This window comes from Pseudomonas sp. Y3 TE3536 (genome assembly GCF_053629175.1).
Genome location: NZ_JBRJHU010000001.1, coordinates 4,296,615 through 4,354,285, shown reverse-complemented (window position 1 = coordinate 4,354,285; position 57,671 = coordinate 4,296,615). Strand labels below are relative to the sequence as shown.

At 61.6% G+C, this 57,671-nt stretch carries 51 protein-coding genes and 1 tRNA gene (1 of these 52 only partly in view); 29 read left to right on the top strand and 23 right to left on the bottom strand.

The genetic code is table 11. The features are described from left to right. Positions 1-1,628: 1,628 nt before the first annotated feature. Both AB7M33_RS19800 and AB7M33_RS19795 read left to right on the top strand, forming a co-directional pair. Entirely contained in the window at positions 1,629-1,871 is a 243-nt protein-coding gene (locus tag AB7M33_RS19800; RefSeq protein WP_027596158.1) for a hypothetical protein, read from the top strand. A gap of 14 nt (positions 1,872-1,885) precedes the next feature. Further along, positions 1,886-2,155: a DUF3077 domain-containing protein gene (locus tag AB7M33_RS19795; protein ID WP_027596157.1), complete on the top strand. Its 270-nt coding sequence runs from the start codon at positions 1,886-1,888 to the stop codon at positions 2,153-2,155. 174 nt (positions 2,156-2,329) lie between these two features. Here the strand turns inward: AB7M33_RS19795 and AB7M33_RS19790 are convergent, their stop codons facing one another. The 4 genes from AB7M33_RS19790 to AB7M33_RS19775 all read right to left on the bottom strand — a co-directional run bounded on the left by AB7M33_RS19790 (position 2,330) and on the right by AB7M33_RS19775 (position 5,454). Continuing rightward, positions 2,330-2,797, bottom strand: a complete 468-nt coding sequence (locus tag AB7M33_RS19790) for a lysozyme inhibitor LprI family protein (protein ID WP_454243390.1) — start codon at positions 2,795-2,797, stop codon at positions 2,330-2,332. A 565-nt stretch (positions 2,798-3,362) separates the two neighbouring features. Next, entirely contained in the window at positions 3,363-3,581 is a 219-nt protein-coding gene (gene trbK, locus AB7M33_RS19785; protein WP_099428889.1) for an entry exclusion lipoprotein TrbK, read from the bottom strand. A gap of 158 nt (positions 3,582-3,739) precedes the next feature. After that, positions 3,740-4,771, bottom strand: a complete 1,032-nt coding sequence (locus AB7M33_RS19780) for a hypothetical protein (protein ID WP_454243389.1) — start codon at positions 4,769-4,771, stop codon at positions 3,740-3,742. Positions 4,772-5,326: 555 nt separating this feature from the next. Beyond that, positions 5,327-5,454, bottom strand: a tRNA-OTHER gene (locus tag AB7M33_RS19775). A gap of 105 nt (positions 5,455-5,559) precedes the next feature. Between AB7M33_RS19775 and AB7M33_RS19770 the strand changes: the two genes are divergently transcribed. Next, positions 5,560-6,951, top strand: coding sequence for a tyrosine-type recombinase/integrase (locus AB7M33_RS19770; protein WP_454243388.1), 1,392 nt, complete (start codon positions 5,560-5,562; stop codon positions 6,949-6,951). A 214-nt stretch (positions 6,952-7,165) separates the two neighbouring features. Here the strand turns inward: AB7M33_RS19770 and AB7M33_RS19765 are convergent, their stop codons facing one another. From AB7M33_RS19765 to AB7M33_RS19725, 9 genes are all read right to left on the bottom strand, one after another. After that, on the bottom strand, positions 7,166-8,002 hold the full coding sequence (locus tag AB7M33_RS19765) for an amidohydrolase family protein (RefSeq protein WP_138736235.1): 837 nt from the start codon (positions 8,000-8,002) through the stop codon (positions 7,166-7,168). Between the two features lie 59 nt (positions 8,003-8,061). Continuing rightward, positions 8,062-8,832, bottom strand: coding sequence for an enoyl-CoA hydratase/isomerase family protein (locus AB7M33_RS19760; RefSeq protein ID WP_454243387.1), 771 nt, complete (start codon positions 8,830-8,832; stop codon positions 8,062-8,064). A 60-nt stretch (positions 8,833-8,892) separates the two neighbouring features. Continuing rightward, positions 8,893-10,578 (bottom strand): AMP-binding protein, encoded by a 1,686-nt coding sequence (locus AB7M33_RS19755; protein WP_454243386.1) that lies wholly within the window; start codon positions 10,576-10,578, stop codon positions 8,893-8,895. A 250-nt stretch (positions 10,579-10,828) separates the two neighbouring features. After that, entirely contained in the window at positions 10,829-12,094 is a 1,266-nt protein-coding gene (locus tag AB7M33_RS19750; protein WP_454243385.1) for an OprD family porin, read from the bottom strand. Between the two features lie 147 nt (positions 12,095-12,241). Beyond that, positions 12,242-13,009: an SDR family NAD(P)-dependent oxidoreductase gene (locus AB7M33_RS19745; RefSeq protein ID WP_454243384.1), complete on the bottom strand. Its 768-nt coding sequence runs from the start codon at positions 13,007-13,009 to the stop codon at positions 12,242-12,244. An 18-nt stretch (positions 13,010-13,027) separates the two neighbouring features. Beyond that, positions 13,028-13,852 carry an enoyl-CoA hydratase/isomerase family protein gene (locus AB7M33_RS19740; RefSeq protein ID WP_454243383.1) on the bottom strand — a complete coding sequence of 275 codons (825 nt, stop codon included), beginning with the start codon at positions 13,850-13,852 and terminating at the stop codon, positions 13,028-13,030. Continuing rightward, on the bottom strand, positions 13,849-14,478 hold the full coding sequence (locus tag AB7M33_RS19735; protein ID WP_454243382.1) for a DsbA family protein: 630 nt from the start codon (positions 14,476-14,478) through the stop codon (positions 13,849-13,851). Before AB7M33_RS19735 ends, AB7M33_RS19740 begins: the two co-directional genes overlap by 4 nt. Before the next feature lie 3 nt (positions 14,479-14,481). Further along, a complete protein-coding gene (locus tag AB7M33_RS19730) occupies positions 14,482-15,165 on the bottom strand; it encodes a glutathione S-transferase N-terminal domain-containing protein (protein WP_454243381.1) in 684 nt (227 codons plus the stop codon). Between the two features lie 48 nt (positions 15,166-15,213). Next, positions 15,214-15,930 carry an NAD(P)H-dependent oxidoreductase gene (locus tag AB7M33_RS19725; RefSeq protein WP_138736227.1) on the bottom strand — a complete coding sequence of 239 codons (717 nt, stop codon included), beginning with the start codon at positions 15,928-15,930 and terminating at the stop codon, positions 15,214-15,216. Positions 15,931-16,034: 104 nt separating this feature from the next. Between AB7M33_RS19725 and AB7M33_RS19720 the strand changes: the two genes are divergently transcribed. After that, the gene (locus tag AB7M33_RS19720) at positions 16,035-17,042 is read left to right on the top strand and encodes a GlxA family transcriptional regulator (protein ID WP_192902534.1); all 1,008 of its coding nucleotides are present in this window, start codon (positions 16,035-16,037) and stop codon (positions 17,040-17,042) included. A gap of 67 nt (positions 17,043-17,109) precedes the next feature. Here AB7M33_RS19720 and AB7M33_RS19715 read toward each other — a convergent pair whose 3' ends face one another. From AB7M33_RS19715 to AB7M33_RS19690, 6 genes are all read right to left on the bottom strand, one after another. Next, entirely contained in the window at positions 17,110-20,595 is a 3,486-nt protein-coding gene (locus AB7M33_RS19715; protein WP_454243380.1) for an indolepyruvate ferredoxin oxidoreductase family protein, read from the bottom strand. A gap of 103 nt (positions 20,596-20,698) precedes the next feature. Next, positions 20,699-21,202: a RidA family protein gene (locus AB7M33_RS19710; protein ID WP_259139511.1), complete on the bottom strand. Its 504-nt coding sequence runs from the start codon at positions 21,200-21,202 to the stop codon at positions 20,699-20,701. 45 nt (positions 21,203-21,247) lie between these two features. Further along, positions 21,248-21,640: a c-type cytochrome gene (locus AB7M33_RS19705; protein ID WP_259139510.1), complete on the bottom strand. Its 393-nt coding sequence runs from the start codon at positions 21,638-21,640 to the stop codon at positions 21,248-21,250. Between the two features lie 14 nt (positions 21,641-21,654). Further along, positions 21,655-23,184 (bottom strand): flavin monoamine oxidase family protein, encoded by a 1,530-nt coding sequence (locus AB7M33_RS19700; protein WP_454244237.1) that lies wholly within the window; start codon positions 23,182-23,184, stop codon positions 21,655-21,657. A gap of 313 nt (positions 23,185-23,497) precedes the next feature. Further along, on the bottom strand, positions 23,498-23,692 hold the full coding sequence (locus AB7M33_RS19695; RefSeq protein WP_259139508.1) for a hypothetical protein: 195 nt from the start codon (positions 23,690-23,692) through the stop codon (positions 23,498-23,500). 112 nt (positions 23,693-23,804) lie between these two features. Further along, positions 23,805-24,815 carry an AraC family transcriptional regulator gene (locus AB7M33_RS19690; protein WP_259139507.1) on the bottom strand — a complete coding sequence of 337 codons (1,011 nt, stop codon included), beginning with the start codon at positions 24,813-24,815 and terminating at the stop codon, positions 23,805-23,807. 326 nt (positions 24,816-25,141) lie between these two features. Between AB7M33_RS19690 and AB7M33_RS19685 the strand changes: the two genes are divergently transcribed. From AB7M33_RS19685 to actP, 9 genes are all read left to right on the top strand, one after another. Further along, the gene (locus AB7M33_RS19685) at positions 25,142-26,650 is read left to right on the top strand and encodes a CoA-acylating methylmalonate-semialdehyde dehydrogenase (RefSeq protein WP_259139506.1); all 1,509 of its coding nucleotides are present in this window, start codon (positions 25,142-25,144) and stop codon (positions 26,648-26,650) included. Positions 26,651-26,706: 56 nt separating this feature from the next. Beyond that, on the top strand, positions 26,707-27,480 hold the full coding sequence (locus tag AB7M33_RS19680) for an enoyl-CoA hydratase (protein WP_138736219.1): 774 nt from the start codon (positions 26,707-26,709) through the stop codon (positions 27,478-27,480). A gap of 25 nt (positions 27,481-27,505) precedes the next feature. After that, positions 27,506-28,402 (top strand): 3-hydroxyisobutyrate dehydrogenase, encoded by an 897-nt coding sequence (gene mmsB, locus AB7M33_RS19675; protein ID WP_259139505.1) that lies wholly within the window; start codon positions 27,506-27,508, stop codon positions 28,400-28,402. Then, positions 28,399-29,484: an enoyl-CoA hydratase/isomerase family protein gene (locus AB7M33_RS19670; RefSeq protein ID WP_259139504.1), complete on the top strand. Its 1,086-nt coding sequence runs from the start codon at positions 28,399-28,401 to the stop codon at positions 29,482-29,484. The genes mmsB and AB7M33_RS19670 overlap by 4 nt, the downstream gene beginning before the upstream one ends. Positions 29,485-29,501: 17 nt before the next feature. After that, positions 29,502-30,653, top strand: a complete 1,152-nt coding sequence (locus AB7M33_RS19665) for an acyl-CoA dehydrogenase family protein (RefSeq protein ID WP_259139503.1) — start codon at positions 29,502-29,504, stop codon at positions 30,651-30,653. A 49-nt stretch (positions 30,654-30,702) separates the two neighbouring features. Continuing rightward, positions 30,703-31,881 carry an acetyl-CoA C-acyltransferase family protein gene (locus tag AB7M33_RS19660; protein ID WP_454243379.1) on the top strand — a complete coding sequence of 393 codons (1,179 nt, stop codon included), beginning with the start codon at positions 30,703-30,705 and terminating at the stop codon, positions 31,879-31,881. 129 nt (positions 31,882-32,010) lie between these two features. Next, a complete protein-coding gene (locus AB7M33_RS19655) occupies positions 32,011-32,820 on the top strand; it encodes an AraC family transcriptional regulator (RefSeq protein WP_138736214.1) in 810 nt (269 codons plus the stop codon). 228 nt (positions 32,821-33,048) lie between these two features. Further along, positions 33,049-33,360 (top strand): DUF485 domain-containing protein, encoded by a 312-nt coding sequence (locus AB7M33_RS19650; protein ID WP_454243378.1) that lies wholly within the window; start codon positions 33,049-33,051, stop codon positions 33,358-33,360. Further along, a complete protein-coding gene (actP, locus tag AB7M33_RS19645) occupies positions 33,357-35,021 on the top strand; it encodes a cation/acetate symporter ActP (protein WP_454243377.1) in 1,665 nt (554 codons plus the stop codon). The genes AB7M33_RS19650 and actP overlap by 4 nt, the downstream gene beginning before the upstream one ends. Before the next feature lie 45 nt (positions 35,022-35,066). Here actP and AB7M33_RS19640 read toward each other — a convergent pair whose 3' ends face one another. Further along, a complete protein-coding gene (locus AB7M33_RS19640; protein WP_401082636.1) occupies positions 35,067-35,519 on the bottom strand; it encodes an Lrp/AsnC family transcriptional regulator in 453 nt (150 codons plus the stop codon). A 188-nt stretch (positions 35,520-35,707) separates the two neighbouring features. Between AB7M33_RS19640 and AB7M33_RS19635 the strand changes: the two genes are divergently transcribed. The 7 genes from AB7M33_RS19635 to AB7M33_RS19605 all read left to right on the top strand — a co-directional run bounded on the left by AB7M33_RS19635 (position 35,708) and on the right by AB7M33_RS19605 (position 44,125). After that, on the top strand, positions 35,708-36,325 hold the full coding sequence (locus AB7M33_RS19635; protein WP_119141786.1) for a LysE family translocator: 618 nt from the start codon (positions 35,708-35,710) through the stop codon (positions 36,323-36,325). A 62-nt stretch (positions 36,326-36,387) separates the two neighbouring features. Continuing rightward, entirely contained in the window at positions 36,388-37,221 is an 834-nt protein-coding gene (panB, locus tag AB7M33_RS19630) for a 3-methyl-2-oxobutanoate hydroxymethyltransferase (RefSeq protein ID WP_454243376.1), read from the top strand. A gap of 530 nt (positions 37,222-37,751) precedes the next feature. Next, positions 37,752-38,777, top strand: a complete 1,026-nt coding sequence (locus AB7M33_RS19625) for an AraC family transcriptional regulator (RefSeq protein WP_454243375.1) — start codon at positions 37,752-37,754, stop codon at positions 38,775-38,777. Between the two features lie 194 nt (positions 38,778-38,971). Beyond that, a complete protein-coding gene (locus AB7M33_RS19620; protein WP_401082644.1) occupies positions 38,972-40,312 on the top strand; it encodes an MFS transporter in 1,341 nt (446 codons plus the stop codon). Positions 40,313-40,365: 53 nt separating this feature from the next. Beyond that, positions 40,366-41,112 carry a nitroreductase gene (locus AB7M33_RS19615; protein WP_454243374.1) on the top strand — a complete coding sequence of 249 codons (747 nt, stop codon included), beginning with the start codon at positions 40,366-40,368 and terminating at the stop codon, positions 41,110-41,112. After that, a complete protein-coding gene (locus tag AB7M33_RS19610) occupies positions 41,109-42,761 on the top strand; it encodes an AMP-binding protein (RefSeq protein WP_454243373.1) in 1,653 nt (550 codons plus the stop codon). The genes AB7M33_RS19615 and AB7M33_RS19610 overlap by 4 nt, the downstream gene beginning before the upstream one ends. A gap of 101 nt (positions 42,762-42,862) precedes the next feature. Further along, complete coding sequence (locus AB7M33_RS19605; protein WP_454243372.1) at positions 42,863-44,125, top strand: OprD family porin; 1,263 nt, start codon at positions 42,863-42,865, stop codon at positions 44,123-44,125. A gap of 58 nt (positions 44,126-44,183) precedes the next feature. On the opposite strand, the gene AB7M33_RS19600 is transcribed toward AB7M33_RS19605, so the two are convergent. The 3 genes from AB7M33_RS19600 to AB7M33_RS19590 all read right to left on the bottom strand — a co-directional run bounded on the left by AB7M33_RS19600 (position 44,184) and on the right by AB7M33_RS19590 (position 48,013). Further along, complete coding sequence (locus AB7M33_RS19600) at positions 44,184-45,560, bottom strand: MFS transporter (protein WP_454243371.1); 1,377 nt, start codon at positions 45,558-45,560, stop codon at positions 44,184-44,186. A gap of 57 nt (positions 45,561-45,617) precedes the next feature. Further along, positions 45,618-46,820 carry a mandelate racemase/muconate lactonizing enzyme family protein gene (locus AB7M33_RS19595; protein WP_454243370.1) on the bottom strand — a complete coding sequence of 401 codons (1,203 nt, stop codon included), beginning with the start codon at positions 46,818-46,820 and terminating at the stop codon, positions 45,618-45,620. A gap of 119 nt (positions 46,821-46,939) precedes the next feature. Beyond that, positions 46,940-48,013, bottom strand: coding sequence for a LacI family DNA-binding transcriptional regulator (locus AB7M33_RS19590; protein WP_454243369.1), 1,074 nt, complete (start codon positions 48,011-48,013; stop codon positions 46,940-46,942). Between the two features lie 212 nt (positions 48,014-48,225). Here AB7M33_RS19590 and AB7M33_RS19585 point away from each other — a divergent pair, with 212 nt between their 5' ends. From AB7M33_RS19585 to AB7M33_RS19545, 9 genes are all read left to right on the top strand, one after another. Next, positions 48,226-48,939: a putative quinol monooxygenase gene (locus AB7M33_RS19585; protein ID WP_454243368.1), complete on the top strand. Its 714-nt coding sequence runs from the start codon at positions 48,226-48,228 to the stop codon at positions 48,937-48,939. Positions 48,940-49,046: 107 nt separating this feature from the next. Next, positions 49,047-50,198 (top strand): SMP-30/gluconolactonase/LRE family protein, encoded by a 1,152-nt coding sequence (locus AB7M33_RS19580; protein ID WP_454243367.1) that lies wholly within the window; start codon positions 49,047-49,049, stop codon positions 50,196-50,198. A 56-nt stretch (positions 50,199-50,254) separates the two neighbouring features. Then, positions 50,255-51,262 (top strand): LacI family DNA-binding transcriptional regulator, encoded by a 1,008-nt coding sequence (locus tag AB7M33_RS19575; RefSeq protein ID WP_454243366.1) that lies wholly within the window; start codon positions 50,255-50,257, stop codon positions 51,260-51,262. 246 nt (positions 51,263-51,508) lie between these two features. Further along, the gene (locus tag AB7M33_RS19570; RefSeq protein ID WP_138736195.1) at positions 51,509-52,234 is read left to right on the top strand and encodes a gluconate 2-dehydrogenase subunit 3 family protein; all 726 of its coding nucleotides are present in this window, start codon (positions 51,509-51,511) and stop codon (positions 52,232-52,234) included. A gap of 55 nt (positions 52,235-52,289) precedes the next feature. Further along, positions 52,290-54,062, top strand: coding sequence for a GMC family oxidoreductase (locus AB7M33_RS19565; protein WP_454243365.1), 1,773 nt, complete (start codon positions 52,290-52,292; stop codon positions 54,060-54,062). 10 nt (positions 54,063-54,072) lie between these two features. Continuing rightward, positions 54,073-55,365, top strand: a complete 1,293-nt coding sequence (locus AB7M33_RS19560) for a cytochrome c (RefSeq protein WP_454243364.1) — start codon at positions 54,073-54,075, stop codon at positions 55,363-55,365. 164 nt (positions 55,366-55,529) lie between these two features. Continuing rightward, a complete protein-coding gene (locus tag AB7M33_RS19555) occupies positions 55,530-56,888 on the top strand; it encodes a carbohydrate porin (RefSeq protein WP_454243363.1) in 1,359 nt (452 codons plus the stop codon). 36 nt (positions 56,889-56,924) lie between these two features. Next, entirely contained in the window at positions 56,925-57,653 is a 729-nt protein-coding gene (locus AB7M33_RS19550) for a gluconate 2-dehydrogenase subunit 3 family protein (protein WP_454243362.1), read from the top strand. Positions 57,654-57,669: 16 nt separating this feature from the next. Continuing rightward, positions 57,670-57,671, top strand: partial view of a GMC family oxidoreductase gene (locus tag AB7M33_RS19545; RefSeq protein ID WP_454243361.1) — a 2-nt sliver only. It continues 1,768 nt past the right edge of the window; a 2-nt sliver of its 1,770-nt coding sequence is all that appears in the window; only part of the start codon is in view: it crosses the right edge, with 2 bases visible at positions 57,670-57,671; its stop codon lies off the right edge, out of view.

The following is a 57,671-nucleotide window of genomic DNA, read 5'->3' as shown; positions in this document are numbered from 1 at the left end:
CCGCGTGCTGCTCGATCCGCGTGCTGCCACGCTTTGGCCAAGTGGATACCCTGACGTTGCCAGTGCAGTCGATCACACTCAGTTCGGAAAAGTCTTCGGCCTGTGCCAGCTTGTCGAGTAATGCCGAAGGCTGCACATGAGCGAAGTCTGCTGCCAGGTATTCCGCCAACTCTGCCAGGTGATCCCATTGTTCGCGCGCCCAGTTGTGCAGCAACTGCACCCGCGTTTGGGCAATGGCTTCGAACGTCTGCTCGATTTCTCCATAGTTCGAACGATTGAGGCGGCACGCCCACCCCATGCTGAACTTGCCGGCTTTGCCGAACCAGGGCAGCCAGCCCCGCTCGCTCGATGACAACTGCATGGAACTACTTGAAAGCGACATTAAGTTCACCATAAGCGACACAGATGCCAAAATGCCAGCAACTTCTACGCCAACTGTAATCCAAGCGTATTGAGGGGTAGTAGCTAGCACTGGACGCTTACTGATGGTGCATAAAGGCTGTTATTTCAGGCCACTTTGCACCCTGAAGGGGCGCGGGGAGAATGAAGCGATCGTTGTGGGAGCAACTGTCTTGTGGTGCTTGTGCCGGCCTCATCGCTGGCAAGCCAGCTCCCACAGGTGCGGCGCTAGCCTTTGAGGCTACACAGTTCGGGTGGGAGCGGCCTTGTGCCGCGATGGGCCGCAAAGCGGCCCCACTACAGGCGATGAATAACTTAAGTGAACAGCATTACGCACTAGGCGGGCTCTAACGACTATTGAGGTGTACGTTAGGAAGGTTGGAATCTCGTGTTGCAGGCATGGCACAGCCAGGTACGACGCCACTCTTCGTACTGATCATATTGCACAACGTTGTGCCGCCAGTGCCGCACAAATCCGATCACACCGATGGTGATGAACGTCACACCAATGAAGAACCTGGTCCAGTCCACTTCCCAGGACAATTTGAGCCCATCGTAAAGGATGATGCCGCCCACCACTGTAAGCACTATCGGGCCCCGCAGACGTTTAGCGCCTGGAGGTGCGACGCTAGCGCTCAGATTAGTCTGCTGGCGCCCGGTTGTTTCAACAGTTACACGCGGCCCGAATCCTGAGTGCGCCTCATGAGTGGCTTGGAAATGAGAGGTTCCGGCGGCATGAATGACAGAAAGAAGCTGTACGTTTTGACCCTGACAGTGTGGGCAGGTGATGGCATTTTGACTTACCACAAATTCAGTCCTTTGAGATGGCAGAGGCGCGAATTTTAAACTAATTCTGAATATTCTTGCACTCACATGGAGTTACGTTTCCCTGTGCGGTGAGCGCGATACATGTAGTTACGCCTAACCGCTGGAAAATCAGATTTAGCCCCTTTCTTGTAGGGCATTTCCCAAAGATACTCGCGACGCCTGTTTTTCGTTGCGCACGCAAAACGTGAGTCATAGTCTCGGCCTGTCGCTGCCAATCCAGCGACCGGTTTTGACAGGCCGTCGATTGTTGTCCGTGTGCATACGCTTATGGCGGCTGTACGTGCGGGCACCCTCGTGTGCGCCGAGTGCCAACAATCTCGGTCTGTCAACCCGCGTACAGCTGCCACCTTCTTGTTTGACAGCGAGGCGGGCTGCAGCTCAACCATTGTTGGAGCGTAAGCATGCTGAAGATAGTCCCCGATCCACCCCACAACTTCCACTCCCTGGAAGACACGCTAATGATGGCTGCAGACTACGCACTCTGTGCCGAAGCCGTCGCCCAGCAGGCGATGATGATGCAACCCAAGTCGCCCTCCTCCTTGTTGATCATGGCGTCAGTGCACGAACTCGAAGCCCTGCGCAGAATGCTTGAAGTGGCATTGGCACAGCTGCAAATGCCGACGGGTCCGACGAGCCAGCACTGAAGGGAGATCAAACCATGGCCACCGAAGAAACCAAATTCACTGTCGGTAAAACCACCTTCTACCAAGGTGAAAACCAGACCCACCCACTGTTCCGTATCGAACCCGGCATCCCCTGCCAAAGCGCCCGCGAACAAGCCTCGGAACTGATGGGCTATGCCCGCGACCTCTCAATCGACGGCCTGATGGAAGACAAACCCCAACTGCTCTGGGCCTCGCACTACCTCTGCGCCCTGGCCAAGGCCCTGCTCGACGATGCTGAACTTGGAATGATGGCCACCTCTTGATCACAACCCCCTCTAAAGGCCCGACGCCCCCTCTGTAGGAGCGGCCTTGCCGGGGCGCCGGACCGGTCGGAAAGGGCCGCATAGCGGCCCCAACGATCCAAGCGCAATCGCAGATGCCTGCCCCCAGAAAAAGCCACTAACGGCCGAGTATTGAAGGGCGGAAGACCAAAGGCTTTAGAACCATTCATCCAGTGCGCGCAGGCGATGAAGTGCATGTTTGTATTCGCAAAAGAGGGATTCACCAGAGCGAGCGGTTCCAGCCGCGTTCTCCGCGTAAATTCCGTCGCAGTCAGTTTTGACATACTGCTCCCACAGCGCCTGAGAGCCTTTGAGCATTGAAGGAACTTTCTCGTAGGATGCAAACCTATCTGGGTGCTCGGCCATATCCTGAGCGGTCACCATTTTTTCCTGATACTTCTTTTTGACTCCTTCATTCGCCGCCTGCACCATCGCTAACAGGCACAGATCACTATCTTGCGTCGTACGCGTGTTCGGCTTTCTTAAGCACTGTTGCCACTCGGTTTCAATCTTCGCAGCGAACTGACGCACTGCCTCATCTAGGGCCTCTTCCCTCCCAACATCAGCATGCACCATGCCGGCTGCCAACAAAGCCAGAAAACCTGCTTTAAAAATCCTTTTCATAGATCTCACTCCTTGAGGTGAAAATTCGCCGGCTGCATCGTGCCGGAGAAGCACGTTGCACACAATCTCCACTTTCAATGGCAATATCGGATGTACCGCACGCGCGATGGCCGCGAATCGGCCTATGACCGGGACTCGGTTGGCGAGTAGTGCCCGACCGCCCCGCTTGCAAAGGCCAGCTACAAGGCCGCGCTGATCAAGCGCAAAGCCACCTGCCCCTCCGGCGCGGCCCGCCAGCGCCTCAACGCTTATCGTGCAGCTCTGGAGGCCAAGCGCTGAAGAACCCTATGATTCCCGGCATCATTACGTAGATCCAGTGCTTGCCAGGGTATACGCAGATACCGACAGCCCAGATAGCTAACAACGCTCCGCCCGCTCGCCTCCTACGCTTAGGCGTGAACCACTCCTGAAACGCCTTATGTCTCTCCCGCAACCCCATTACCACTCTCCTTGTTTGGTAAGCGGCGAAGCTTACCACCACGAATTGCGGCGCTCCTCGCCAGCGCCATCCACGCTTACGAAAACGCCGCCTGATGAGGCGGCGCTGACTGACGATGATCGGACGTTACCAGGTCTTCGGCTCTGACTTCTTGTACGAGCCACCGGTCATGCACTTCTCGACCAAGTCTTCGCGAGCCTTGTTGTCCGGAAGCGTTTTCAGGTAATCGGGCTGGCAGTGTTCTGCAGTGGGCTCGTAGGCGGCAGTGTCGGCGGTGTCTTCTTTGCAGCCGGCCAAGCCAATAGCGAGTGCGGCAACGAAGAGCGGAGCAATGGCTAGTTTCATGGGGGTCCTTCCTGTGAAATGGCCGGGCGTTATAGCAAAGATCCACCCCTCCCGCAAAACGTGACTCATCTCTGGCCCAATCAGAATCGCGCCACCCCGGCGAGGGCGGCGCCTTCAGTCGAAATTTCCTTGCCGCAGATCACGACCAAAAATGGGGTTTAAGGGCTCAGGGTGAGGAAAAGCAGTTTCCCGCTCCGTTCGCCTTTCGTGCGAACAACCTGCAGGGTCACCAATTTGCCGTTGCTCAAGGCCTGAATGCCCTCGTTCTCGACGGTGTCAGCCTGAATCCCCATCGCTGATAGCTGTGAAACCAGGGCCTCAGGGGCAATGTATTCCGACTTGACGATCTTGCCGTGCCGGTCAAACAGATTCACGCCGAAATAGTGGTACGGGGTTGCCTTCATGCGCGACGCCCAATAGCCGCCCATGGTCATTGCATAGCCGTTATCTGTTACCGCGAAACCCTGGTGCTTGGGTAGATTGAGCTGCTCGGAGTTTCGGTAGCCGGAGTACTGCGGCGCAAAATTCACGTCCCGAACGTGTTTGAAGCTGCTGTCGAGCACCGAGTACTGACCGCGGCTCTGCCCGAGGGCATCTTCGGGAGTCTTGAACTTTTCGACATACCACTCGCCACCTTTGTGATAGAAACTTTGGGCAACGTTGCTTGCAACCGCCTCAAGCTTTTGCGTGGTGCCGAAACCGGATTGATCATCTACAAGACGATAGCGCGTGAGGGCGCTATCGGATCGCAGGAAGGCTACATCACCCCCCTCTTCCTGGGTCACCACAAGGCCCTCGGACACCGAGGCCTGAGGCTCGGGAATGATGTAGGTCGAGAGCAATTCACCAGAGCTCCACCGGTACTTCTCAATCACGGCGCGAGCAGGCCGGCCATTGGAGTACCGCAGAACGTACAGCAGGTCACGTTGCTCATCGATTTCAAAGCCTTGTGGGTACGTGAACCGAACACCAAGACGCTGAACCGTCTCCTGATAGCTTTGGGACTTGAAGTCCAGCGTTTTCAAGATTGAAAAGTTGGGCTCCGCATGGGTCGCCACCGACTCCTCGAACGCGCTCATGATTTGAGAACGGGCAGCGATTGCCGCAGCCGAGCCAGCCTGAGCATGGCTAAACGAGCTGACGAAGATTGTGCTGATGCAGATGAGTGACAATCTCGAAAGTGTCGCCATGTTCTGTTTCTCCTTCATGAGTATCAAAAAGCGCCGCATCACGCGCTGGAAACCTCAGCGATCCGTAACACGCCACTGTGCCACAACCCCTTGTTGCTACCGTAGCAACCTCTGGATTGCCTTCCGTTGGGCCGCCAGCGCGTTTTGCAGTTCAGACAACCTTTCCTATCGACGATAACGCCACCCCGGCGAGGGCGGCGCATGCGTGGAGAAAGCTTTGATTGAAGCCACCGAGAAGCAGCTCGGCTTGCTCTGACTCACCCTTGGCTTGTGCGCTGAATGCTCAGACCGACACAGCATCAGCCGCAACCACTTCCTCACAAGACCGGGCTACGAGGACTCGAGCAACCTTGATGTGCTGGTGGCGACCGGCCTGAACAAGCGGGCGGAGAAGGATGGCCAGAAGATCGCGGGGCATACGACTGACGGTATGACCAGGAACTACCAGAAGCTGGATAGTGGCGAATTCGCCGGATAGTTTTGCGCCCATTTTGCGCAGAGCCGCCCATAAAAAAATCCAGTCACCGCGAAGTGACTGGATTTTTTAGGGATTTTTGGTCGGGACGGAGTGATTCGAACACTCGACCCCTTGCACCCCATGCGTATTTTTCGTGGTTCTTTATGGATGCCAAAAGCCACCCTTGGCAGGCCAAAACCTAGTAAAATCGGGCACTACAGCCCCGACCGACTACCACTTCGATCCGCCAGAATCCACCGACAGCCGAGTCACTCGGTGGGGTAAAAGTGGGGTAAAATTCGAGGTAACCGGTTCAAGCTGGGGGTGACACATGGCCAAGCTGACTGCCAAAAAATTGGAAGCTTTCACGGCTGACGATCATGGTACCGTTCTCCGAGAGGACGGTGGACTGGTCGCAAAAGTCCGCGCTGGAGTGCGTGGGGTCACCATAATTTTTCGCTTCGAGTTCAAACACGAAGGCGTGAAACGCGATTTGAGCCTGGGCAGTTGGCCCAAAAAATCGCTAGCTCAGATCCGCGCCGAACGTGACGAAGTAAAGGCCGTTACCACCAAAGGCATTCTTCCCGCAGCTGCTCGCAAAGCCGCCAACATAGAAGCTCAAGCAGCCGTAGCCGCCACCATTGCTCTAGCCGAGCAGAGCATTGCCGAAAATAAGACCGTTTCTGAACTCTTCGAGGATTGGATACGCGACGGTGTGTCTCGCGAGGATGCCAACGCAGAGCTCCGTCGGAGCTTTACCAAAGATGTACTCCCCGTAATTGGGAAGAAGCCACTACGTAGTCTTACCGAGAAGGACCTGCTCACGGTCCTGCGCTCAGTGAAAGCCCGCGGGCTGAACCGCACTGTCGTGATTCGAAGTAACGATATTGGCCAGATGCTGCGCTGGGCCGAGAAACGCAAGCCATGGCGGTCTTTAATGGTCGACGGCAACCCCGCGGAGCTGATAGATGTTAAACAACTACTTGATCACGATTACCAAGAAGAGCGTAACCGCTTGCTCTCTCCGGACGAAATTCGCGAGTTGCGTGATATTTTCGCCCGTTTGGAGTTCGAGTACGAAGCTCTGGATGCTGGCGAGAAATACTCTGGCGTCCGCCCGGCCAACAGACGTGTGCAATGTGCCGTCTGGATTTGCCTTGGTACTCTCTGCCGCATCGGTGAACTGCTGAAAGCCGAATGGAAGCACCTAGATCTCGAAAAGGGGAGCTGGTTCATTCCGGCCGAGGCCACTAAGGGACACAAGGGGAAACGCCAAGATCATCACGTTTTCCTATCCTCTTTCGCTTCAGAGCAATTCAAGGTGTTGAAAGCACACACCGGGCATACACGGTTCTGCTTCCCCAGCAGAGACGAAAGTAGCCACGTCGATACCAAGACCATCAGCAAACTGATAGGCGACCGGCAGTGCAGCCTCAAAAATCGCAGCAAACCGTTGTCTGGCCGTCATCACGATGACTCGCTGGTGCTAAGTCAAGGAACAAAAGGCGAATGGACACCGCACGATTTACGTCGCACTGGAGCGACTCTGATGCAGGAACTGGGTGTTAACCTGGACATCATCGACCGCTGCCAAAACCATCAACTCGGAGGTTCAAAAGTCCGTAGGCATTATCTACATTATGATTATGCGAAAGAGAAGAGCGCAGCATGGCGCGCCTTAGGGGAGCACCTTACAGATATTCTTTCAAGCTCAAACAAATGATCAGTGGAGCGGGAACTGAGACTCATCTGGTTTCCGCCCCATTGAAATCAATGGGTTTAAATCTATTCCTGAAACAGGAGCAGCCTTAATTCTGGACTCACTCTTTCAAGATGGCAACGCCCCACGCCACCTAATCGTCCATATATAAGAAGCTGTTGCAGCCTACATGGTCGGCTGGTCTGCTCTCTACATCCGCGAATAGAGAGCTCCCGCCCTATCCATCGCTTAACTTAAACGCCCGCTTTGCATTACCTGCCAGAAACAAGCTGAATACTTCCTCGCTCAGGTCGAGTGAGGCAACACCCGCGAGGCAGTCGGCGGGGGTCAACATTGGATAGTTCGTGCCGAACAATACCTTGCCCCGCCCGGCCCCACGCAGGTAGTTGACCAATTCTTCAGGGTAACGGCTGGCTTTGTAGGCTGAAGTATCCACGTAGACGTTAGGGTACTTCATCATCAGCGAGATCATTTCGGATACCCATGGAAAGCCGATGTGCCCACCGACGATGCGCAATTCTGGGAACTCATGCGCAACGTAGTCCAGATACGGAATAGGCCGCCCTGGCTCCGAAGGCATCATGGGCCCAGCATGCCCAACCTGCACGCAAAGGGTGACATCCAGTTCTATGCATTCCGCATAGAGCGGGTAGAACCGGCGGTCGTCGGGCGGCAGCCCCCAGAGCCAAGGCAGGATGCGCAAGCCCTTGAACCCGTGGTTTCGCACGTACTGCCTCAATACCCTGACTGCAGCCATCGGCTGGCGTACATCAACCGAGGCGATACCGAACACCTGCTCAGGCCGACGTTGCACCGCCAGGGCCACACGCTCGTTGGAAATCAGCTCACCGCGTGGCCCCACCCAGGCGCTGGCAAATACCTTGGACACCCCTTGTTCGCTGAACCCCTGCAGCACTTCATCACAGTCAAGGTCACGGTCTTGCTCGGCCAACCCTTGCCAGGCGGTCGGCCAACGCCTGAGCGAGTCGAATAACGGGTCTCGCAAGAACGACCTGGAAGGAATCTGCATCCAGGCATCGATAATTTCAGTCATCTACTTGCCTCGTTGACACCCGCGACGCCACCCTGGCACCGCGGGCCGAACCCGGTCCCTCAGGCACCCATGATTTCCTTGCGACGCAGGTCCTGCGCGCGACGGTTGCCTGCATCGCTCATGCCTGCCGGGAGTTCGCTATCGAGCAGCGTGGTCCGTTGTTCAATCTGTTGGATGACCGCGTCTTGCAGGGCTTTCTTGGACATCGCGTAGGCAACGTTGCAATCCGGGGTAATGCAACGGGCATAGGCAATTGCACGCGATAACAGTTCGGACTCCTCGACCACTTCATGGAAGAACCCGAGCTTTTCCGCTTCTTCCAGGGAGTACAGTTCACCCTTCAGGGTGGTCAACGCCCCCACTTGGGTGCCCAACGCATATTTGATGATCTCGACGTAGGCGGCCGGCATCGGGATACCAATCGGCACTTCGTTAAGGCCGAACTTGGCCGGCTTGCGCGCAGCAATTCTGAAATCACAATCCAGTGCAGTGATGAGCCCGCCAGCAATGGCATGACCGTTGATTGCCGCAACGGTCGGCCGCGGGTACTGGAAGATCCGCAGATTGGTTGCACGGTACTCGGCGTACCACTGGCGAATGCGTTCCTGGTCAAGGCTGCCAAACACATCGAAGCTGTATTTGAAGTCGATACCGGCCGAGAATACGTTGCCCTCTCCGGTGAGGACCACCGGCAATTCACTGAACTCTTCCTCCAGTCGGTCGAACGCATCGTGTAGGTCCTTGAAGAAGGTCGCGTTCTGCACGTTGACTTTGTTGCTGTTCATGCGCACGACCGCACAACCGTCGATCACGTCAATTTGCCAAGCCATGTGACTACTCCTGTTCTCGCCTGCCGACTCTGCGGCAATCACTGTCAGTTGGAAGGTGGATCAGCACGCAATGAGGTTGATTTCTTCGCTCATCATCTCGCGCATCTTGAATTTTTGTACTTTCCCCGACAGGGTCATGGGGTAGCACTCTACGAAGCGGATGTACCGAGGGATCTTGTAGCGGGCGATATTGCCCTCGCAGAACTGCCTCACGTCTTCCTCGCGTAGGCTCGCGCCCGCTCGGGCGATGATCCAGACACACAATTCCTCGCCGTAGACCCGATCCGGCACGCCAATCACCTGAGCGTCCTGGATGGCCGGATGGCGGTAGAGGAATTCCTCGATTTCCCGCGGAGAGATGTTTTCGCCCCCGCGGATGACCATGTCCTTGATCCGCCCGGTGATGCTCACATAACCCTCTGGGTCCATCGTTGCCAGGTCGCCACTGTGGATCCAGCCTTCGGCGTCGATCGTTTCAGCAGTTTTCTGCGGTTCGTCCCAGTAACACTGCATCAACGAGTAACCGCGCACGCACAGCTCGCCCACCACCCCCAGCGGGACGATGTTGCCGGTCAGCGGATCGATGATCTTGGACTCAAGATGCGGATGAACCCGACCAATCGTCGACACGCGTTTCTCGAGAGGCGTATCAGTCGTGCTTTGATAACTCGCCGGGCTGGTCTCGGTCATGCCGTAGGCGATGGTCACCTCGCGCATGTGCATCTCGCGCTCCACCCGCTTCATCACCTCGATCGGGCAGGCGGTGCCGGCCATGATGCCGGTCCGCAGCGTGGTCAGGTCGAACTCGTGGAAGCGCGGATGGTCCAGCTCTGTGATGAACATCGTCGGCACGCCGTGCAAGGCGGTGCAACGTTCGTCCTGAACCGCTTGCAGCACCGCGACCGGGTCGAAAGAATCATTCGGGTAGACGATGGTGGCGCCATGCGAAAGCGCGGCCAGGTTACCCACCACCATGCCAAAACAATGGAACAGCGGCACAGGGATGCACAGACGGTCCTGTGCGCTCAGCTTGATCGCCATGCCCAGGAAGAACCCATTGTTGAGCACCCCGCGATGGGTCAGTGCGGCGCCCTTGGGCAAGCCGGTGGTGCCACTGGTGAACTGGATGTTCATCACATCGTTGGCAGAAAGCGACTCACCAATGGCCTTCAATGCTGGATCGCAAGCGCTGCCGCCGGCCAGCAGGTCAACGAATCTGAGGCACCCGGGCACCTCCTCGAGGCTGAGCTGGATCACTGCTTTCAGGTTGGGTAGCCGCTCGGCTCGCAGCGCGCCGGGCGTCGACTGATCGAGCTCGGGCACCACTGTCCTGAGCAACTCCAGGTAGTCGGTGGTCTTGAAGCGAGTCATGCTGATCAAAGCCTTGCAACCCGACTTGTGCAAGGCGTACTCCAGCTCGGTCGAGCGGTACGCGGGGTTGAGATTGACCAGCACTACACCGATCTTGGCGGCAGCGATCTGGATCATCAACCACTCGACGCTGTTGTTGAGGCACAGGCCGAGTCGTTCATGCGGCTGCAGCCCGAGCGCGAGCAAGGCACTGGCCAGCGCATCGCACTGGCCCTGCAGTTGCCGGTAACTCAATCGCACCCCTTGATGGCAGGATACAACCGCTTCATTGTCGGGATACTGCGACGCAATGTGGTCGAACCACGCGCCCACGGTAGATTCGATCAATGGGGTGTCAGTGGCACCCCGTGCGTAACTAGCGTTGTCGGTATTCATTATTATTGTCTCAACCTTGGTTCACAGTTTTGGCATCGCAGGGTCACCACGAAGCCGAGCGTTGTTGCCTGCGCTCGTCCGTCAACATTGACTCCAAGTATCGATAACAGCGTGTGATCGACCCCTTCACTCTACGAGCTTGTCTCAGGTGGGGATATTGGCAATTTTGACGATAACTGTGCTGCTTTCGCCAATCCCCCACACGCCGCAGTGCCCAGGGGCATCAGACGCCGGTCAGAGTCGCGGCGTGTTACCAGAGCGGCAGGCTATAAGTGATAAACAGCCGGTTCTCATCCAGGTCACCGAGAAAGTTGCTTCGCGTTGTCGCGTTACGCCACTTGATTGCAACATTCTTCAAGGGGCCGCTCTGAATGACGTAGCCAATATCTGTGTTGCGCTCCCAGGTCTTGCCATCGTCCAGGCCTGGGCCGCGGTCAACGTTGTCACCCGAGAGGTAGCGCGTCATCAGGGTCAACCCGGGGATCCCCAAGGCGACGAAATCGTAGTCATAGCGAACCTGCCACGACTGTTCGTCCTTGTTGCCGAAGTCGTTGATCTGCACCTGATTGAGCAAGGCGTTATCCGCACCGTTGACGAAGGCAAAGCCGGTATCACCCGTCAGGTACTGGTAGCCGGCGCTGAACGCATGGGCACCGGTTCGGTAGGTGAACAGCGCACCAATCGCATCGTTGTCGACATTGCTGCCGCCATCGTCGACTGAACGCGCGAAGCGGATATCCGACTTGAAGCTCTGTCCTGGGCCCAGCGGCAACTGGTGCACCAGGTTGACCAGGTGCTGCTGGTAGATCCCGTCCAGCGCGGCGAAGTAATAGCTGCCCGAAAGCTCAGGCGACCATTGATACTTGCCACCGGCGAACAGGAAATCATCGCTGGTGGTAGTCCTGCCGAGAACGATGTTGCGCTTGCCAGCGTTATAGACGCTGAGTTTTTCATTGTCTGACGAGTCACGTTGGTTCACCCGGTCGAGCTTGGCAGCATCCAGGGTCAGGTTGTCCACATCGTTGCTGGTCAACCAGGCGCCGCGGTAGGTCTGCGGCAGCAGGCGAGAATCATTGCGCATCAAGGGCGGCAAGATCGGCTGCAGGGTGCCCACTTTCAAGGTGCTCTTGGCCAGCCGCGCCTTCGCCGTCACGGCCAGTTCGCCGTATTCATCCTGCGCACGACGCGGCGCCTCCTTGTCGCTCTTGAGCAAGCCCGTGCCGACCCGATCCGGGCTGGAGTCAAGCTTGAGCCCGAGCAGGCCGGTGGCATCCAGGCCAAACCCTAGCGCCCCCGGCGTGAAGCCGGATTCGAAGCGAAACTGGAAACCCTGGCCCCACTCCTCCGCTTTCGCCTGGGTCGCGTTGCTTTGGCGAAAGTCACGGTTCATGTAGAAGTTTCGTAAATCCAGGCTGCCCTTGCTATCGTCAAGGAGCGCTGCCTGGGCGCCCGCAGCCAAGCCCAGCACGGGTGTCAGGCAGAGTAGATGAACAGACACTTTCGCGATATTCGGCATTCGCAGTCTTCCTATTATTATTGTTGTCGCGGTTATTGTTGTTTTTCGACGGACTTGCACACGCTTGCGCCGCCCGCTTTGCCGAGCAGGTGGCACACTACCGAGTCATTCAATGTTCACTACAACCACGTGACGCTTGCGCGGTGCCTACTTGGCGGTCATCCGCAGCGCGCCGTCGAGCCGGATGACTTCACCGTTGAGCATCGGGTTCTCGACAATCGACTGGACCAATTGTGAAAACTCGCAGCCGCGCCCCAGTCTGGGTGGGAAAGGTACAGTCTTGCCCAACGAGTCCTGAACGTCCTTCGGCAGGCCGAGCAGCATGGGCGTTTCGAAGATGCCCGGAGCGATGCTCATGACCCTGATGCCGAAGCGTGCCAACTCGCGGGCAATCGGCAGGGTCATGCCAACCACACCGGCTTTGGATGCGGCATAAGCCGCTTGGCCGATCTGGCCATCGAACGCCGCCACCGATGCGGTCGTCACCACCACGCCTCGCTCACCTTCAGCGTTGGGGGCATTGAGGTTGATGACTTCGACAGCCAGGCGAATGGCGTTGAAGGTCCCGACCAGGTTGATCATCACCCCGCGGGTAAAGCTGTCTAGGGCGTGCGGTCCCGCTTTGCCAAGGACTTTTTCGCCGGGGGCAATGCCGGCACAGCAGATCAGCCCATGCAGTGCACCAAAGCGGACCACCGCCAGGTCTACGGCCGCCCGCATTGAGCCTTCATCCACTACATCGGTGCGGATAAACGCCGCTTGGGGCCCCAATTGGTCTGCCAACGCTTCACCGCTGGCGGCGTTGAGGTCCGCCAGGACCACGCTTGCACCAGCCTTCACCAAGTGCCGGGCAGTGGCTGCGCCAAGGCCCGAGGCACCACCGGTGATGAGAAACACAGAACCTTCAATCTTCATCAAGAACCTCCAACAGTGTTAATGCGTTGCGGTGAAGTTGGCTGACCGTCGCTGGCAGAATGCGTTGACGCCCTCAGCGAAATCGTCGGTCGCAGACAGCGCGACGAACTGGGCCTTTTCGGCCTCCAGGGTGCCCGCCAGGTCAGTTTGCAAGCCGTCTCGCAGCAGGCGCTTGACGCCTGCCTGGGCGCCGGCAGCGCCGCTCGCCAAGCGTTTGGCAAGCTCCAGCCCCGCAGCTGGAAGACCTGCCGGCGGCACGACCTGTACCACCAAGCCAAACGCGTACGCCTGGTGCGCATCCAGCTTGGTGTGCAACAGGGCCATGGCCAGTGCCCGGTGCAGGCCGAGGTGACGCGTGAGATGAAAGCTTGCGCCGCCGTCAGGGGTCGCGCCGATCGCGCCATACGCCAACAGTAATTGCGCGTCTTCGGCGGCAATCAGGATGTCGCATGCAAGCGCCAGCGACAGGCCGAAGCCGGCGACCGAGCCGTTGACCAGGCCGAGTACCGGGCAAGGCAGCTCAGTCAGGCCGATAACCGCTTCATTGACTGCGTCGATCAGTAACTCGAGTTCCGCGGCACAGGCCGCCTTCGACTCGTCAAGCAAGGTCTGGAAGTGACGAACATCGCCTCCCACCATGAAATGCTCACTGGTGCTGCGCAGCACCACGACGCGGGGCGGCCGAGCGACCAGACTACGCACACAGTCGCGCAGTGCCACCCCCATGGACAGGTCGAAGCTGTTTCGTGTGGCGGGGCGGTCCAGGTTGATAAAGGCGATACCCTGCTGGTATTCCACGTGAATACCGGCATCCTGCGCCGCGTTGACAAGCCGATTGTTCATGGCATCTCCTTGCGAACTGTTGGCGTCTCTCTGCCCAGGCGCTCAGCGAGCAGCTCAAGCCGATCACCGCCCCAGAACAGCTCGCCGCGATAAATGAAGGTGGGGGCGCCGAATACGCCCAGACGCTCGGCCCGCGCCAGGCTGGCACTCAGTGCAGCCTCCGCGTGCTCGGCGCGATACGCCTGCCACGCCGCAGGCACGAGGCCGACCTGTTCCATCAGTGCCTCGATCGCCTGAGGGCTTTCGAGGTCGAAGTCCTGATTCCAGAAACGCTCGAGCAGCGGCAGGCAAAATTCCCACAGGGTGTTCTGCGTCTTGGCAAACAGCATGGCCTGGCTGGCCAGTTCGGCGGCCCAGAGTTTTTGCGTTGCACGGATCGTGCGCCCTTGGCGGTAGGCCAAGCGGCGACAATCCATGTACAGGTACTTGAGCTTGGCCACTTCACGCGACGGCCGTTGTTCAACTTCCCCGCCATAGGCCGAGCGGAAGTCGGTGATGTATGGCCACCAGTCGATACCCACGCCGCTGCGCCTGGCCAGCGCACGCGCAGGCTCGATGGCCAGGTAGGAATACGGACTGCGCAAGTCGATAAACGCGTCTATGACAACGCCATCAGCAAGGCTCATGGGCTACTCCTGGACTTGGAACAGGTTGTGCTTGGCTTGCGCAGAGTTGGCGACATCCACCCACTGATCGCGCAACAGGTCCAACGCACGGCCCACCGCCGGCCTGCCACGCACCCGTGCGTACCAGGCCTTGAGCTGGGGATAGTGGTCCAGTGTGACTCCGGTCATCTTGTGCACACGAACCCACGGAAAACACGCCATGTCGACGATGCCGTAATCACCGCAGACGTAGTTGCGGCCGGTGAGACGCTCGTCGAGCAGCTTCAGCAGTCGCCGCGTTTCAGCCTGGTAGCGCTCGATCGCATAGGGTACGGGGGCTGCGGCATAGCGAAAAAAGTGCTGCGCCTGACCCATCATCGGCCCCAGCCCGCCCACCTGCCAGAACAGCCACTGCAGTGTTTCTGCACGCCCGCGCACGTCGCTTGGCAGGAACATGCCAGTTTTTTCCGCGAGGTAGACCATGATCGCGCCACTTTCGAACAGGGTGATCGGTGCCCCGCCCCCCTGAGGCGCATGGTCGATGATCGCCGGGATCTTGCCGTTCGGATTAACCGCGCGATACCTCGGCTGGTGCTGTGCGCCGCGAGTTATATCGATCGGCAGGGTGCGATAGGACACCCCGAGCTCTTCAAGCAGGATGTGGATCTTCTGCCCGTTCGGGGCTGGCCAACTGTAGAGTTCAATCACTGCAAACCTCCAGATCAGTTGCGTTCGCCGTGTGCTGCCAGGTGCTGGTCACGCCGTCACCAGCGTCGGCTTGGGGTGCAGCAGGTCGTCGTAGTCATCCAGTGACGGAAATTCCAGCGACGGACGCTCATCCAGGGTCAGCAGGTGCTGGCGGTATTGCTCGAGGTATTCGCGGCGCGCTTCGACGCTGATGTATGGCACATGGAACGCGACAAACGGCGGTAGCACCGAAAGCCCAACGTAGCCAAGCACGCCGCGCTGGATCGGCCGTAGCAGGGTATCGAGCTCGCCGTGGATGGCGCCGGGACCAAACATGTGGTCCTGCCCACCGAGGGAGAACGCGAGCATGGCCTTCTTGCCCTTGAGGCCGCCCCGGTCGTAGATGCGCACCCCGCCGTAGCAGAAGCCGGAGATGAACACGCGATCGATCCAGCCCTTCATGATCGCCGGCATGCTGAACCAGTAGATGGGGAAGTTGAGGATAATCAGGTCAGCCCACTTGAGCTTTTCCAGCTCCTGGGCGATGTCTGCTGCCAGTGTGCCGGTGTTGTAGGCATTGCGTTGTTCGAGGGCGTAGATCAAGTGCTCGCTGTTGGCCCGCTGATGGAAGTCATCAGCAGTAGCGACCGGGTTGAAGTTCATGGCATACAGGTCAGACACCACTACAGCGTGCCCCTGGCCCTCGAGAACCTCGACGGCCAGGTTCAGCATGGCCGTATTGAAGGATTGCGGCTCATGGTGCGCGTGGACAATCAGTACGTTCATAACAGCTCCCTGGGTCAGTGATAGCTCCACTGTACGGAGTGCCCAGGCGCTGCTACATTGGCAATATTGACTATTTTTGTGCGTTTTTTGCCAACATGAAAACAATGCCCCTCCGCGCCGCGATCCTTGCCATCGACGGCTGTTACGCGTCCAGCCTGGCCGGCTTTGGCGATGTCCTGCATGTCACCAATGCCCACCTGAGCCGCCAGCAACACAAGACCGGCGGCGCCATGTCGCGCCCGTTCAGCTGGGAGTTCGTCTCTCATAAAGGCAAGCCCGTCACGGCCTGCAATGGGCTGACGGTGAACAGCACCGTGGCACTGTCCAGCGAGCCATACGACATCATCTTCATACCGGGGCTTTACTACTCAGGTCACGATGCATTTCTGCGTAGCCTGGACAACGCCCGCCCCCAGCGTGAATGGCTCGAGGCGCAGTGGCGAAAGGGCGCGGTGGTGGCGGCAAACTGCACAGGCACTTTCCTGCTGGCAGAAACCCGGTTGCTGGATGGTCGCCAGGCCACGACCACCTGGTGGCTGGAAAAATTGTTCCGCGATCGCAACCCCAACGTCGACCTGCAACTGCGCTCGATGGTGACCGAGCAGGACCGGCTCTGGTGCGCGGGCGCGTCGGCCTCCTACCTGCTCCAGGCGGTGCGCATGGTCGAGCATTTCTGCGGCGCCAATACCGCCACCCTGACCGCCAAGACGATGCTCATCGACACCAGCCAGACCACCCAGTTGCCCTACCTGCCGCTGCAGATGGAATCGGTGCACAGCGATACCATGGTGGCCAAGGCGCAACACTGGTTGCTCAAGCACTTCGCTGAAGACGTCAGCATGCCGCAACTGGCCGCCGCGCTGTCGGTCAGCGTGCGCACGTTGATTCGCCATTTCAACGATGTGCTGGGGACGACGCCGCTGGCCTACCTGCAGAACCTGCGTATCGAAATTTCCATGAAGCTGCTAGAAAGCGGTGACCTGAGCATCGAGGAGATTGCCAATCAGGTCGGCTACCAGAATGCGAGTTCCTTCACACGGCTGTTCCGCCAGCAGGTGGGCGCAACACCAGCGGCGTACAGAAATCGCTTTGCGAGCATACCGCGTGGGTAGAAGGCGCCAAGGTGCACCCAAGGCGACCGGTACCTGACGGCCGGTCGCCTGGATGATCAATGCGCCGTCAGGCAACTCTCTTCAGTGCAATCACCCGCCCACGCAGGATATCCAGCAAGACCGCCTCCTGAGCGAAGGCGGCCTCCATCGCACGCTCTTTCACATGGCCATATCCACGAATCTGCTCAGGCAGCGAGGCGAGTTTCACGGCTGTTTGATGGTGCGAAGCTCCCCCCTGCTGAGTCAGCGTGCCGAGGATCTCCTCCACCACCGTTTCATAGCGCTCGATCAGCGCGCGCTCCTGACGCCGCTCATGGGTATAACCAAACGGATCGAACACGCTGCCCCGCAGGAAGCGCAGCTTGGCCAAGACCCGGAAAGCAGGAATGATCCAAGCGCCGAACTCCGACTTCTTCGCCGTGCCAGTATCACCGTCTCGCTTGGAGAGCATCGGCGGCGCAAGATTGAAGACCAGCTTGTAATCACCCTCGAACTGCTCGGAGATCCGCTGCAGGAAACCACTCTCGGTGTGCAGGCGCGCGACTTCGTACTCATCCTTGATCGCCAGCAGCTTGAAATAGTACTTGGCCACTGCGCGGGTCAGGTCATCGTGCTGTCCTGACAGCGACTGTTCCAGGTTCCGTACCCGCTGCACCAGGCTGACATAGCGCTGGGCATATGCGTCATTCTGGTACGCCGACAGGTAGGCCTGACGCGTACTAATCTGCTCATCGAGGGAGCTGACCGGGGCAAGCGACACACCGGACAACTGCGAGGTGGATCTGGCCGCCAGACGCTGCTCCAGCGCCTGTGGATTGAGCGCCGCCTGGCGCCCCCAGCGGAAGGCCTCAGTGTTCATTTTCTTGGCCGTACCATTGAGTTCGATAGCGGCTTCGATGGACACCGCGGTCAACGGGATCAACCCGCGCTGATAAGCGAAGCCGAGCATGAACATGTTGCTGGCGATGCTGTCGCCGAGCAGCGCCGTGGCAATCCGGCCTGCGTCGACGAACTCGGCATGGTCCTGCCCGACCGCCTCGATGATGTTGCTGCGCAGCCCTTGTGTGGGGTATTGCATGTCAGCGTTGCGGGTAAAAGCGCCAGGCATGGTCTCCTGAGTGTTGGCGAGCACGTGGGTACTGCCATGGCGCGTGGTCGCGAGGGTTTTCGCGTTACCCGCCACGATCAGGTCGCAACCGAGCACCAGGTCGGCGCCGCCGGCAGCGATGCGGATGGTCTTGATCGACTGCGGGTCAGGCCCGAAGCGCAGGTGGCTCCATACCGACCCCCCCTTTTGCGCCAGCCCAGCCATGTCTAGCAAACCGCAACCACGGCCTTCCAGGTGCGCCGCCATGCCGAGGATGGCGCCGATGGTCACCACGCCCGTCCCCCCCATGCCTGCCACCAGGATGCTGTAGACCTGGGTGTCGATGTTGGGACGGGTGGGTTCTGGCAACAGCGGCACCTGCTCTTGGACAACCTGGCCAGGCTTTCTGGGCGTACCGCCCAGTACCGTGACGAAGCTGGGGCAAAAGCCTTTGACACATGAGAAGTCCTTGTTGCACGAAGACTGGTCGATCGCCCGCTTGCGACCGAACTCGGTTTCCAGCGGTTGTACCGAGACACAGTTGGATTGCACACCACAGTCGCCACAGCCCTCGCAGACCAGGTCATTGATGACCACCCGCTTGGCGGGATCGGGGAACGTCCCACGCTTGCGGCGGCGGCGCTTCTCGGCTGCACACGTCTGGTCATAGATCAGGATCGAGGTGCCAGTGACTTCGCGCAGCTCACGCTGGACTTTATCCAGCATATCGCGGTGATGGATCGTCAACCCTTCCGGCCAACGGGTATCGCTTGGGTATTTGAGCGGCTCGTCGGTGACCACGACGATGCGTTTTACCCCTTCGGCATGTACTTGATGGGCGATCGCCGGTACGTTCAAGGTACCGTCGTGCTTTTGCCCGCCGGTCATGGCAACAGCGTCATTGAAGAGGATCTTGAAGGTGATGTTGGTGCCCGCGGCAACTGCCGCGCGAATACCCAAGAAGCCTGAGTGGAAATAAGTGCCGTCACCGATGTTCTGGAACATGTGCGCGCGTTTGGAAAAAGGCGCTTCGCCGACCCAGACCATCCCTTCGCCACCCATGTGGGTATAGCCTTGGGTCGAGCGGTCCATCGACTGAGCCATCCAATGGCAGCCAATGCCGGCATAGGCCTTGCTCCCCTCGGGCAGCACGGTGGATGAACTGTGTGGGCAGCCACTACAGAAGTAGTAGCTGCGCGATAGCAGATCGGCATCGCCTTTGCTCGGCTGATACGCGCGCAGGCGCTCGACCTGGGCACGGAGCTGCGCATTTTCCTGGAGCTCAAGCAGGCGCTCGCCCAGGGCGATCGCCACCTGGTTGGAGTCCAGCGCCATCTCCGACTGGAACAACACCTCGCCGTGCTCATCGAGCTTGCCAACGATGAGCGGCGCGTCTGGCAGGCCATACAGCTGCTCTTTGAGTTGCAGCTCCAGCAGGCTACGTTTTTCCTCGACCACCAGCACCTTGTCAAGCCCTTCGCAGAACTGCGCAGCACCCGCAGGCTCGAGTGGCCAGACCATGCCCACCTTATACAAGCGCAGCCCCAGTGCGGCTGCGTCGGCCTCGCTCAGTTGCAGGTCTTGCAAGGCCTGCAGGACATCCAGGTAGCTCTTGCCGTGGGTAATCACACCCAGCCGAGCCTGGGGCGAGTCGAGCACACGCTTGTCCAGCCCATTGACCCGAGCAAACGCCCGTACGGCACCGAGCTTGAACCGATGCAGCCGCGCTTCCTGTGCATGGGGCGTATCGGGCTGGCGGATGTTGAGACCATCCGCGGGCAGGACGAAGTCGGCAGGGTGGACGATCTGCACGCGATTGATGTCGACGTCGATTGTGGCAGTAGCCTCGACAGTGTCCTTCACGCACTTGATGCCCACCCAACAGCCGCTGTAGCGCGACAGGCCCCAGCCGATCAGGCCGAAGTCGAGGATCTCTTGAACCCCTGCCGGGCTGAGCACCGGAATCATCGCATCGACCATGGCGAACTCGCTCTGGTGACAGGTACTGGACGATTCGCAGGTGTGGTCGTCGCCCATCAGTACCAGCACACCGCCCAGCGCGGCCGTGCCCGCCAGATTCGCATGGCGGAAGGCATCGCCGGTACGGTCAACACCCGGGCCTTTGCCGTACCACATGCCGAACACGCCGTCGTACTTGCCTTCCCCGCTCAGGTGGGCTTGCTGCGCCCCCCAGATGGTGGTCGCCGCGAGATCTTCATTGATGCCGGGCTGGAACAACACATTGTGTGCCGACAGGTGCTGCTTGGCCTTGCCCAACTGATCATCCAGGCCGCCCAGCGGCGAGCCGCGATAGCCGGAAATGAACCCAGCCGTGTTGTGGCCCGCTTGTTGATCGCGCAGATGCTGGCTCATCGAAAGGCGGACCAGAGCCTGCGTCCCGGTAATGAAAATGCGTCCCTCGTCGAGCAGGTACTTGTCGTCCAGCTGGACATTTTTCAGTGTCATGATTCAACTCCGCCCCTGGCTAAGGGGAAATTTATTCTTGTACTTGTAGGCGGATACGCCGCCGAACCAAGCGCTGCACGCGCTCAGCCGACGGCGGCACAGGTCAGCGCCGTACGGCGGACACTTCGATCTCGACCCGATAGCCGGGGTTGGCCAGCCCCGCGACCTGAAACACCGAACGGGTCGGCAGGTTCTGCTGCTGGGCCGTGCCGAAGAACTGCGTGTAGCCCCGCATGAAACCGGCGTAATCCATCTTGCCGCCCGCCTCGGCCGAGCCGACCAGGTAGACCTGCATCTTCACCACATCCGCCAGGCTCAGCCCCAAGTGTTCGAGCGTGCCCTGGATGCTTTTCAGCACACTAACGGTCTGCGTTTCGGTATCGCCATAGGCAGCGAGGCTTTGTGCATCCGCCTTGGTATCGATCGCCGGCGGTACGGCACCACTGAGGTTGACCAGGGTAGCGCCCGGCGGGATTTCGACCGCCAGCGAAATGGGAAAGTCCGAGTTGGGAAGCTTGTGGCGGATGACCTCGGCCGCCTGCACTGCGGGCACTGCCAGCAGCGCCATGGACGTGAGTATCAGCGGGCGTACGATATTTTTCAGCATGACCATTCCTTTCTCTAATGAGGGCCTTGCGGCCAATCCACGACGCTAACGCTGCGTCACCGAGCGAACATCCTCGAGCGTGACGCTGTCGGCAAAGGCGTTGCCAAAGTGGCTCCTGACGTAGTTCACGACATCGACAATCTGCTGGTCGGACATGTAGTCCTTGAAGCCGGGCATGCCCCCCTGCCCCGAGCTGACCATGAACACCGGGTAGACCTTGGCCGCGAGTTTCGCGTTGGCTGCCAGCGGTGGATATGCGCCGGCACCGCTAGCGCCTTGCGCCTGTGGCATGTGGCAGCCCTGACAGACCTGGTGAAACAAGGCTTCGCCAGAGGTCTGGTCGAACTTCCCCGACGTCGAAAGATCGCCGTCCGCGGCCCAACCGCCCGTGCTGCCGAAGGTGCAGACGAGCATTAGCAGCCATGTGTGCTTGTGCATGATGAACTCCGGATTCAGGCCGCCTGGTGGCTGGCTACGATGTGCGTATGCAGCCGTTTGATGGCATCGAGCGACGACAGGATCGCCCCCTCCATCCACGCTGGAATACGTGAAGCGTGCTCGCCGGCCAGGACGATGCGACCGTCGATCTGGCACAGGGTCTGGTAGTGCTGCTGGCGCAGGGCTTCCGTCCACAGTCCATAGCAACCGTTGGTCCACGGCACACGGTGCCAACCGACGGCGATGCCGTTGTCGAATTCCTCATGGTATTGCGGGTGGATCAAGGCGCCGTATTCGACGGCCTTGCGGACCCGCACCTCGGGCGCCATCGCAGTGAACTCATAGGCGTTAGGGCCAAACAGATACCCCCCCAGCAACACGCCTTTGCCGGGCTTGCCGTAGTCGGTACTGGGGTAGCTGATTTTGCCGATGGGCGTGTCGGTGTAGCTGATGCCACCGTAGATACGCTCGTCCTGCTCCCAGAATCGCCGCTTGAACTGCAAACCGACCTTGACCGCCGCTTCGTAGGGCACCGCGCGGATAGCGCTCATCATTGGCGCGCTGACCTGCACCGGGAGCTGTCCAAGGATGGACAACGGCAATGTGCAGACACACCAGTCTGCCGTTTCTTGCGCTGACGCCCCACCGCCGCTACTGGACTGGTAGGTGACCGTGACGCCTTTGTCATTCTGTTCGATCGCGGTGACCTTGGCGTTGTACTGGATCAGGTCACCCACCTGTTTCTCGAACGCCTGGGCGATCTGGTCCATGCCGCCGACCGGCTGGAACAGGCTGGTCTGGAACTCATAGTCCTGGCCTACGGCAATGCTTTGCCAGAGGTTTGAGTCGAGCAAGGCCTTACGGTCGAGCAGGTCAGAGGGCACCGGTTGACTCATCAGCCCGCCACCGGCGTCGACTGCAAAGCCGCGACGCAGACTGGTCTCCAGTGACTTCTTGTAACTCCCGCTGGCGTCCAGCGCACCCCAGCTGCGCATCGCCTCGAGCAGACGCTGGCGGTCTTCCGCGGTGAGCGCCTGGTCGAGCGCATTCTGGTTGATCGCCTTGCTCAGCAGCTCGGCGATATGCCCCTGGAAATCAGACTGCACCGCGCGATAGCGCACAGGCTTGCCGGCGAACGCCTTGGTCGAGTGGACCATGGCGTTGTAGTTGACTTGAATGAACGGCTCCAACGCGACGCCGAAGCGGTGGCAATAGTCGAGCACCGCATGGTGGTGGTAGGGAATCCGCCAGGGTCCCGGGTTCAGATACAGACCCTGATCGAACGTGCAGTTCTGGGTTGCACCGCCCAGTTCGACAAAACGGTCACCGCCGCGCAGCGTCCAGCAGCGCCCGCCCGGCTTGGCGTTGTATTCCAGCAGCTTGACTTGGTAACCGGCCTTGCGCAGCTCGTAGGCTGCGGTCATTCCGGCCAAGCCGGCGCCAAGGATAAGGATCCGTGCCCCCTGCGGTGCGCCGCTCAAGGCGAAGCGTTGGTGATGCGGGGTTTCCCCGGCAAAGGCCAGGGCACTCATGGCCTGATACATCGCCGCCGCACCGGCAGTGGCGCCAATCCAGTGCAGCACCTGGCGACGGCTAAGGGGCATTGCGTGCGCTTGCATGTATAGAGTTCCTCTCAGAATGAATCCAACGGTCTCGGCCATTGCTTTTCTCCAGACGGCACGCAGCCGCTCGGTTACCAAGCAACAGTCGAGTGACAGGTGGCAGGACGTTGTAACGGGCAATGCCCATTACAAAAACAGCACGTTATTGTTGTTTTAAAGCCGCAGGGTCTAATATGACTCGACCCTTCCTATTTCATGGAGACGACTACTTTTTATTGTTGGTATTACACGTAAATCACCGGCCGGGACGGCGCCAGAGGTAATACAGCACCAAGGAGGCGAATACGCTGAAAGGCAGGCCAACAGTCAAAGATATCTTGTGGCCCAGCACAGTGCCGAATCCACAACCCACAATAAGCGCCAGCACGAGAAAGCAGCGATCGCTCTTTTGATAGTCTGGCCGAATGAAGCAACTGACGAACTCAAACACGTCGGTTTCCTTGGTAACAAATACAGGTCGTGCAGCGACTCTAAGTGCTATCCCTATCACTCGGCTTGTACGTTTGTAGGTAAAAACCGCCTGGCATTGCGCAAACGCATCATCAGCCATTGATCTCGCGTCGGCGATACGCCCCGGGGGTGCTGCCCGTCCAGCCACGGAAAGCCCGATGAAAAACCGCCGTCGAGTCGAACCCCAGCCCTTGGGCAATGTGGGCAATCGACAGGTCGGTGTGGATCAGTTGCTGCACAGCGATGTCCCGACGCAAGGCATCCTTGACCAGCTGATAACTGGTGCCTTCCTCCTTCAGTCGGCGCGTCAGCGTCCGGGTCGAGAGCAACAGGGCATTGGCCGCATCCTGAATGCAGCAGTCTTGCTTGGGGTTGAGCAGCAGGTGCTGACGGACCTGTTGCGCCACCAGGCGCTCCTTGAGCGTGGTGAATAGCCAGTAGCGCGGTGCCGCCTGGAGAAACGGCAACAGTTCAGCCTTGCTCCGACTGAACTTCATAGCGCCCCAGTGGGCATCGAAGCTCAGCGAGGTATTGCCCTGCTCGAAGGCCACCGGCGCCGGAAACATGTGCATGTACTCCGAGGCGTATTGCGGCCGAGCAAAGGCAAAGGTCACCGCGTGCAAGGGGATCTCCTGGCCTATCAACCATGACGCAATGCCATGGGCAAGTTTCATCATCAGCTCATGACCAAAGCGCTGCATGTTGGCGTTGGCGTCGCGGGGTATCAGGGCGATCACCACCAACCCCGCCTGTTCGGCGCAATCGAATCGGTAGTCGTCGAGCAACAGGTTCCAGAAACGGGTGAACCGGTACATAGCGATCGTCAGAGACTTCGCATCGAGCAGGCTGGCGCACAGATACTTCAGCGTACCACTGCGAATCCGCCGCGAGCATTGGCCCATCATCTCGTCGTCGCTACCCAGCGCAACCTCCTGATAGAGACGTACGAACTGATCGTAAGTCACCCGTGCCCCCGGGGCATCGAGCAGGTGCTCGGCAATACCCGCCGCACTGACGAAGCGCTGGATGTCGGCCGCGCCGCAGATGCTCTGCGCCCCTTGCAACAACCCCTGGACAAAGGTCATCGGCAAAGTGTTGTCCACTGAGTGATCCACTGGCTGTACCCCTTTCCCATTCATCTTGACTGGCGCGATATGCAAATCATTCGGCGGATCGAGTGATTTAAAAGCAATGCCCGCGATCGCTAAGCTAGGCCAACCAAGGCCAACGGCGCAAGCGCTACAGACGTAGGGCTCAGCAAGCGCACTTGCATATGGCCAACAATGCAACTTCTCGCGGGTCACAACCCGGAACGCTTGCCGAGCCTGACCGTGTCGGCGCAAAGCATTGCGAATGCCTCATCCTGTATTTGTACAAGTATCTGAAAAACAATAGTAATTACTAATAGACGGTATACGAGGACAAGAACATGACCGTTAGCTCCGTTCCAACCATCAAGTTGCTGATCGACGGCAAACTGGTGGAGTCACGCACGACTCAGTGGCGTGACGTGGTCAATCCGGCGACTCAGGAAGTACTCGCACGGGTCCCGTTCGCCACCACCGAGGAAATGAACGCGGCTGTGGCCAGCGCCAAGCAGGCTTTCAAAACCTGGCGTAAAACGCCAATCGGCGTCCGCGCACGGATCTTCCTCAAGTATCAGCAACTGATCCGCGAGAACATCAAGGAACTGGCTGCGATCCTCACCGCCGAACAGGGCAAGACCCTGCCCGATGCAGAAGGCGATGTGTTCCGTGGACTCGAAGTGGTCGAGCATGCGGCGAGCATCGGCAACCTGCAACTGGGTGAGTTGGCCAACAACGTAGCAGGCGGCGTCGACACCTTTACCCTGCTGCAACCGCTGGGTGTTTGCGCGGGCATCACCCCTTTCAACTTCCCCGCGATGATCCCGCTGTGGATGTTTCCGATGGCGATCGCCACCGGCAACACGTTTGTCCTCAAACCTTCCGAGCAAGATCCGATGGTCACCATGCGACTGGCCGAGTTGGCGCTGCAGGCCGGGGTGCCAGCGGGCGTGCTGAACGTGATCCATGGAGGTGTCGACGCGGTCAACTTGATCTGTGATCACCCAGACATCAAGGCTGTTTCATTCGTCGGCTCCACCGCGGTTGGCACCCACGTGTACAACCGTGCAACCCAGAACGGCAAGCGCGCGCAATGCATGATGGGCGCCAAGAACCACGCCATCGTGCTGCCCGACGCCAACAAGCAACAGACTATCAACAGCCTGCTTGGCGCTGCCTTCGGTGCTGCTGGCCAACGGTGCATGGCGCTGCCTGTAGTGATCCTGGTCGGTGAGGCGCAAAGCTGGGTACCTGAGCTGATCGAAAAATCCCGAAGCCTGAGTATCAACGCCGGTGTTGAAGCCGGCACCGATGTCGGCCCAGTGGTATCCCGCGCAGCGCTGGACCGCATCAGCGGCTATATCGCCAGCGGCATCGAGCAGGGCGCGACACTGGAGCTCGACGGCCGCAACCCCGAGGTGCCTGGCTACCCGCAGGGCAATTTCATCGGCCCGACTATCTTCTCGGGCGTGACCACCGACATGAGCATTTACCGGGAAGAAATCTTCGGCCCGGTGCTGTGCGTGATCAACGCGGACTCGTTTGCCGAGGCCATCGCGCTGATCAACGCCAACCCGAACGGCAACGGCACCGCACTGTTTACCCGTTCAGGCGCCGCCGCACGGCATTTCCAGGAAGAGATCGACATCGGCCAAGTCGGCATCAACGTGCCCATCCCGGTACCGGTGCCGCTGTTCTCGTTCAGCGGCTCGCGCGCCTCCAAGCTCGGCGACCTGGGGCCCTACGGCAAGCAAGTGGTGCAGTTCTACACCCAGACTAAGACCGTCACCGAGCGCTGGTTTGACGAAGATGAAACGGTCGGCAGCGTCAACACCACGATCACCTTGAAGTGACCTGAACACCCCTGGCGCTCGCCGTAGGGGGAGCGCCTGCTTCTGGAGCCGTTTTCATGCAATTTGAAACCATCCTGCTAGAAATCCACGAGCGCGTCGGCCTGATCACACTCAATCGGCCCAAGGCGCTGAATGCCATCAACAGCCAAGTGATCGATGAAGTGAACCTGGCGCTGGATCACCTGGAAAACGATCCCCGGATCGGCTGCATGGTTATCACTGGCTCGAACAAGGCGTTCGCCGCCGGTGCCGATATCAAGGAAATGGCCGAATTCACCTATCCCCAGGTGTATCTCGATGATTTTTTCTCTGCCGCCGACCGCATCGCCAATCGACGCAAACCTCTCATTGCCGCAGTTGCCGGTTACGCCCTGGGCGGTGGCTGCGAGTTCGCGCTGATGTGCGATTTCATCTATGCCGCCGATAACGCCCGCTTCGGCCTGCCGGAGATCTCCCTTGGGGTGATACCCGGCGTCGGCGGCACCCAACGCTTGGCGCGAGCAGTTGGCAAGGCCAAGGCCATGGAGATGTGCCTGAGCGGCCGCCAGATGGACGCTCACGAGGCTGAGCAAGCTGGCGTGGTGGCGCGCGTACTGCCGCTGGAGACGCTGCTCAAAGAGACCTTGAAAGTCGCCAACACCATCGCCGAGCGGTCGCTGCCGGCCACCATGCTGCTCAAGGAGAGCGTCAATCGCGCATTCGAATCCAGCCTGAGCGAAGGGGTGCGCTTCGAGCGCCGGGTGTTCCATTCGCTGTTTGCCACGGCCGACCAGAAAGAAGGCATGGCCGCATTCGTGGAAAAGCGCGCTGCGCAGTTCACTCACCAGTAACGCCCTCGGAACATAAGGACAGACCATGAATATCGGATTTATCGGGCTGGGCAACATGGGTGCGCCAATGGCGTTGAACCTGCTCAAGGCCGGCCATCAATTGACTGTGTTCGACCTCTCGGCCGCTGCCCTGGCGACGCTGGTTGACGCCGGTGCCACGCCAGCCGCCTCCCCCGCGGCCATCGCCAAAGGCAACCCGGACATGATCGTGACGATGCTGCCGGCGGCCGCCCACGTGAAGTCGGTGTACCTGGCAAGTGAAGGCCTGCTGGAGCATGTGCGCCCCGGCGTAGTACTGCTTGACTGCTCGACCATCGACCCGCTGACCGCCCGCGAAGTGGCAAAAGCCGCCGCAAGCCACGGCAACCCGATGCTCGATGCACCGGTATCCGGCGGCACCGGTGGCGCCACTGCCGGCACCTTGACGTTCATGGTCGGCGGCACGCCGAGCGACTTCGAGCACGCCCGCCCGGTGCTCGAAGCCATGGGCAAGAACATCGTCCACTGCGGCGCTGTCGGCAACGGCCAGGTGGCCAAGATCGCCAACAACATGCTGCTGGGGATTTCCATGGCCGGCGTCTCGGAGGCCATGGCCCTGGGCGTTGCCTTGGGCATGGATGCCAGCGTGCTGGCCGGCGTGATCAACACCTCCAGTGGCCGCTGCTGGAGCTCGGAGGTCTACAACCCGTTCCCTGGCGTGGTCGCCACGGCGCCCGCCGCGCGCGGCTACAGCGGCGGGTTCGGCAGCGACCTGATGCTCAAGGACCTGGGCCTGGCCACCGAAGCGGCCCGGCAGATCGGTCAGCCGGTGCTGCTCGGCGGCCTGGCGCAGCAGCTCTACCAGAGCTTCAGCACCCAGGGTAACGGCGCCATGGACTTCTCCGCGATCATCAACACGTATCGCCGCAAGGTTAGCCTATGAGCAGCCGCCCAGCGCTGGTGCTGGCCAACGTGCGCAACCGCATCGGCCACCTCACCCTGAACCGCCCCGAAGGCCTGAACGCGCTCAACCTGCAGATGGTGCGCCTGCTTCAGCAGCAACTGCGCGCCTGGGAAGCAGACGCCGAGGTGGTCGCTGTAGTGCTGCGCGCAGAAGGCGAAAAGGCCTTCTGCGCCGGGGGCGACATTCGCATGCTCTACGACAGTCATACCTCGGGCAGCGACCAGCACCTGCTGTTCCTGGAAGAAGAATATGCGCTCGACGAGCACATCCATACCTACAGCAAACCCATCCTGGCCCTGGTCGACGGCCTGGTCCTTGGCGGTGGCATGGGCCTGGTGCAAGGGGCTGCCCTGCGGGTGATCACCGAACGCACGCGCATGGGCATGCCGGAAGTGGCGATCGGCTTCTTCCCGGACGTCGGCGGCAGCTACTTCCTGTCCCGACTACCCGGCGAGCTGGGCACCTACCTTGGTCTCAGCGGGATCCAGGTGCGAGCCGCGGATGCGCTGTATGCCGGCCTGGCGGACTGGTGCATCGGCAGTTCGCAGGTCGCCGAGCTCGATCACTGCCTGAACAACATGAGCTGGAGCGACAGCCCGCTCGGCGAGCTGCAGGCCCTGCTGGCCACGCTCGGCGTGCGCAAGCTGCCCGGCTCCGAACTGAAAGCCCAGCGCGCCGCCATCGATGAACATTTTGCAGCGGGCGAACTGCACGCTATCTGCCGCTCGCTGCGCGGCGAAACCGCCCCCGCGCATGCCGATTGGGCCGAGGAAACCGCCGAGCTGCTCGACAGCCGTTCGCCGCTGGCCATGGCCACCACGCTCGAACTGTTGCGCAGAGGTCGCCAGCTCGAGCTGCACGCGTGTTTCCAGCAGGAGCTCGCGCTGGCCCCGGCCTGGTTTGCCGACGGCGACCTGATCGAAGGCATCCGCGCCCTGATCATCGACAAGGACAAGCAGCCGCGCTGGCGCATTGCGCACGTGTCTGGGCTTGAACCCGCACACGTGCGGGCGCTGTTCAACGCAACACTGCGCGGTGTCAGCCAACAGCGTACGGCCTGAGTAAAAAGGTGACCTCTATGCAAGACCTCGAACTGAACGAAGAACAACGGATGATCCGTGACATGGCAAGAGACTTCGCCCGCGGCGAAATCGCCCCGCGCGCGGCAGCCATGGAAAAAGCCGGCTGGATCGACGACACGCTGGTCGCCCAGATGGGCCAGTTGGGCCTGCTCGGCATGGTCGTCCCAGAGGAATGGGGCGGCACCTACATCGACTATGTCGCCTACGCACTGGCGGTCGAGGAGGTCTCGGCGGGCGATGCCGCAGTGGGCGCCTTGATGAGCATTCATAACTCGGTCGGCTGCGGCCCGGTGCTGAACTACGGCAGCCAGGCCCAGAAGGACACCTGGCTGAGTAGCTTGGCCAGCGGCGAAACTATCGGTTGTTTTTGCCTGACCGAACCGCAGGCCGGGTCGCAGGCCGACAACTTGAAAACCCGGGCCCATCTCGACAATGGCGAATGGGTACTCAATGGCGCGAAGCAGTTCGTCAGCAATGGCCAGCGGGCCAAGCTGGCGATCGTCTTCGCCGTGACCGACCCAGCGCTTGGCAAGAAGGGCCTGTCAGCCTTCCTGGTGCCGACCGAGACCCCAGGCTTTGCGGTAGATCGTAGCGAACACAAGATGGGCATACGCGCGTCCGACACCTGTGCGGTGACCCTGCGTGACTGTCGAATCCCTGAAAGCAACCTGCTAGGCGAGCGCGGTAAAGGCCTGGCCATCGCCCTGTCGAACCTGGAAGGCGGTCGCATCGGCATTGCTGCCCAGGCGCTGGGCATCGCCCGGGCGGCCTTTGAAGCGGCACTGGTCTACGCCCGTGACCGTATCCAGTTTGGCAAACCGATCGCCGAGCACCAAAGCATTGCCAACATGCTGGCCGACATGCACACCCAGATCAACGCGAGCCGACTGCTGGTGTTGCACGCGGCGCGGCTGAAGAGCGCCGGCCTGCCCTGCCTGTCCGAGGCGTCCCAAGCCAAGCTGTTTGCGTCGGAAATGGCAGAGCGGGCGTGCTCCAAGGCCATCCAGGTCCACGGAGGCTACGGCTATCTGGAGGACTACCCGGTCGAGCGTTTCTACCGCGACGCGCGCATCACCCAGATCTACGAAGGCTCAAGCGAAATCCAGCGCCTGGTGATAGCCCGAGCACTGGCCAACTACGCCTTCTAGCCCCGGCTGCGGGCCATTCAGCGCCCCATGACAACAAGGACAATTGCACATGAACGACGTGTTTTTCGTAGGCACGGCGAGGACTGCCATCGGCAGTTTTGGCGGCTCGCTGAAGGACATCCCCTTGGTCGACCTTGCCACCACTGTCGTGCGCGGCGCAGTGACGCACGCCGGTGTCGCGCCCGACGCCATTGGCCATGTGGTGATGGGCAACGTGGTACCGACGGAGCCACGTGATGCCTACCTCTCCCGCGTTGCCGCCATCAATGCCGGCCTCCCCCAGGCAGTACCGGCGTTCAACGTGAACCGCCTGTGTGGTTCCGGGCTGCAGGCGATTGTCTCGGCGGCCCAGGGCATCCAGCTCGGTGATTATACGCTGGCCGTTGCCGGCGGCGCCGAGTCGATGAGTCGCGGTCCGTACCTGCTGCCAGCGATGCGCTGGGGCGCGCGGTTGGGCGACGCCCATGCCATCGACTACATGAACGGGATCCTGCTCGACCCGTGGCAGCAGTTTCACATGGGCGTGACCGCCGAGAACGTGGCCGCGCGCTTCAATATCTCGCGTGAGATGCAGGATGAACTGGCAGCGCTGAGTCAACAGCGGGCCGCGCTGGCGATCGCCGAAGGGCGTTTTCGTGAGCAGATCGTCCCGATTGAGCTGCGCTCACGCAAAGGCCCTGGCGTGTTTGACACTGACGAAAATGTTCGTGCTCAGGTCGACCGGCAACGTCTGGCCAGTATGCCTGCGGTGTTTCAAGACGGCGGTTCAGTTACCGCTGGTAATGCCTCGAGCCTCAACGATGGCGCCGCTGCCGTGGTCATTGCGGGCGCTGACGCGGTGCGTCAGCATGGCTTGCAGCCGCTGGCACGCTTGGTCGCCTACGGCCATGCAGGGGTTGACCCCGCCTACATGGGCATGGGGCCGGTACCGGCAACGCGGCTTGCCCTCAAGCGCGCGGGCCTGGCCATCGCCGACATCGACGTCATCGAGTCCAACGAAGCATTTGCCGCCCAGGCCTGCGCGGTGATCCAGCAACTCGAGCTCGACCCGCTCAAGGTCAACCCGAACGGCTCTGGCATCTCGCTGGGCCACCCGGTGGGCGCCACGGGGGCGATCATCACCATCAAGGCGATCCATGAGCTGCGCCGCACGGGTGGACGCTACGGCCTGGTGACCCTGTGCATCGGCGGTGGTCAGGGCATCGCCATGGTGATCGAACGGCTTTAAGGCCAGGCCCGTTTATCGGCTGGCGAACCACAATCGTACTATCCATCCGCAGAATCGCAGCCTTAGACTTGCAAAGGGATAAGGCCGCGCGGTGCCTTTATCAGTCGATCACGCGTTGGAGCGCTCATCATGCACGACAACCAAGCGAAGCAGGACTGGGTGAAACTGGCGAACCCGAACGCACGCGTGGAGCGCTTCGAGGCTTTCTTCGGCTCGCACGCGTTTGATCCTCACCGCCATGATACCTACGCGATTGGCAGGACCGTTTCAGGCGTACACCGTTTTCGCTACCGGGGCGAGTCGAAGGTATGCCTGGCGGGCGAAACCATGATCATTCACCCCGATGAACAGCATGATGGCTGTGCCGGCTCGGACTCGGGACTGCGCTACCGAGGTATCTACATCCCCCCTGCGCTTGCACAGGAGATCATGCACGGCAAGCCATTGCCATTTTTCGCAGCGAGCGTCACCGCTGATTCACGGATAGCCAAGGCCACCGACTCGTTACTCAGCGCGCTCGATGAGCCATTTGATCCGCTTGCCGAAGATGATGCGCTGCAGGTCTTCATGACCCTCATGGCAGAGCTCAGTGGAGCGCCCATCGACAAGGCCGCCGCGCACTTTGCCAGCGCTGGGCTCGCGCGCGAGTACATGGACGATAACCTCGATCAACCGATAACGCTGGATGACCTCGCCGCCTGCGCCGGCCGCGACCGCTGGAACCTGTCACAGGACTTTCGGACCTTCTTTGGCACCAGCCCCCACCGCTACCTCACCTTGCGCCGGCTGGACCGGGTCAAACAACTGGCGCTGTCCGGCAAGGCACTGGCGGAGGCTGCACCCGAAGCCGGTTTCTTTGATCAGAGCCATATGTCCAGGCACTTCAAGAAAGCCTTCGGACTGTCCCCCTCGCGCTGGTGCAACCTGCGCAAAGCGTAATGCCAAGCCGGCTCAACACGCTGGCGGAATATGCAACTCAATCGGCGGGTCGGGTTATTCAGTTGCCCCCCCCGACTCATTAAGCTAACGCCACCCGGTATCAATATACCCCCCAACTTCTGCGTGCCGCCTGGTCGGCCCGGGGAGTTCTGCTGCACCCGCGCCACGCAATAACTGTATCCATAACAAAAAACTCCAACCACATATAAAGGTAATAAGGAGCTTTTAATGACATCTTCCGATGCGCTCAACATGCTTCGCAAACATCCCGGTTACCAGACCCTTGTGCAGCGCAGAAATCGTCTGGCGTTCAGCCTGACGTTCATCGTCTTGGGGTGCTACTCGCTGTTTGTCAGTGCAGTGTCCTGGCGGCCTGACCTGCTGTTGATAGAACCCCCGGTATTCGGCCTGACCACCGGGATCTGGTCAGCACTGCTGCTGATCGTCGGCTCTTGGCTACTTACCGCCCTGTATGTCGTACGCGCCAACGGCGCCTTCGACTCGATGACTCACGCGCTCCTGACCGAGGTGACTGTATGAAGCGGCTCTTCCAAGCGGGCGCAGCGCTGGGCCTGTGCTTCGGGAGCGCCATGGCCGTGGCCGACGCTGTCACCGGGCATGCCCAGCAGCCAAACTACACGGCGATCACTATCTTCCTGGCATTTGTCCTGTCGACCATTGCGATCACCTACTGGGCCGCCGGCAAGACCCGCTCGGCAGCGGACTTCTACTCGGCCGGGGGCGGTATCAGCGGCATGCAGAACGGCTTTGCGATTGCCGGCGACTACATGTCGGCAGCCGTGCTGCTGGGGGTCTCCAGCATGGTCTTTGCCAGCGGTTTCGACGGCATGATCTATTCCGTCAGCGCCATCCTGGGCTGGCCGCTGATCATGTTCCTGATTGCCGAGCGTTTGCGCAATCTCGGCCGTTTTACCCTCGCAGACATCATCGCCTACCGCCTCGACCCCGTGGGCACCCGGCTGTTTTCCGCGTTCAGTTCCTTCGTCGTAGTGTGTTTCTACCTGATCGTGCAAATGGTCGGCGCGGGGCAACTGATCAACTTGCTGTTCGGCCTGGACTACGAAATCGCGGTGGTCTGCGTCGGCGTGCTGATGGTCGTCTACGTTACCTTCGGGGGCATGGTCGCGACCACCTGGGTACAGATCATCAAGGCAGTCTTGTTGCTCAGCGGTGGCATCCTGCTGACAATCCTGGCGCTTCAGCACTTCGGCTTCAGCGTGACGAAGATGCTCGATACCGCGGTGGCCAGCCACCAGAGCGGCGTGAAGATCCTCGGGCCGCTGAAGATCGCCAGTGATCCGCTGTCGATGATTTCCCTGTCGTTGGGCCTGGTATTCGGGATTGCCGGCCTGCCGCACATCATGATGCGCTTCTTCACCGTGCCCGACGCCAAGGCGGCGCGTAAGTCGGTCCTGGTCGCCTATGGGCTGATCGGCCTGTTCTTCATTCTGGTGTGCGTGCTGGGCACGGCGGCAATCAGCATCGTCGGGCAACAGCCGCAGTTCTTCGAACAAGGTGTGATCGGTGGCCCGCTGCTGGGTGGTGTGAACATGGCCATCATGCATCTGGCGCAAGCGCTGGGCGGCGACCTCATGTTCGGTTTCCTCGCCGCCGTGGCCTTTGCCACCATCCTCGCGGTGGTAGCGGGCTTGGCGCTTGCGGGCGCGTCGGCGATTTCCCACGACCTGTACGCCAATGTCTTGTGCAAGGGCACGCCATGCCCAAAGACCGAAATGCGCGTCAGCCGCTGGGCGACCGTGGGCCTGGGCGTCGTCGCCGTCCTCCTGGGGATTGCCTTCAAGGGGCAGAACGTGGCGTTCCTGGTCGCCCTGGCCTTTGGCATCGCAGCGTCATCCAACTTCCCGATTCTGCTGCTGGCGATGTACTGGAAAGGGCTGACCAGCAGAGGCGCGATTTCCGGCGGCCTGATCGGGCTGATCAGTGCGCTGGTGTTGGTACTGCTGTCACCTGGGGTATGGGTCAAAGTGCTGGGCCAGCCGCAGGCGTTGTTCCCCTATGACTACCCTGCCCTGTTCTCGATGCCGCTGGCATTCGTAACGGCCTGGGCCGTCTCATGCCTTGACCGGAGCAATCGCAGCGTCGTCGAACGTGCGGCCTTCGAGCCGCAATGCATCCGTGCGCAAACCGGTTGGGGCGCCGATAAAGCCGTTCAGCATTGAGCCCCTGCCAGGTGGAGCGCCGCTTGGCGCCCCACCTGGCAGCCCTCAAAGCGGCAACGCACGGTCATGCACCACCCGCTTCATCACCAGGGTCGAGGTCAATCGCTGCACATTGGGCAGTGTGGACAAGCGTTCATCGTAGAGCTTCTGAAATGCCGGCAGGTCGACCGTAATCACGTGCAGCAGGTAATCGGGCTCGCCGAACAGCCGTTGCGCATCGACGATCTGGGCGATATCTATGAGCGCGTTTTCAAAGGCCTCGACCGCTTTACTGTCGCCCTCGCGAAGCGTCACGAACACCATCGCGGAAAAATTCAGGTTGAGTGCCCGCGGCGCCAACTGCGCCCGGTAACTCAAGATCACCCCCGCCTGCTCCAGTGCCCGCACGCGTCGATGGCAGGGCGACAAACTGAGCCCCACGCGATCCGCCAACTCGGTGACCGACAACCGACCGTCCTGCTGCAGCTCAGCAAGAATCTTTCTATCGATATGATCCAACTGGAAGATTCTCCCCTAGACGATAGGCAAACATAGAATATTAGACAATATACACCGCAGTATATCCATTATTCTATTGGTACTGAACATTGTCCCTCACACCCACTTGCACTGCGTGGCGGGCGTTTTTCGGTGGCTGATCGCCTGCTGCATCAGGCCAATACATTCGACGTAAAAGGTAGTACCCAATGACCTTGAGTATGTTTGCCGCCTTCTGGGCGGTGTCGTTGCTGTTCGTCATAACCCCGGGCGCGGACTGGGCGTACGCCATCTCCGCTGGCTTGCACGGCCGGGTAGTTATCCCGGCAGTCGTCGGGCTGCTGATGGGGCATCTGATCGCAACGCTGGTAGTCGCCGCGGGTGTCGGCGGGATCGTCGCCAGCACGCCCTTCGCGCTGACCGTCCTGACGGTGGCGGGCGCGGCGTATCTGCTGTGGCTGGGCTTCAACATGTTCGCTCACCCTTCGATACCTCAGGCCGGCGAGGACCAGCATTCCGACTCGGCCGCCCGCTGGGCGCTCAAAGGGCTTTGCGTCAGCGGGCTCAACCCCAAGGTGTTCCTGCTGTTTCTCGCGCTGCTGCCACAATTCACCTCGCCTGCGGCCAGCTGGCCGATGCCGCTGCAGATTATCGCCCTGGGCCTGGTGCACACCTTCAGCTGTGGCGTGGTCTACCTGCTGGTCGGCTATGGCTCGCGAGCGGTCCTGCATACCCGGCCTGCAGCGGCACAATGGGTCAGCCGTGTGTCAGGCGTGGCGATGATCATCATTGCGCTGGTACTGCTGATCGAGCAGGCGCTGAGCTGAACCAGGCGCCGCCTGGTCATAGACGCAGGGATGCTTTCGGATTGCTTGATAGAGGAACAACGATGTCGGATCAATCAAACGCCCCCTATGTGACGCGCCCTACCGCACGGGTACGTATCCCTCACCTGCGGGACATGAAAGTGCGTGGCGAAAAGTGGGCCATGCTCACAGCCTACGACATGTACAGCGCCGCGGTGTTCGAAGACGCTGGGATTCCGGTGCTGCTGGTCGGTGATTCCGCCGCCAACAACGTCTATGGCTACGACTCAACCCTGGCGGTGACGGTCGAGGAGCTGGTGCCCTTGGTGCGCTCGGTGTCGCGCGTCACCCAACGGGCACTGGTGATCGCCGACTTGCCGTTCGGGTCGTATCAGGGGTCTGCCGAGCAGTGCTTCCACACTGCCGTGCGCTTCATGAAGGAAGGTGGTGCGCACGCGGTGAAGCTGGAAGGCGGCATCGAGATGCTGGCACAGGTCGAAAAACTCGTCGCGGCGGGCATACCGGTCATGGCGCATATCGGTTTCACCCCCCAGGCCGAACACCAGTTGGGCGGATATCGGGTCCAGGGCAAGGGCGACGACGGCGATCGCCTAGTGGAGGTGGCCAAGGCCTTCGAAGGCGCCGGCGCCTTCGCCTTGTTGATCGAAATGGTCCCGGGGGAAGTGGCTGGGCGCATCACCGAGGCGGTCTCGATCCCCACCGTAGGGATCGGCGCCGGCAACGCGTGCGATGCCCAGGTGCTGGTCTGGCAGGACATGGCGGGGCTGCGCAGCGGGCCGCTGCCACGGTTCGTCAAACAGTACGCCGACCTGCGCAAGGTGCTTGGCGAGGCGGCACAGGCGTTTGCGGCAGACGTCGCGGGGGGAACCTTCCCAGGACCGGAGCACACCTTCTAACGCTAAGCGCACGGGGCATGCCAGTGTCAGGAGCCCTGGCGGTTTCTGCAATAAAAGCATTCACCGATGTGCTGGCCGCCCGCACCACGCGGCTAGGTGATCATCCACTCAGCAACTCGGGGTCACCTGGACGCAAGACTCAGGCCTTTGTGGCACTGCGTACCAACGTCCGTCGTTCGGCTATCAGCATAAGCAATCCTGTACCAGCGAACAGCGATTAATTTATCTCCTCAGTGATGATCGCAACCGAGGCAGTTCTGGGTGGAAAACCCTCGACTGAATACTTGTTCTGCGTCATCGCGAACCCGGTCGGCGGCCGACACGCGCAACGCACTTCTGGTCATGCCGATCTGGTTTATCCTGTTAGGATTTACCTACCGTCGACATTCCAGCAAATTAAAAGCGAATGAGATCGCCTAGGGCCGTCGACTACCAGCCGATCTGGATCCAGCAGGTCGGCTGTTGTATCACCTGTCGCAATCCACTGATGTTGCCAGTGCCGTAGGGCCCAGGCAGAATATGGAGCATGCATGGCACTGCCACCAGACAAGGGCACCACTTCGATCGGGCTGGTCCATGAGGCGTTGCTGGGTGCGCGGCACAAGGGCGTCGATGTGTCATCGGCACTGCGCCAGGCGCGCATCGATCCGGCGCTGTTGGCGTCGCCTCAGGCACGGGTGTCGGCGGCGGGGTTTTCGCGCTTGTGGGTCGCCCTCTCGGACGCCCTCGACGACGAGTTCTTTGCCATCGACAGCCATCCGATGCGGCGCGGCAGCTTCAAGCTGATGTGCCAGCTGACGATTGGCTGCGACACCCTCGAGCACGCCCTGCGGCGCATGTTGGCGTTTCTTCGCAGCACGCTGGATGACGTCTACGGTGAACTGGTGGTCGACGCTGATTCGGCGGTCATCGTCCTGCATGATCATGGCGTGCAGCGCCGGTTGTTCTGCTACGGCACTTGGCTGATCCTGGTGCATGGCCTGCTGTGCTGGCTGGGCAATCGGCGCATCCCGATTCAACGGCTCGACCTGCGTGCGCCACAGCCCGACGATGACAGCGACTACCGCATGCGTTTTTGTGAAAACATCCGCTTTGACGCTCCGCTGTCGCAAGTGTTTTTCACCCGTGATGTTTTTCAGCTCAAAGTGGCCCAGACGCCCCTTGCCCTGGCGGCGTTCCTTAAAGAGTCGCCGGCGAGCATCCTCGTCAAGTACCGCAACGACGAGAGCATCAGCGCCAGGATCCGCCAGCGCCTGCGCGGGCAAAGCCCGGAAGCCTGGCCAGAGCTCGAGACGCTGGCAGCAGTGCTGCGCATGTCGTACTCGACCCTGCAACGCCGTCTGCAGGCCGAAGGCCTCAGCTACCAGCGCCTGAAAGACAACCTGCGTCGTGATATCGCCATCAACCTGCTCAGCCAGCCCGGCCTGACGGTCACCGACGTGGCGGCCCAGACGGGCTTCCAGGAGACCAGCGCGTTTCACCGAGCCTTCAAGAAATGGACCGGGGTAAGCCCCGGCGCCTACCGCCGTTCCCAGGGTGAAGACGCCGATCTCTGACGGCCAGCCCTCCTCTCCCCGCGCCCCCGCACAGCCCTGCCCCCTCGCCTCGAGACTGCCCAGATCGGTCACGCACAACGATGCCTGCGGGCATGGGCTGTGCCGCTGCCTGCTCCTATTATTGGCCCAGCCAGCACAGCCTGGCGAGCCACAGTGCACTTCACAAACAAAAACAAGATCGAAGGAGACACGCTATGCAACCGGTGAACGTCTATGCGTTGGCAGCCGAGTCACGCTTCAACCGCTTCCACAGGCTGATTCTGTTCTGGTGCGTGTTGATCCTGGTGATCGACGGCTACGACCTGGCGGTGGTCGGCGCGGCCCTGCCGGCCATCATGAAAGACATGAACATCGACCCGACCAGCGCCGGCATCATGGCAGGCTCCGCGCTGTTCGGGACGATGCTCGGGGCGATTTTCCTCGGCACCCTGGCAGACCGTATCGGTCGGCCGAAAATGATCGCGATCTGTGTCGCGCTGTTCAGCCTGTTTACCGCGGCGGCGGGGCTGACCAACGACCCGGTGAGTTTCAGCATCATGCGCTTCATCGCCGGCCTGGGGATCGGCGGAGTGCTGCCGGTGTGCACCGCACAAATGGGGGAGTTCGCCCCACTGAAGCTGCGCACCCGGCTGGTGACCCTGGTGTTTGCCGGCTACTCGGTGGGGGGCATTCTGGTTGCCCTGACGGCCAAGCAACTGATCGAAAGCCACGGCTGGCAGTGGGTGTTCTATATCGCCGCGCTGCCGGTGCTGCTGATTCCGTTCATCCTCAAGAGCATGCCCGACTCGATCGGCTACCTGCTGAAAAATGGCCGCCAGGACCAACTGCGCGACATCGCCCGGCAACTTCAGCCGGACCTGGCCATCAGCGAGCAGAGCGCCATGGTCGGCAACCCCGCGATCCTCGGCAAACAGGACACGCCGGTGCGCAACCTGTTCAAGGACGGGCGTGGCTTCAGCACGGTGATGATCTGGGCGGCGTTCATGACCGGCCTGTTCATGGTCTATGCGCTCAATTCCTGGCTGACCAAGCTGATGGCGATGGCCGGGTTCAGCCTGGGCTCGGCACTCAACTTTGTCATTGTGTTCAACGTCGGGGCCATCGTCGGCGCCCTCGGTGGCGGCTGGCTGAGTGACAAGTTCAACATCAAGCATGTGCTGGTGTGCTTCTACCTGGTCGGTGCCATCGCCCTGACGCTGCTCGGCTACACGCGCTCGACCAGCCTGCTGTTCGCGGTGGTGTTCGTGGTCGGCGCCTCGACCCTGGGCACGCAACTGCTGGCCTATGCCTACGCCGGCGACTTCTACCCCTCGACCCTGCGCTCGGCGGGGGTCGGCTTTGCCTCCGGGGTTGGCCGGATCGGCGCGATCGTCGCACCGGTGCTGATCGGCTGGCTGGTGTCCTTGAGCCTGCCACTGGAGCAGAACTTCATGGCCATCAGCCTGGCCGGCCTGATCGGCGCCGCGGCCGTCACCCTGATCAACCAATCGCGCTCCGACTCCGCCCAGGCAAAGGCTGCAATGGCCGCGCGTTGAGCCTGCAGCTGCAGCCTGCCTGCGCGTGCCACTCACCCACGAACCTGCAAGAGATGACTATGAACCGCTTATCGCAACCACCCCTCTCGGCGCCTCTACTGGAGCAGACGGTCGACTGGGCGATCGCCTCACGCCGCAGCATCCGCGCGTTCCTGCCGACCGCCGTGCCGCGCGAGGAAATCGAGTCGATCCTCGAGGTCGCACGCTTCTGTGCGACCGGCGTGAACATGCAGCCGTGGCGCGTTCATGTCATCAGTGGTGCCGCTAAAGCCAGGTTGTCCAGCGCAATCGCCGCCATCGACGACGACCCGCTGCTCAATGAACACCTCGCCGACCCTTACGAGTACTACCCGCGCGAGTGGGTGGCGCCGTACGTCGACCGCCGCCGGCAAGTCGGCTGGGAGCTGTACAGCCTGCTCGGCATCCGTAAGGGAGACAAGCAACGCATGCACCAGCAGCACGCGCGCAACTACCGCTTTTTCGATGCGCCGATCGGCCTGATCTTCACCATCGATCGGGTCCTCCAGGAAGGCAGCCTGCTCGATTACGGCATGTTCTTGCAGAGCGTGATGGTGGCGGCGCGCGGCAGAGGCTTGCACACCTGCCCGCAGGCGGCGTTCCTCAAGTACCACGAGGTGATCACCGAAGTGCTGGAGATCCCCCCCGGGCAGATGCTGGTGTGTGGCATGAGCCTGGGCTACGCCGACGAAAGCCGCATCGAGAACAGCCTGGTCACCGACCGCGAACCGGTCAGCGCATTCGCCACTTTTCACCACAATAACAAGGAGACAACCCCATGAACCCTGGTGCCTATGACAGCGGGCTCGAGCGCAGCCCGGCCAACCACCTCGCGCTGACGCCGCTTGGCTTCCTGGACCGTGCCGCCTTGGTCCACCCGCAGCGCGAGGCCGTGGTGCACGGTGAGCTGCGCCGAACCTGGGTCGAAACCCGTGAGCGCTGCTACCGCCTGGCCTCGGCACTGGCCAGCAGAGGTCTGGGCAATGGCGACACCGTGTCGATCCTCTCGCCCAACACGCCGGCGATGTTCGAAGCCCACTATGGTGTGCCACTGTCTGGTGCGGTATTGAACTGCGTCAACTATCGCCTGGATGCCGAAGGTGTGGCCTTCATCCTGCGCCATGGCGAATGCAAGCTGCTGTTGGTCGATCGCGAGTTCGCCAAGCTGGCGGCGGCTGCGCTGGAGCTGCTTGAGCAGCGCCCTGGGGTGATCGATATCGATGACCACCTGGCGCCGATGGGCCCGGCCATTGGCGAAACCGATTATGAAAGCTTGCTGGCGGGCGGTGACCCCGAGTTCGCCGGCGTCTGGCCGGCCAGCGAGTGGCAGCCGATTGCGCTGAACTACACCTCCGGGACCACCGGTGACCCTAAAGGCGTGGTCGCCAGCCATCGCAGTACCTACCTGATGAGCCTGCTGCAAATGACCAACTGGCCGTTGCCCCGCGCGCCGCGCTACCTGTGGACCCTGCCGATGTTCCATGCCAACGGCTGGTGCTTCACCTGGGCGATCACCGCCGCCGCCGGCACCCATGTGTGCCTGCGCAAGGTGTCTGCTGAAACGGTGTTCGAGGCCATCGACACGCAGGCTGTCGACCACTTCTGCGCCGCGCCGATCGTCATGGCGATGATCGCCAATAGTACCGGCCGCGCCGCACTGGCCAAGCCCGTGCGGGTGCTGACCGCAGGTTCCCCGCCGCCGGCCGCGGTGCTGGAGGCGGTACTCGCACAGGGCTTCGATGTCGACCATGTATACGGCATCACCGAAGTCTGCGGCACCCCGCTCAGTTGCGTCTGGCAAGACGCCTGGGACACCCTGCCGGAGGCCGAGCAGTGCGCGCTGCGGGTTCGCCAGGGTGCCCGCGGTGCGGTCTTCGAAGGCCTGATGGTCGCCGACCCCGAGACCCTGCAACCGGTAGCCCACGATGGCCAGAGCACCGGCGAGCTGTTGCTGCGCGGCAACACCGTGATGATGGGTTACCTGAAAAACCCGTCTGCCACCGCACAGGCTTTTGCCGGCGGCTGGTTTCACACCGGTGATGTAGCGGTGGTTCACCCCAACGGCTACATTCAGATCACCGACCGCTCCAAGGACGTGATCATTTCTGGCGGCGAGAACATCTCCTCGATCGAAATCGAAGAAGCGCTGCATGCCCATCCCGCGGTGCTGCACGCCGCCGTGGTGGCGCAGCCGGACGACAAATGGGGTGAAGTGCCGTGTGCTTTCATTGAACTGAAACCTGGCGCGGAGGCGCCGTCGCAGGCGCAACTGATCGCCTTCTGCCAACAGCGCCTGGCCCGCTTCAAGTGCCCGCAACGGGTGATCTTCGACGAACTGCCGAAGACGGCCACCGGCAAGATCCAGAAGTTCCTGTTGCGCCAACGCGCCGGCAGCCGTGAGGCGATCATTCGCCTGGCTTCGAGCGGCTGAGCCACCGCCACGTAACAGCGACCCCTAAAGCGTTACCGCTGATGTTGCCCCTAGCGGCAGCAGGCGTTCCTGCACATTAAAAATAACAAAAGGTGCTTGCAATGACGAACTCCCCCGCCCGCCTCCTGGTGCCACTGGCGGTACTGACTTCGGCCCCCTACGCCTGCGCAGATTTTGTCGCTGATGCCAAGGCGAGCCTGGAATTGAGGAACTTCTACTACAACCGCGACTTCCGCAACGAGGGTGCCGCCCAGTCGAAGCGGGACGAATGGGCGCAGGGTTTCATTCTCAACCTGCAGTCGGGTTTTACCGAGGGCACGCTGGGCTTCGGGATGGATGCGCAGGGCCTGTTGGGGGTCAAGCTCGACTCGAGCCCTGACCGCACAGGCTCTGGCCTGCTGGCGTTCGACTCCGAGCGTAACGTCGAGGACCAGTACGGCAAGTTCACCCTCACCGCCAAGGCGCGCCTGGGCAAGAGCGAACTTCGCCTGGGTGGCATCAGCCCCTTGATGCCGTTGTTGTGGAGCAACAACAGCCGCTTGCTGCCGCAAGTGTTCCGCGGCGGTTCGCTGGTGTCCAACGATGTCGATTCACTGAGCGTTTCAGCACTGCGGGTCAACGCGGTGAAACAGCGCAACTCGACCGATTTCGAATCGCTGACGACCTTTGGCTATCGCGCGGTCGAAGCCGATCATTTCGACTACCTGGCGTTCGACTACAAGCTACTGCCGACCCTTACCGTGAGTTACCACGTTGCCCAGCTCGCCGACCTGTACCGCACCCACTACGCCGGCCTGAAGCTCAATCAACCGCTGTCGAGCGGTGCGCTGCTTGCCGATGTGCGCTTGTTCGATGCCAGCGAGACAGGCGACGAAGCGTTGGGAGAGGTGGACAACCGCACATTGAGCAGCTATTTCGCCTATAGCCTGAAAGGCCACACCCTGGGTGGCGGCTACCAGAAAGCCTCGGGCGATACACCGTTCGCGTTCGTCAACGGCGCCGACACCTATCTGTTTGGCGAGTCGCTGGTGAGTACCTTCACCGCGCCCAACGAACGCGTCTGGTTCGCCCGCTACGACTACGATTTCGCCGCCCTGGGTGTACCCGGTCTGACACTGACCCTGAGGTACGTCAAAGGCGATGATGTCGACCCTGCGCTGCTGACCACACGCCAGGCGGCCGGCCTGCGCGCGGGTGATCGACAGGGCAAGGAATGGGAGCGGGTCAGCGACATCGCCTACGTGATCCAGAGCGGCCCGCTAAAAAACATGGCAGTGCAGTGGCGCAACTCGACCAATCGCTCCACGTATGCCGACAGCGCCAACGAAAACCGCTTCATCGTGCGCTATACGGTCAATTTCTAGACCGTGCACACGGCCTGGCGAGTCACTCAGGCAGCGACACGCCAGGCCGACTCGAGGCTCAGCCCGCCGTCACCGGCGTCGGTTGCTGGCCGCTGTCGGCTTGCAGCTTGTCATCCGGACGGCGCAGCGGGCCGACGATCAGCAGGTAGCTGACGAACGCCCCGGCGGCATTCAGGCCGACATAGATCAACGCGCCGTTGAACGACCCCATCGACTGCACCAGATAGCCGATGACGATCGGCGTGACGATACCGGCGGTGCTGCCAAAGGTATTGAAGATCGCCCCGTTCAAGCCGGCGCTGTTCTTTGGCGAGACGTCGGCGATGATCGCCCAGCCCAATGCGCCGACACCCTTGCCGAAAAACGCCAGTGCCATGAACAGCACGACCAGCCAATCGCTGTCGACGTAGTTACAGAGGATCATGCTCATCGACAGCAGCATGCCGATGAAGATCGGCAGCTTGCGGGCCAGGGTCAAGGACAACCCGCGACGCAGCATCCAGTCACTGATCACGCCGCCACTGATGCCGCCGATAAAGCCGCAGATCGCCGGCACTGCCGCCATCAGGCCGGCATCGAGCAACGACAAACCGCGTTGCTGCACCAAGTACACGGGGAACCACGTAAGGAAGAAGAACGTCATCGTGCTGATGCAGAACTGCGCAATGTAGATGCCCAGGTACATCCGCTGACCGAGCAGCGCGCGGGCGTCTTTCCAGGTTTCACCCAGCGTGGCTTTACGCGCCACAGCCGTGGGGCGTTCGGTCAGGCTGGCGCCGCCCAGGCGGATGTGCTCGAGCTCTTGCGCCTCGATGCTCGGGTGATCCGCAGGCGCCTTGATGCGCAGGATGAACACCACCCCGATCAACACACCCGCCGCGCCCATCACGTAGAAGATCCACGGCCAGCCCCAGCGCGTGGAGATCCACGCCAGCAGCGGCGTGAACACCACGGCGGCGAAATACTGCGAGGAGTTGAAGATCGCCGTCGCCGTGCCGCGCTCGGATGACGGGAACCACATCGAGACGATCTTGCTATTGGCCGGGAAACACGGCGCCTCGGCAACACCGACCAGAAACCGGAAGACGAACACCGCGAGAAACGCCAGGCCCACGGGCATCAACGCAACCGTGCCGATCGCTGCGGTAAACAGCGACCAGGCGACGATCGCCAAGCCCAGCACGCGGATACTGCCAAAGCGGTCGATCGCCAGGCCACCGGGCAATTGCAGGAGCATGTAGGCCCAGCCAAAGGCCGAAAACAGCCAACCCATCTGCGCATGCCCCAGGCCGAGCTCCTGCGAGATGCTCGCGCCGGCGATCGACAAGGTGGCGCGATCGCCCTGGTTGACGATCATCATGATGAACAGCAGAGCAATCACCTCGTAGCGGCGATGCTCGGCGAAAAAGCGACGAAGAGAACCTGTTTTTTTCATTGTTTTCTCGATGCCGGAGGGCGGGAAGGCAGCACACAGCTGCCCTCCACTTTCCGCTTAACGGGAGGTTTGACGGATGATCATGTCAGCGCGCTGCTTGAACTCTGGGCGCAGTGCCGTGCCCAGGCCCGGCCGGGTCGGTGCCAGGGCAAAACCCGATTCGATCTGCGGCAGCTCATCGACCAGGTCGCCATACCAGGTCGACAGCGACGCCCGCACGACTTCCTGCAGCACTGCCGTGGGCGCATGGATGGCCAGCTGCAGCCCGGCGAACAGTGCAACCGGACCGGTACAGTCGTGCGGTGCCAGCGGCTTGTTGAAGGCCTGCGCCAACGCGGCGACCTTACGCCCCTCGGTGAACCCGCCACACCAGACCAGGTCGAACATGAGGTAGTCGAGGCTGTCGGCCTTGAGCAGCTCGCGGTAGGCCGCGCTGCCGCCCAGGGTCTCGCTGGCGCAGATCGGCACACGGGTGCGTCGGCGCAGGTCGGCCAGCGCTTGCGCGTCATCCATCTTGCACAGCGGGTCCTCGACCCAGTAGATGTCGAACGGCTCCAGCGCCTGGCAGATGCGCAGCGCCGCGCTGGTGTCCCAGAGGCTGTGCAGCTCGCACATGATTTCGATCTTGTTACCGACCGCGTCGCGGATCTTGCGGAAGGTGTCCACGCCCTGCTCGACCTCGGCCAGGCTGATCGTGTTGGCCCCGGGCTGACGCGCGAATTGGTCGAACGGCCAGATCTTCATCGCCGTGTAGCCCTCTTCCACCAGGCTGATCGCCAGGGCCGCTGGGTCGCGGGCAAACGCCAGCTGATCGTCATAAGGGCCCTGGCGGCTGTCGGCCTCGGAGATCTCCCGGCGCGCGCCTTGCTGGGTGTTGAATTCATAGCCGGCGCAGGTGTTGTATACGCGCACCCGGTCACGGCTGGCGCCGCCCAGTGCCTCGTGGATCGGCACGCCATGGCGCTGCCCTTTGAGGTCCCACAGGGCGATGTCGATCGCACTGGCGGCGCGGATCTCGGCGCTGGCACTGTGAAAGCCCACGTAGGGCGTCGAGAGCTCCAGGGCAATGGCTTCGATCTGGCGTGAATCCCTGCCGATCAGGCCAGGCGCGATCAGTTCATGGATAGCGGCCTCGACGGTGGCGGCGCCGCGAAAGGTTTCACCCAGACCGATCAAGCCCTCGTCGGTCTCGATTTCTACCCAGATCAGCTTGGGGCGTTGGGGCAGACGGAAGGTTCTGACGCAGGTGATTTTTGACATTTTTGTAATCCAAGGCGGTTGAAGCAGAATGGTATCGTTACCATTGACAGGCAAAACCCTAGCCCAGAAAAGCACGCCCGACAAGCGTTCTGGTTCCGCCAAGGCACATTTCGTGTCGATCAGTCGTCGGTAGGGGTTGCCGTTGTCAGGCGCGCCGTGCTGTCGCGCTCGATCAGCTCGAAGCCGACGTCCTGCACCCCCTGCTGACCTTGCTGCGACCCCTTGAGGCGAGCCAGGAGCATCTGCGCGGCGGTATCGCCGATCAGGCTGCCATCGACCTTTACCGTGGATAGCGAGGGGAAGGTATGGGCGGCGAAATTCATATCGCCGAAGCCCATCACCGCCAGCTGCTCGGGCACCCGAATGCCGCGGGCCGCTGCCTCGGTGAGCACGCCGTGGGCGATGGTGTCGGAGGTACACACCACCGCCAGCGGCTGCGCCGCGCCCACCTGCACGCCCTCGAGCAAGGCGCTGAGGCCGTCGCGCCCTTGCGCGAGCGACGGCACCCCGGGATATATCAGCCTCGGTACCGGGCCCACGCCCTGCTCTGCCAAGGCGGCAAGAAAGCTGTCGGCCCGGCGCAGGCCACGCGGGTCATCGACCGCCAGCAGGCCGAATTGCCGGTAGCCCTGCTCGAGCAAGCGCCGCGCCACTGCCCTGCCCGCCTGCTCGTGCGAAAAGCCGACGAGCATGTCGATCGGCTCGGCACTCAGGTCCCAGGTCTCGACCACGGGCACCCCGCACACTCGCAGCCGATTGCGGCAAGCCGGTGTGTGCAGTGTGCCGGTGAGGATGATGCCATCGGGGCGGCGGCTGAGGATCACCTCGAGCAACTCCTGCTCCTGCTCGCGCTGATGCCCGGAAACCCCCAGCAGCACCTGGTAGCCGGACTGGCTAAGGCGCGTGCTGATGGCCTGGAATGTGTCGGAGAACAACGGGTTGGTGACCATCGGCAGCACCACCGCGACCAGCCGGGTGCGGTTGGAGCGCAAGGCACCGGCCAGGCGGTTGTGCACGTAGCCGGTCTGCTCGATGGCCCGCTGCACCCGCAGGCGGGTCGCGGCCTTGACCGCCTCGGGGTTGTTCAGATAACGCGAGACGGTCATCGGCGCCACGGCGGCCAGACGGGCAACGTCGCTCAATGTAACGGCACCGGACGGTTTACCAGGCGTGCCGGTCGGGGTGTCGGCCATGGGGTATCGATATCCATGCGGGCGAATGAAAGAACCCCGATGCTATCAGGCGGATCGGCTCAAGGGCGAGGCTGGCTGTTACCCGCAACCATCAAACGGCTGTACGAAAGATCTTGAGAGCGCTCTCATTTTACTGATAAGTTTCTTCGCGGCGGCCAGTTGCATACCCCTGGATGCCTGGCACCACACAACAATAAAGACTGGAGGTCATCATGAATCATGCCCGCACACGCAGCCGCATTGCCCTGCTCGGACTGCTCAGCGCCGCCGCGCTCGGCATTTTCGGCATTGCCCAGGCAGAGCCGGTGCACTACCTGAACATTCAGACGATCAACCCCGAAGCCCGCGACGGCTTCATCAAGGCCATGCGCAACAACGCCACGCAAAGCCGCACAGAGGCCGCCAACCGGGTCTTCGATGTTGCCGACATCGGTGGCAACGACCCGACACTGGTGCTCTTCGAAAGCTGGCGCGATGCCGACGGTTATCAGCAGCACGAGGTCTCGGCTCACGTCGCGCCGGTCCTGGCCCTGGTGCCCTCGGCGTTTGCCAAACCGGAGCGCAAGTACGTACTGCGCGACCTGCAAGCCCTGCCGGCGCCGGCCCGAACCGAAATCGAATCCCCCACTGCGAGCAAGAACGTCGTCGCCCGCTTTTCGATCAAGCCCGATCAGCGCGATGCGTTCGTGAACCAGGCACGCTCGGCCATCGAGCAGGCTCGGCAACAGCCGGGCAACCTCGTGTTCAACGTCTACGGCTTACGCGATGACGACAACGCCTTCGTGATCTACGAGCGCTGGAAAGACGCCGCTGCCTATCAGCAGTTCCACGCTCAATTGGCCGGCAGGGCGTTTGACCGGGTACTTGGCCAACTGCAGGCCGGTGCGCCTGAAGTGCTGGTGCTGCAAGATAGGATCCTCGACTAGCATATCATTGACATCAGAATGGTAACGATACCATCATTAATGAGAGCGCTCTCTAGTCGAGACGCCACATCACCGCAATAACGATGACAATCAGGAGATGTAGCCACATGCAACACAAGACATGGATCATGACCTTCGCGCTCGCCGCCCTACTGCCTTCTCTGAGCTTCGCCGCAAGCCCCGAGCTCAAGACCGAGGTCGAGATCGACACGATCGCCAACGCGGTCACCGCCACCAGCGATGGCACACTGTTCATCGGCCTGCCCCGCTGGCACGCGACCTTGAAGACCGCTTCGTTGATGCGCGTGCAGGGGCCGACCCACTACACGCCGTTCCCTGGGGGCAGTTGGAACGGCTGGGCACCGGGCGGCGATGCCGCGAATGCCTTCGTGCAGGTCAACTCGGTGCACGTGTTCGATGACGACACGGTGTGGCTGGTCGACCAGGGCGCACCGGACAACATCAAGACCCTGCCCGGCGCGGCCAAGGTCGTCCAGCTCGACAGCAAGACCGGTAAAGTCCTGCGCGTGCTGCGCTTCGACGAAAGCATCCTGCCGCCCGGTGCGGTGATGAACGACCTGCGGGTATTTGACAACCGCGTCTACATCACCGATGCCGGCGTTGGGGCGCTGATCATCCATGACCTGAAAACCGGCAAGACCCTGCGCCGCCTGCACAACCAACCGCTGCTGCGCCAGCCGCTCGACCGTCCGATCCTGGCCACCGCGGGCCGGCCTTATGAAGACGAGAACGGCAAGCGCCCAGCGGTCCATGCAGACATGCTCGAGGTCACTCCGGACGGTGAGTGGGTGCTGTTCTCGACCCCAAGCAGCCCGATGTACAAGATCCGCCGGCAACTGCTCGACGACCCGAGCGTGAGCGACGCCGAGCTTGCCAAGCACATCGTCCTGGCCTTCGACAAAGGCACGATCAACGGCACCTGCATCGACTCGCTGGGCAACGTCTACCTGGGCCTGGTCGAAAGCCGCAGCATCGAAGTGGTCGCACCGGATGGCCGGCGCGCCACCCTGATCCAGGACGATCGCCTGATCGGCCCGGATGCGCTGTTCATCGACGCCAACCGCCGCCTACTGATCCCTGCGACCCAGGGCGAGCTGATGGCCAACTTCAATAAAGGCAAGAACGGCACCTCGGGCAAGTTCCATGTCTACTCGCTGCCCCTGCCAGACTCGGTTGACGGCATCAAGCTCGGCAAGTCGATGTCGTTCAGGACGCTGAGCACCGCTGCCAGCCACTGACCGCCGCCGCGAAGGTTGTACCGCACGGCGGGCAAGACGTATATTCTTGCCCGCCTATGAACAAACCATTCACTACCCTCGACGATGTCGCCCTCGCAGCGGGCATGTCTCGCGCGCAAACCTCGCGTGCCCTGCGGGGTGACCCGGGCGTTCGCGCAGAAACCCGTGAGCGCATCGCCAAGATCGCCGCAGAGCTGGGCTACCGGCCAAATCTGGCTGCGCGCAGCCTCATGTCGGCGCATTCTTCCATGGTCGGGTTGCTGATTGGCGACCCGAACAACCCCTTTCATATCGAGTTGGCCCAGGCCATCGACCACGCCTTGGTGAAAGCCGGCTTCGAGCCCATGACCACCCTCAGGGCGAGCGACGACGACTGCGCGACCAGCGCGGTCGAGCGGCTGTTGCGCCTGCGTGCGGCCGGGGTGATCCTGATTGCCAACTCGCTGTCCGCCAAGGCCATCAACAGCATCGCCGACAGCCTGCCGTGCGTGTACCTCGGCAGCCTGCAGATCAAGCACCCTCGGGTGACGGTGATCACCGTCGACGACCACGGCGGCATCCGCAAGGCCATGGAGCACCTGCTCGCCCTCGGCCATCGGCGCATCGCCCACCTGGGCGGCGGTACCGAGGCCTCGGCGCGCGAACGCACCAAGGCCTATTGCGACGTCATGACCGAGGCCGGCCTGACGCCGTTCTACCTGCGCGGCACCCACGATGCAGCGTCGGGGCGCAGGGGCGTCGACACGCTGTTCGCGGACCCTGAGCCGCCTACGGCGATCCTGGCCTCCAACGACTTCCTCGCGCTTGGCATCCTCGACCGCTTGAGAGGGATGGGGCTGTCGGTTCCGCACGATGTTTCGGTGGTCGGTTTCGACGACATCCCCAGCGCCTCCAACTCGGTGTTCGCCCTCTCGACTGTGCGCCAGGACCCGCAGACTCAAGCACAGACGGCCGTCGCTGCGCTGCGGGACATCATCGCCGGCACCCCGAAGCGGATCAAACGCCACGTGATGCCGGTCGAGCTGATCTTGCGCACCTCGTCCGCCGCGCCAAAGAAAACCTGAGTGCTTCAGCTGACGGCAGATCATTGACGAGACAAAATGTCGCGCCTATGATCTGCCGGTGTCGGCCCATGCGGCCGTTTTTTTTCATTGAAAATGAGAGCGCTCTCCAATAATCGTCCTGAATGGGCATTTTTTCACCGCACGAATGAGAGCGCTCTCTCAAAATAACGACCCCGCATCATCACGGGGCAGGACCTGGGCCAGGCAGCACCGCACACGCGGCGGCTGTTACCAGAGGGAGTTGAAATGGACCGCCGAAGCGTCATCAAAGCCGGCATGGTGCTGATTGCCACCAGTGTCGCAGCCTCCATCTACCGACCGGCAGGCGCCGCCCTGCGGGTGCTGTCGGGCGGCAACCGCTGGCACGCGAAAGAAACCTTGCCCCCGACCCCGGTCGACCCTGCTGTGCGGATGTTCCTCAGCGACAAGGAATACGCACAGGTCACGGCCATCTTCGACCGGCTGATCCCGGCAGACGCGCTCAGTGTCAGTGCCTCGCAAGCCGGCTGCGTAGTGTTTCTCGACCACCAACTGGCCGGGCCGTACGGGCAAGGCAGCAACCGCTACCTGAAAGGCCCTGAACAGGCCGGTACGCCTAGCCAGGGCGACCAGTCGCTGCGCAACCCGGCGCAGGTCTACCGCATTGGCCTCGCCGAGCTCGAAGGCCACTGCCAGCAGGCCTTCGGCAGCAGCTTCGAAGCGCTCGGCGCCGAGCAACAGGATGCCCTGCTGGCGCAGCTGGAAAGCGGCTCGGTGCAGTTGGGCCGCCTGCCCAGCGAGGTGCTGTTCAAGCAGTGCCTGGCCAACGTCCACGAAGGGTTCTTCGCCGACCCAGTCTACGGCGGCAACCAGGGCATGGTCGGCTGGAAGATGATCGGCTTCCCGGGGGCCCGCTACGACTACCGCGACTTCCTGGCACAGAAAGGCCAGAAGCTGGAGATCATTCCCGTCAGCCTCATCGGGCGGATCTGAAGCCCTTCATAACGTATGACGCCGCAAAGGCGCTTGCCTGATCTGGATGTGACTGATGACTTACAAACGACCGAAGGCCGACGCCGTGATCGTCGGGTTGGGCTGGGCGGGTTCGCTCATGGCCGAAGAACTGACCCGCGCAGGGCTCGATGTAGTGGTGATCGAACGGGGCCCCTACGAGGTGACCCACCGCAACTTCCCGCCCAGCGTTGCCGCCGATGAGCTGCGCTACGGTGCCCGCCGTGAGGCCCTGCGCCCGCCGAGCGTGCAAACCCTGACCTTCCGCAACCACCGCTCGCAGACCGCCCTGCCCGGCCGCGACCTCAGCAACTGGGTGGTGGGCTACAGCGTCGGCGGTGCCGGCAAGCACTGGTCGGCCAACGCCTGGAGGTTTACCCCGGCGGACTTCACCATGGCCACCCGGGTCAAGGAGCGCTACTCCAACATGCAACTGCCCGAAGGGCTGATCGTGCAGGACTGGGGGGTGACCTACGACGAGCTCGAGCCGCACTACGATCGCTGGGAGAAGATCGCCGGTATTTCCGGCAAGGCCGGTGTCCTCAACGGCGCCCTGCAGCCCGGCGGCAACCCTTTCGAAGGCTCGCGCAGCGCCGAGTACCCGACGCCGCCGCTGGAGCGCTCACGCTGGAACGACCTGTTCCATGCCACCACTGAAAAGATGGGCCTGCACCCCTTCCCGATCCCCGCCGGCACCCTGGGCGCAGCCTACACCAACCCGCTCGGGATCAACCTGGCGCCCTGCACCTACTGCGGCTTCTGTGGTTTCTACGGCTGTGGCAACTGGTCGAAGTCCTCGCCCAATGCCTGCGTGATCCCGGCGCTGATGACCCGCAAGAACTTCACCCTGCTGACCGAGTGTACGGTGCTCAAGGCCGAGAAGGCTGCCGATGGCAAGACCGTCACCGGGGTGACCTTCATCGACTCCGACCGCAATATCGGCTTCCAGCCGGCCGACATCGTCATCTTCGCCGCCTTCCAGTTCGACAATGTGCGCCTGATGCTGCTGTCGCAGATCGGCACGCCCTACGACCCAGCCACCCGCACCGGCACCATTGGCCGGGCGTACAACTTCCAGACCATGTCGTATGGCTTCCTGTACTTCGAGAACGAGTACATGAACCCGTTCATCTCGACCGGCGCGCTGGCCACGCAGGTCGACGACTACAACGGCGACAACTTCGACCACACCGGCCTGGGCTTCATCGGCGGCGCGGGCATTCTCGCCCTGTCCGACCAGGCGACCCCGATGGGCATGACCGACCGCGTCCCCGCAGGCACCAAGTTGTGGGGCTCTGAGTGGAAAAAGGCCTTCCAGCACAGCTACCAGAACTACGCCAAGATCCAGGGTCAGGGCACCTCTTACGCGCATGCCGAGAGCTACCTCTCGCTGGACCCGAACTACACCGATGACAACGGCCAACCGCTGTTGCGCATGACCTTCGAGTTCAACGAGAACGATCGGCGCATGGCGCGCTTCGTGCGCGACCGGATCGCCGACATCTGCCGGCAGTCCGGGGCCAAGACCTGGGAGGCGATGGCCTTCCCCGATCAGCCGTTCTCGCCAACCCGCGCGTACGACAGCGGACACACCATTGGCGGTACCGCCATGGGCCTGGACCCTGCAACCTCGGCGCTCAACCGTTACCAGCAGAGCTGGGACGCGCACAACCTGTTCGTCATCGGCGCCTCTTCGTTCCCCAACAACGCCGGTTACAACCCGACCGGCACGCTGAGCGCCCTGACCCTCTGGACCGCCAAGGCGATCATCAACGACTACCTGCGCCAACCTGGCCTGCTGACCCGCTGAGGAGATGACCGTGACCCAGTTCAGAACCCTCACGGCCATCGCCCTAGGCTGCGGCCTGATCGGCGTTGCCGGTTTTGCGGCGTGGGCCAAGCACGGCGAAAGCCAGCGCTTTGCAGCGATCCCACCGGCGTTGCTCGGCGAGTCCGCTGCGCAGATCGAGCGCGGCCGCTATGTCGCCGCCATGGCCGATTGCGCCGCGTGCCATACGGTCCCCGGCAAGCCCGAATACGCCGGTGGCTACAGTTTGCAAACACCTTTTGGCAGCATTCAGGCCTCGAATATCACCCAGGACCCGGAGACCGGCATCGGCAGTTGGTCCCTCGAGCAGTTCGACAAGGCGGTCCGACACGGCATCGGCCGCCACGGCTACCTGTACCCGGCGATGCCCTACCCGGCCTACGCGAAGATGAGCGATGCCGATATCGCCGACCTGTGGGCCTATATCAAAACGGTCGAGCCGGTCCACCAGCCGGTCGTCGAAAACCAGTTACCGTTCCCCTACAACCAGCGCTTCCTGCTGGCCGGGTGGAACCTGCTGTTCTTCAAGGACCAGCCGTTCACGCCACTCGCCGGCGTCAGTGCGCAGGTCAACCGCGGCGATTACGTGGTCAATGGCCCCGGCCACTGTGCCGCCTGCCACACCGGCAAGAACCTGCTCGGCGGCGACCTGGCCGGCGCCCTGCACGGTGGCACGCTGCAGGGCTGGCACGCGCCAGACCTGACGCCCAACCCGCATGTCGGCCTGGGCAAGTGGTCCAGCGACGACCTGGTGCGCTACCTGAAGACCGGCAGCAACCACCAGGCGGCGGCCTCCGGGCCGATGCTGGAAGCCGTGGAAAACTCCACCCAGCACCTGACCGACGCCGACCTGTATGCCATCGCCGCGTACCTGCAGCAGCTGCCGGCAAGCGCCGAACAGCCGGGCCCGGCGATTGCCGCCGACGACCCACAGATGGTCGCCGGCAAGCGCGTGGTCGAAAGCCAATGCGAGGCCTGCCACCGCAGGGATGGCCACGGGGTGCGCAACATGATCCCGGCATTGCGCGACAACGCCCAGGTCAACGCCCGCGATGCCGCAAGCCTGATCAACATCGTCCTGCGCGGCGCCGAAGGCCCGGTCACCGCGGGCAACCCCACCGGCGCCGGCATGCCGCGCTTCGACTGGAAGATGGCCGATGAAGACATCGCCGCCGCCTTGACCTACATCCGCAACAGCTGGGGCAACAGCGCAGCCCGGGTCAGCGCCGCAGACGTCAGCCGGGCGCGCACCGCGCTGGGCGCCGAGGCCTGGCTGATGCGTTAACCCCGCCGCCATTACCCGCAAGCACCGCGACATCAACGGCCAGCGCATGAGGCATTGCCTTGCGCGCTGCACCGGCGCCCGCATCGATAACGCAGCACCCACCCGCAACTGACTGCACATAACACCAACAAGGGCAGTCACCCACACTGGACAAGAAACCGATCATGGTCAAAAGGATCTTCACCGCTACTGCCTTCCCGCGCACTGCCGGCTTCATGCTGACCACGCTTGCCGCTTCACTGTGCAGCGCTGCGGCCAACGCCGACCAGGCGTTTGCCATCGACTCGCGCTGGATGACCGGCGACTGGGGTGGCTTGCGCACCGAGCTACTCGAACAGGGCATCAACATCAAACTGGGCTATGTCGGCGAGTCGGCCTCGGGGCTGCGCGGTGGCTATGATCGCCACAACCATGCCACGCGCTACTCCGACCAGTTCAACGTCGGCGTTGAAGCGGACCTAGAAAAAGCCCTCGGCTGGCAAGACGCCGTGTTCAGCATTTCCTTCACCAACCGCAATGGCAAAGAGCTCGACGAGGTCATCAGCGACCCCCGCGCCAAGAGCTTTGGCGCCACCCAGGAAATCAACGGCCGTGGCAGCGTCACCCGCCTCGGCGGCCTGTGGTTGAGCAAAGGCTGGCTGGACGACCGGATCAACCTCAAGGCCGGTCGCTTCGCGGTGAGCGACGAGTTTGCCGTTGAAGACTGCGTGTTCCAGAACCTGGCGTTCTGCGGCTCGCAGCCGGGCAACTATGTCGACAGCATCCACAACGGCCCGATCAGCCAGTGGGCGGCGCGCCTGCGCTACCGGATCACCCCCGAAGTGTATGCCCAGGTCGGCACGTACAACGTCAACCCGTCCAACCTCGACAACGACAACAGCCTCAAGCTGCACGTGCAAGGCACCACCGGCACCCTGGTCCCGGTCGAGCTGGTCTGGACCCCGCGGGTCAATCAGCTGCCCGGTGAATACCGCATCGGCTACTACCACAGCAGCGCCGAAGCCGCCGATGTGTACAAGGATGCCCATGGCCAACCGGCTGCCCTCAGCGGCGACGACTACCGCATCAACGGCAGCCGCCACGGTTCGTGGATCGTCGCCAAGCAGCAGCTGACCAGCGTCAACGGCGACAGCAGCCGCGGCCTCTCGGTAGTGGCCAGCGCAACCTTCATGGACCGCGCCAGCACCCCGGTCGACAGCTACCAGAAAGCCGCGCTGCTCTACAAAGGCCCGTTCGATGCCCGCCCCGCCGACACCGTTGGCTTCGGCATGGCCCGCGTGCATGGCAGCTCGCGCTTCCTACGTAACGCCAAGACCGCCAACGACCTCAGCGGCGCCACCTTCAACGATGCCGGCTACGTGCCGGAACAACACACCCTGTACGTGGCCGAGCTGAACTACCGGGCGCAACTGACCGGCTGGCTGAACGTGATGCCCAACCTGCAGTTCCTCAAGAACCCTGACGGCCAACGCGAAGTCGCCACCACCTGGGTGGCCGGCGTTCAAGTACAGAGTCAATTCTAAAAGAGCACCCCGCAGTGCCTTGCACAGGACCCGTGAATGAACCGAAGAGAAGCCCTTTTTTCCCTGGGCACAATCGCAGCCTCGCTGGCTGTAGCACCCGGACTCGGCGCCGTAGAGCTCAAAGGGGTGCCACACGACACCCAGCTCAGTGACGACCACATGCCACAACCGGCCATCCGCATCGGTGGCTTTCTGGTCCTCAGCGAAGCCGAGCGCAGAACCCTGGGCGCGCTTTACGACCGCCTGTTACCCGCCGACGAGTACGGCCCGTCGGCAACCGAGGCGGGGTGCCTGGAGTTCATCGATAGCCAGCTGGCCGGGCATTACGGGGCCGGCAAGGCGCTGTATCTGGAAGGGCCGATCCGCCCTGAAAGCGAATTGCAACTGATGGGTACCACGCAGTTCCTGGCCTCGCCGCTGGAGCGTTATCGCTCAGGCCTCGCGGCGCTGGAGGCGTATGCCCAGCGTGTGGACGGGCAACACCTGGCCGACCTGCCAGCCGAATGGATCGACGCCCTGCTCGGCGAACTGGAAGCGGGCCGACTCGACCTGGGCCCGGCCATCAACAGCAAAGGCTTGTTCGAACTGCTGCTGCAGAACGTTCGCGAAGGCTACCTGGCCGACCCGATGTACGGCGGCAACCGCAACATGGCGGGCTGGAAAATGATCGGTTTCCCCGGTGCGCGCTATGACTACCGCCCCTACATCGACCGTCGCGGTGAAAACCTGCGACTGATCCCTGTAAGCCTGATTCCGGCCGACTGAGCTGTAAGGAGTACCCAT

What these genes read in the sequence shown, in the direction of transcription:
- AB7M33_RS19800 (WP_027596158.1), top strand. Translation starts at nt 1,629, where the DNA reads ATGCTGAAGATAGTCCCCGATCCACCCCACAACTTCCACTCCCTGGAA.
- AB7M33_RS19795 (WP_027596157.1), top strand. Translation starts at nt 1,886, where the DNA reads ATGGCCACCGAAGAAACCAAATTCACTGTCGGTAAAACCACCTTCTAC.
- AB7M33_RS19790 (WP_454243390.1), bottom strand. Translation starts at nt 2,797, where the DNA reads ATGAAAAGGATTTTTAAAGCAGGTTTTCTGGCTTTGTTGGCAGCCGGC.
- trbK (WP_099428889.1), bottom strand. Translation starts at nt 3,581, where the DNA reads ATGAAACTAGCCATTGCTCCGCTCTTCGTTGCCGCACTCGCTATTGGC.
- AB7M33_RS19780 (WP_454243389.1), bottom strand. Translation starts at nt 4,771, where the DNA reads ATGGCGACACTTTCGAGATTGTCACTCATCTGCATCAGCACAATCTTC.
- AB7M33_RS19770 (WP_454243388.1), top strand. Translation starts at nt 5,560, where the DNA reads ATGGCCAAGCTGACTGCCAAAAAATTGGAAGCTTTCACGGCTGACGAT.
- AB7M33_RS19765 (WP_138736235.1), bottom strand. Translation starts at nt 8,002, where the DNA reads ATGACTGAAATTATCGATGCCTGGATGCAGATTCCTTCCAGGTCGTTC.
- AB7M33_RS19760 (WP_454243387.1), bottom strand. Translation starts at nt 8,832, where the DNA reads ATGGCTTGGCAAATTGACGTGATCGACGGTTGTGCGGTCGTGCGCATG.
- AB7M33_RS19755 (WP_454243386.1), bottom strand. Translation starts at nt 10,578, where the DNA reads ATGAATACCGACAACGCTAGTTACGCACGGGGTGCCACTGACACCCCA.
- AB7M33_RS19750 (WP_454243385.1), bottom strand. Translation starts at nt 12,094, where the DNA reads ATGCCGAATATCGCGAAAGTGTCTGTTCATCTACTCTGCCTGACACCC.
- AB7M33_RS19745 (WP_454243384.1), bottom strand. Translation starts at nt 13,009, where the DNA reads ATGAAGATTGAAGGTTCTGTGTTTCTCATCACCGGTGGTGCCTCGGGC.
- AB7M33_RS19740 (WP_454243383.1), bottom strand. Translation starts at nt 13,852, where the DNA reads ATGAACAATCGGCTTGTCAACGCGGCGCAGGATGCCGGTATTCACGTG.
- AB7M33_RS19735 (WP_454243382.1), bottom strand. Translation starts at nt 14,478, where the DNA reads ATGAGCCTTGCTGATGGCGTTGTCATAGACGCGTTTATCGACTTGCGC.
- AB7M33_RS19725 (WP_138736227.1), bottom strand. Translation starts at nt 15,930, where the DNA reads ATGAACGTACTGATTGTCCACGCGCACCATGAGCCGCAATCCTTCAAT.
- AB7M33_RS19720 (WP_192902534.1), top strand. Translation starts at nt 16,035, where the DNA reads ATGCCCCTCCGCGCCGCGATCCTTGCCATCGACGGCTGTTACGCGTCC.
- AB7M33_RS19715 (WP_454243380.1), bottom strand. Translation starts at nt 20,595, where the DNA reads ATGACACTGAAAAATGTCCAGCTGGACGACAAGTACCTGCTCGACGAG.
- AB7M33_RS19710 (WP_259139511.1), bottom strand. Translation starts at nt 21,202, where the DNA reads ATGCTGAAAAATATCGTACGCCCGCTGATACTCACGTCCATGGCGCTG.
- AB7M33_RS19705 (WP_259139510.1), bottom strand. Translation starts at nt 21,640, where the DNA reads ATGCACAAGCACACATGGCTGCTAATGCTCGTCTGCACCTTCGGCAGC.
- AB7M33_RS19700 (WP_454244237.1), bottom strand. Translation starts at nt 23,184, where the DNA reads ATGTATCAGGCCATGAGTGCCCTGGCCTTTGCCGGGGAAACCCCGCAT.
- AB7M33_RS19685 (WP_259139506.1), top strand. Translation starts at nt 25,142, where the DNA reads ATGACCGTTAGCTCCGTTCCAACCATCAAGTTGCTGATCGACGGCAAA.
- AB7M33_RS19680 (WP_138736219.1), top strand. Translation starts at nt 26,707, where the DNA reads ATGCAATTTGAAACCATCCTGCTAGAAATCCACGAGCGCGTCGGCCTG.
- mmsB (WP_259139505.1), top strand. Translation starts at nt 27,506, where the DNA reads ATGAATATCGGATTTATCGGGCTGGGCAACATGGGTGCGCCAATGGCG.
- AB7M33_RS19670 (WP_259139504.1), top strand. Translation starts at nt 28,399, where the DNA reads ATGAGCAGCCGCCCAGCGCTGGTGCTGGCCAACGTGCGCAACCGCATC.
- AB7M33_RS19665 (WP_259139503.1), top strand. Translation starts at nt 29,502, where the DNA reads ATGCAAGACCTCGAACTGAACGAAGAACAACGGATGATCCGTGACATG.
- AB7M33_RS19660 (WP_454243379.1), top strand. Translation starts at nt 30,703, where the DNA reads ATGAACGACGTGTTTTTCGTAGGCACGGCGAGGACTGCCATCGGCAGT.
- AB7M33_RS19655 (WP_138736214.1), top strand. Translation starts at nt 32,011, where the DNA reads ATGCACGACAACCAAGCGAAGCAGGACTGGGTGAAACTGGCGAACCCG.
- AB7M33_RS19650 (WP_454243378.1), top strand. Translation starts at nt 33,049, where the DNA reads ATGACATCTTCCGATGCGCTCAACATGCTTCGCAAACATCCCGGTTAC.
- actP (WP_454243377.1), top strand. Translation starts at nt 33,357, where the DNA reads ATGAAGCGGCTCTTCCAAGCGGGCGCAGCGCTGGGCCTGTGCTTCGGG.
- AB7M33_RS19635 (WP_119141786.1), top strand. Translation starts at nt 35,708, where the DNA reads ATGACCTTGAGTATGTTTGCCGCCTTCTGGGCGGTGTCGTTGCTGTTC.
- panB (WP_454243376.1), top strand. Translation starts at nt 36,388, where the DNA reads ATGTCGGATCAATCAAACGCCCCCTATGTGACGCGCCCTACCGCACGG.
- AB7M33_RS19625 (WP_454243375.1), top strand. Translation starts at nt 37,752, where the DNA reads ATGGCACTGCCACCAGACAAGGGCACCACTTCGATCGGGCTGGTCCAT.
- AB7M33_RS19620 (WP_401082644.1), top strand. Translation starts at nt 38,972, where the DNA reads ATGCAACCGGTGAACGTCTATGCGTTGGCAGCCGAGTCACGCTTCAAC.
- AB7M33_RS19615 (WP_454243374.1), top strand. Translation starts at nt 40,366, where the DNA reads ATGACTATGAACCGCTTATCGCAACCACCCCTCTCGGCGCCTCTACTG.
- AB7M33_RS19610 (WP_454243373.1), top strand. Translation starts at nt 41,109, where the DNA reads ATGAACCCTGGTGCCTATGACAGCGGGCTCGAGCGCAGCCCGGCCAAC.
- AB7M33_RS19605 (WP_454243372.1), top strand. Translation starts at nt 42,863, where the DNA reads ATGACGAACTCCCCCGCCCGCCTCCTGGTGCCACTGGCGGTACTGACT.
- AB7M33_RS19600 (WP_454243371.1), bottom strand. Translation starts at nt 45,560, where the DNA reads ATGAAAAAAACAGGTTCTCTTCGTCGCTTTTTCGCCGAGCATCGCCGC.
- AB7M33_RS19595 (WP_454243370.1), bottom strand. Translation starts at nt 46,820, where the DNA reads ATGTCAAAAATCACCTGCGTCAGAACCTTCCGTCTGCCCCAACGCCCC.
- AB7M33_RS19590 (WP_454243369.1), bottom strand. Translation starts at nt 48,013, where the DNA reads ATGGCCGACACCCCGACCGGCACGCCTGGTAAACCGTCCGGTGCCGTT.
- AB7M33_RS19585 (WP_454243368.1), top strand. Translation starts at nt 48,226, where the DNA reads ATGAATCATGCCCGCACACGCAGCCGCATTGCCCTGCTCGGACTGCTC.
- AB7M33_RS19580 (WP_454243367.1), top strand. Translation starts at nt 49,047, where the DNA reads ATGCAACACAAGACATGGATCATGACCTTCGCGCTCGCCGCCCTACTG.
- AB7M33_RS19575 (WP_454243366.1), top strand. Translation starts at nt 50,255, where the DNA reads ATGAACAAACCATTCACTACCCTCGACGATGTCGCCCTCGCAGCGGGC.
- AB7M33_RS19570 (WP_138736195.1), top strand. Translation starts at nt 51,509, where the DNA reads ATGGACCGCCGAAGCGTCATCAAAGCCGGCATGGTGCTGATTGCCACC.
- AB7M33_RS19565 (WP_454243365.1), top strand. Translation starts at nt 52,290, where the DNA reads ATGACTTACAAACGACCGAAGGCCGACGCCGTGATCGTCGGGTTGGGC.
- AB7M33_RS19555 (WP_454243363.1), top strand. Translation starts at nt 55,530, where the DNA reads ATGGTCAAAAGGATCTTCACCGCTACTGCCTTCCCGCGCACTGCCGGC.
- AB7M33_RS19550 (WP_454243362.1), top strand. Translation starts at nt 56,925, where the DNA reads ATGAACCGAAGAGAAGCCCTTTTTTCCCTGGGCACAATCGCAGCCTCG.